67 protein-coding genes, 2 tRNA genes and 1 pseudogene (2 of these 70 running past the window's edge) are annotated in these 57,671 nt (G+C 33.0%); 31 read left to right on the top strand and 39 right to left on the bottom strand.

All coding sequences use genetic code 11. The annotated features are described in order from the left end of the window. The 3 genes from V6M85_RS12425 to speD all read right to left on the bottom strand — a co-directional run. Nucleotides 1-806, bottom strand: the 5' portion of a protein-coding gene (locus V6M85_RS12425) for a thiolase family protein (protein ID WP_338600678.1). The gene continues 271 nt to the left of window position 1, outside the view; only the first 806 of its 1,077 coding nucleotides appear in the window; it begins with the start codon at nt 804-806; the stop codon falls past the left edge of the window. Then, entirely contained in the window at nt 806-1,858 is a 1,053-nt protein-coding gene (locus tag V6M85_RS12430) for a hydroxymethylglutaryl-CoA synthase (RefSeq protein ID WP_338600680.1), read from the bottom strand. The genes V6M85_RS12425 and V6M85_RS12430 overlap by 1 nt, the downstream gene beginning before the upstream one ends. A gap of 109 nt (nt 1,859-1,967) precedes the next feature. Continuing rightward, complete coding sequence (gene speD / locus V6M85_RS12435; RefSeq protein WP_338600685.1) at nt 1,968-2,372, bottom strand: adenosylmethionine decarboxylase; 405 nt, start codon at nt 2,370-2,372, stop codon at nt 1,968-1,970. Nucleotides 2,373-2,482: 110 nt separating this feature from the next. Here speD and V6M85_RS12440 point away from each other — a divergent pair, with 110 nt between their 5' ends. The 9 genes from V6M85_RS12440 (at nt 2,483) to V6M85_RS12480 (ending at nt 7,354) form a co-directional block, all read left to right on the top strand. Then, nucleotides 2,483-3,304, top strand: coding sequence for a hypothetical protein (locus V6M85_RS12440; RefSeq protein ID WP_338600687.1), 822 nt, complete (start codon nt 2,483-2,485; stop codon nt 3,302-3,304). A 45-nt stretch (nt 3,305-3,349) separates the two neighbouring features. Beyond that, nucleotides 3,350-3,440 (top strand) — tRNA-Met (locus V6M85_RS12445). Nucleotides 3,441-3,803: 363 nt separating this feature from the next. Further along, on the top strand, nt 3,804-4,793 hold the full coding sequence (locus V6M85_RS12450) for a tetratricopeptide repeat protein (protein WP_338600690.1): 990 nt from the start codon (nt 3,804-3,806) through the stop codon (nt 4,791-4,793). A gap of 46 nt (nt 4,794-4,839) precedes the next feature. Beyond that, a complete protein-coding gene (locus tag V6M85_RS12455; protein ID WP_338600692.1) occupies nt 4,840-5,163 on the top strand; it encodes a hypothetical protein in 324 nt (107 codons plus the stop codon). Between the two features lie 241 nt (nt 5,164-5,404). Further along, nucleotides 5,405-5,863 (top strand): hypothetical protein, encoded by a 459-nt coding sequence (locus V6M85_RS12460; protein WP_338600695.1) that lies wholly within the window; start codon nt 5,405-5,407, stop codon nt 5,861-5,863. A gap of 12 nt (nt 5,864-5,875) precedes the next feature. After that, nucleotides 5,876-6,256, top strand: coding sequence for a hypothetical protein (locus V6M85_RS12465; RefSeq protein WP_338600698.1), 381 nt, complete (start codon nt 5,876-5,878; stop codon nt 6,254-6,256). A 78-nt stretch (nt 6,257-6,334) separates the two neighbouring features. Next, complete coding sequence (locus V6M85_RS12470; RefSeq protein WP_338600700.1) at nt 6,335-6,577, top strand: hypothetical protein; 243 nt, start codon at nt 6,335-6,337, stop codon at nt 6,575-6,577. Continuing rightward, entirely contained in the window at nt 6,561-6,980 is a 420-nt protein-coding gene (locus tag V6M85_RS12475) for a hypothetical protein (protein WP_338600702.1), read from the top strand. Before V6M85_RS12470 ends, V6M85_RS12475 begins: the two co-directional genes overlap by 17 nt. Then, complete coding sequence (locus V6M85_RS12480) at nt 6,953-7,354, top strand: hypothetical protein (protein ID WP_338600705.1); 402 nt, start codon at nt 6,953-6,955, stop codon at nt 7,352-7,354. The genes V6M85_RS12475 and V6M85_RS12480 overlap by 28 nt, the downstream gene beginning before the upstream one ends. Nucleotides 7,355-7,693: 339 nt before the next feature. Here V6M85_RS12480 and V6M85_RS12485 read toward each other — a convergent pair. Further along, nucleotides 7,694-7,786, bottom strand: a tRNA-Glu gene (locus tag V6M85_RS12485). 407 nt (nt 7,787-8,193) lie between these two features. On the opposite strand from V6M85_RS12485, the gene V6M85_RS12490 reads away from it, so the two are divergent. Continuing rightward, complete coding sequence (locus V6M85_RS12490; RefSeq protein WP_338600708.1) at nt 8,194-8,349, top strand: AbrB/MazE/SpoVT family DNA-binding domain-containing protein; 156 nt, start codon at nt 8,194-8,196, stop codon at nt 8,347-8,349. Here V6M85_RS12490 and V6M85_RS12495 read toward each other — a convergent pair. The 5 genes from V6M85_RS12495 to priX form a co-directional block, all read right to left on the bottom strand. Further along, a complete protein-coding gene (locus V6M85_RS12495; protein WP_338600711.1) occupies nt 8,346-9,281 on the bottom strand; it encodes a nucleoside hydrolase in 936 nt (311 codons plus the stop codon). The two genes, V6M85_RS12490 and V6M85_RS12495, sit on opposite strands and share 4 nt — an antisense overlap. Nucleotide 9,282: 1 nt before the next feature. Beyond that, nucleotides 9,283-12,087, bottom strand: coding sequence for a leucine--tRNA ligase (gene leuS / locus V6M85_RS12500; protein ID WP_338600713.1), 2,805 nt, complete (start codon nt 12,085-12,087; stop codon nt 9,283-9,285). Between the two features lie 32 nt (nt 12,088-12,119). After that, entirely contained in the window at nt 12,120-13,028 is a 909-nt protein-coding gene (locus V6M85_RS12505) for a hypothetical protein (RefSeq protein ID WP_338604803.1), read from the bottom strand. 121 nt (nt 13,029-13,149) lie between these two features. Further along, nucleotides 13,150-13,353, bottom strand: a complete 204-nt coding sequence (locus tag V6M85_RS12510) for a hypothetical protein (protein ID WP_338600716.1) — start codon at nt 13,351-13,353, stop codon at nt 13,150-13,152. A 101-nt stretch (nt 13,354-13,454) separates the two neighbouring features. Then, nucleotides 13,455-13,919: a DNA primase noncatalytic subunit PriX gene (gene priX / locus V6M85_RS12515; protein ID WP_338600719.1), complete on the bottom strand. Its 465-nt coding sequence runs from the start codon at nt 13,917-13,919 to the stop codon at nt 13,455-13,457. 61 nt (nt 13,920-13,980) lie between these two features. Between priX and V6M85_RS12520 the strand changes: the two genes are divergently transcribed. Further along, entirely contained in the window at nt 13,981-14,670 is a 690-nt protein-coding gene (locus tag V6M85_RS12520; protein ID WP_338600721.1) for a hypothetical protein, read from the top strand. On the opposite strand, the gene V6M85_RS12525 is transcribed toward V6M85_RS12520, so the two are convergent. Continuing rightward, nucleotides 14,665-15,327 (bottom strand): hypothetical protein, encoded by a 663-nt coding sequence (locus V6M85_RS12525; protein WP_338600724.1) that lies wholly within the window; start codon nt 15,325-15,327, stop codon nt 14,665-14,667. The two genes, V6M85_RS12520 and V6M85_RS12525, sit on opposite strands and share 6 nt — an antisense overlap. Further along, on the bottom strand, nt 15,312-15,557 hold the full coding sequence (locus tag V6M85_RS12530; RefSeq protein ID WP_338600727.1) for a hypothetical protein: 246 nt from the start codon (nt 15,555-15,557) through the stop codon (nt 15,312-15,314). Before V6M85_RS12530 ends, V6M85_RS12525 begins: the two co-directional genes overlap by 16 nt. Before the next feature lie 57 nt (nt 15,558-15,614). On the opposite strand from V6M85_RS12530, the gene V6M85_RS12535 reads away from it, so the two are divergent. After that, a complete protein-coding gene (locus tag V6M85_RS12535) occupies nt 15,615-16,895 on the top strand; it encodes a hypothetical protein (protein ID WP_338600729.1) in 1,281 nt (426 codons plus the stop codon). Here the strand turns inward: V6M85_RS12535 and V6M85_RS12540 are convergent. The 13 genes from V6M85_RS12540 to V6M85_RS12600 all read right to left on the bottom strand — a co-directional run bounded on the left by V6M85_RS12540 (nt 16,876) and on the right by V6M85_RS12600 (nt 30,212). Next, nucleotides 16,876-18,504 carry a hypothetical protein gene (locus V6M85_RS12540; RefSeq protein WP_338600731.1) on the bottom strand — a complete coding sequence of 543 codons (1,629 nt, stop codon included), beginning with the start codon at nt 18,502-18,504 and terminating at the stop codon, nt 16,876-16,878. The two genes, V6M85_RS12535 and V6M85_RS12540, sit on opposite strands and share 20 nt — an antisense overlap. Further along, complete coding sequence (locus V6M85_RS12545; protein ID WP_338600734.1) at nt 18,501-20,669, bottom strand: hypothetical protein; 2,169 nt, start codon at nt 20,667-20,669, stop codon at nt 18,501-18,503. The genes V6M85_RS12540 and V6M85_RS12545 overlap by 4 nt, the downstream gene beginning before the upstream one ends. A gap of 54 nt (nt 20,670-20,723) precedes the next feature. Continuing rightward, nucleotides 20,724-21,548, bottom strand: coding sequence for a pyrroline-5-carboxylate reductase (proC, locus tag V6M85_RS12550; protein ID WP_338600736.1), 825 nt, complete (start codon nt 21,546-21,548; stop codon nt 20,724-20,726). Between the two features lie 85 nt (nt 21,549-21,633). Further along, nucleotides 21,634-22,296 carry a DUF72 domain-containing protein gene (locus V6M85_RS12555; RefSeq protein ID WP_338600738.1) on the bottom strand — a complete coding sequence of 221 codons (663 nt, stop codon included), beginning with the start codon at nt 22,294-22,296 and terminating at the stop codon, nt 21,634-21,636. After that, nucleotides 22,293-23,294 (bottom strand): pyridoxal-phosphate dependent enzyme, encoded by a 1,002-nt coding sequence (locus tag V6M85_RS12560; RefSeq protein WP_338600740.1) that lies wholly within the window; start codon nt 23,292-23,294, stop codon nt 22,293-22,295. Before V6M85_RS12560 ends, V6M85_RS12555 begins: the two co-directional genes overlap by 4 nt. A gap of 309 nt (nt 23,295-23,603) precedes the next feature. Next, on the bottom strand, nt 23,604-24,587 hold the full coding sequence (locus tag V6M85_RS12565) for a glycosyltransferase family 2 protein (RefSeq protein ID WP_338600741.1): 984 nt from the start codon (nt 24,585-24,587) through the stop codon (nt 23,604-23,606). Between the two features lie 482 nt (nt 24,588-25,069). Further along, nucleotides 25,070-25,732 (bottom strand): ABC transporter ATP-binding protein, encoded by a 663-nt coding sequence (locus V6M85_RS12570; RefSeq protein ID WP_338600743.1) that lies wholly within the window; start codon nt 25,730-25,732, stop codon nt 25,070-25,072. Next, entirely contained in the window at nt 25,710-26,702 is a 993-nt protein-coding gene (locus tag V6M85_RS12575) for an iron ABC transporter permease (protein ID WP_338600745.1), read from the bottom strand. The genes V6M85_RS12570 and V6M85_RS12575 overlap by 23 nt, the downstream gene beginning before the upstream one ends. Before the next feature lies 1 nt (nt 26,703). Continuing rightward, nucleotides 26,704-27,663, bottom strand: coding sequence for an ABC transporter substrate-binding protein (locus tag V6M85_RS12580; RefSeq protein ID WP_338600747.1), 960 nt, complete (start codon nt 27,661-27,663; stop codon nt 26,704-26,706). Nucleotides 27,664-28,019: 356 nt separating this feature from the next. After that, entirely contained in the window at nt 28,020-28,883 is an 864-nt protein-coding gene (gene tatC, locus V6M85_RS12585; protein ID WP_338600750.1) for a twin-arginine translocase subunit TatC, read from the bottom strand. Next, the gene (locus V6M85_RS12590; RefSeq protein WP_338600753.1) at nt 28,867-29,169 is read right to left on the bottom strand and encodes a hypothetical protein; all 303 of its coding nucleotides are present in this window, start codon (nt 29,167-29,169) and stop codon (nt 28,867-28,869) included. The genes tatC and V6M85_RS12590 overlap by 17 nt, the downstream gene beginning before the upstream one ends. 58 nt (nt 29,170-29,227) lie before the next feature. Beyond that, nucleotides 29,228-29,512: a twin-arginine translocase TatA/TatE family subunit gene (locus V6M85_RS12595; RefSeq protein ID WP_338600756.1), complete on the bottom strand. Its 285-nt coding sequence runs from the start codon at nt 29,510-29,512 to the stop codon at nt 29,228-29,230. 82 nt (nt 29,513-29,594) lie between these two features. Next, on the bottom strand, nt 29,595-30,212 hold the full coding sequence (locus V6M85_RS12600; RefSeq protein ID WP_338600759.1) for an HAD family phosphatase: 618 nt from the start codon (nt 30,210-30,212) through the stop codon (nt 29,595-29,597). A 91-nt stretch (nt 30,213-30,303) separates the two neighbouring features. On the opposite strand from V6M85_RS12600, the gene V6M85_RS12605 reads away from it, so the two are divergent. After that, a complete protein-coding gene (locus tag V6M85_RS12605) occupies nt 30,304-31,725 on the top strand; it encodes an elongator complex protein 3 (RefSeq protein ID WP_338600761.1) in 1,422 nt (473 codons plus the stop codon). Here the strand turns inward: V6M85_RS12605 and V6M85_RS12610 are convergent. Together V6M85_RS12610 and V6M85_RS12615 are read right to left on the bottom strand one after the other, a co-directional pair. Next, nucleotides 31,709-32,275 carry a class I SAM-dependent methyltransferase gene (locus V6M85_RS12610; RefSeq protein ID WP_338600763.1) on the bottom strand — a complete coding sequence of 189 codons (567 nt, stop codon included), beginning with the start codon at nt 32,273-32,275 and terminating at the stop codon, nt 31,709-31,711. The two genes, V6M85_RS12605 and V6M85_RS12610, sit on opposite strands and share 17 nt — an antisense overlap. A gap of 11 nt (nt 32,276-32,286) precedes the next feature. Next, nucleotides 32,287-33,381: a metallopeptidase TldD-related protein gene (locus tag V6M85_RS12615; RefSeq protein WP_338600765.1), complete on the bottom strand. Its 1,095-nt coding sequence runs from the start codon at nt 33,379-33,381 to the stop codon at nt 32,287-32,289. Between the two features lie 177 nt (nt 33,382-33,558). On the opposite strand from V6M85_RS12615, the gene V6M85_RS12620 reads away from it, so the two are divergent. After that, nucleotides 33,559-35,184 carry a radical SAM protein gene (locus tag V6M85_RS12620; RefSeq protein WP_338600767.1) on the top strand — a complete coding sequence of 542 codons (1,626 nt, stop codon included), beginning with the start codon at nt 33,559-33,561 and terminating at the stop codon, nt 35,182-35,184. On the opposite strand, the gene V6M85_RS12625 is transcribed toward V6M85_RS12620, so the two are convergent. The 3 genes from V6M85_RS12625 to V6M85_RS12635 form a co-directional block, all read right to left on the bottom strand. Next, nucleotides 35,164-36,624, bottom strand: a complete 1,461-nt coding sequence (locus V6M85_RS12625; protein ID WP_338600770.1) for a DUF790 family protein — start codon at nt 36,622-36,624, stop codon at nt 35,164-35,166. The two genes, V6M85_RS12620 and V6M85_RS12625, sit on opposite strands and share 21 nt — an antisense overlap. Further along, nucleotides 36,611-37,945 (bottom strand): DEAD/DEAH box helicase, encoded by a 1,335-nt coding sequence (locus tag V6M85_RS12630; protein ID WP_338600773.1) that lies wholly within the window; start codon nt 37,943-37,945, stop codon nt 36,611-36,613. Before V6M85_RS12630 ends, V6M85_RS12625 begins: the two co-directional genes overlap by 14 nt. Nucleotides 37,946-38,213: 268 nt before the next feature. Continuing rightward, nucleotides 38,214-38,501, bottom strand: a complete 288-nt coding sequence (locus tag V6M85_RS12635; RefSeq protein WP_338600776.1) for a TIGR00304 family membrane protein — start codon at nt 38,499-38,501, stop codon at nt 38,214-38,216. Between the two features lie 50 nt (nt 38,502-38,551). Here V6M85_RS12635 and V6M85_RS12640 point away from each other — a divergent pair, with 50 nt between their 5' ends. Next, nucleotides 38,552-39,457, top strand: coding sequence for a translation elongation factor (locus V6M85_RS12640; protein WP_338600778.1), 906 nt, complete (start codon nt 38,552-38,554; stop codon nt 39,455-39,457). Between the two features lie 24 nt (nt 39,458-39,481). Then, entirely contained in the window at nt 39,482-39,751 is a 270-nt protein-coding gene (locus V6M85_RS12645; RefSeq protein ID WP_338600780.1) for a hypothetical protein, read from the top strand. On the opposite strand, the gene V6M85_RS12650 is transcribed toward V6M85_RS12645, so the two are convergent. After that, nucleotides 39,746-41,494 (bottom strand): ATP-binding protein, encoded by a 1,749-nt coding sequence (locus V6M85_RS12650; RefSeq protein ID WP_338604806.1) that lies wholly within the window; start codon nt 41,492-41,494, stop codon nt 39,746-39,748. The two genes, V6M85_RS12645 and V6M85_RS12650, sit on opposite strands and share 6 nt — an antisense overlap. Then, on the bottom strand, nt 41,475-42,233 hold the full coding sequence (locus V6M85_RS12655) for a DNA double-strand break repair nuclease NurA (RefSeq protein ID WP_338600783.1): 759 nt from the start codon (nt 42,231-42,233) through the stop codon (nt 41,475-41,477). Before V6M85_RS12655 ends, V6M85_RS12650 begins: the two co-directional genes overlap by 20 nt. Between V6M85_RS12655 and V6M85_RS12660 the strand changes: the two genes are divergently transcribed. After that, nucleotides 42,193-43,113 carry a thiamine-phosphate synthase family protein gene (locus V6M85_RS12660; RefSeq protein ID WP_338600786.1) on the top strand — a complete coding sequence of 307 codons (921 nt, stop codon included), beginning with the start codon at nt 42,193-42,195 and terminating at the stop codon, nt 43,111-43,113. The genes V6M85_RS12655 and V6M85_RS12660 overlap by 41 nt on opposite strands. Here the strand turns inward: V6M85_RS12660 and V6M85_RS12665 are convergent. Next, on the bottom strand, nt 43,085-45,508 hold the full coding sequence (locus V6M85_RS12665; RefSeq protein WP_422398144.1) for an MMPL family transporter: 2,424 nt from the start codon (nt 45,506-45,508) through the stop codon (nt 43,085-43,087). The two genes, V6M85_RS12660 and V6M85_RS12665, sit on opposite strands and share 29 nt — an antisense overlap. A gap of 124 nt (nt 45,509-45,632) precedes the next feature. Here V6M85_RS12665 and V6M85_RS12670 point away from each other — a divergent pair, with 124 nt between their 5' ends. From V6M85_RS12670 to V6M85_RS12700, 7 genes are read left to right on the top strand one after another with little or no spacing between them, the layout of a single operon-like run. Continuing rightward, a complete protein-coding gene (locus tag V6M85_RS12670; protein WP_338600792.1) occupies nt 45,633-45,791 on the top strand; it encodes a hypothetical protein in 159 nt (52 codons plus the stop codon). Between the two features lie 19 nt (nt 45,792-45,810). Then, a complete protein-coding gene (locus V6M85_RS12675; protein WP_338600795.1) occupies nt 45,811-46,434 on the top strand; it encodes a hypothetical protein in 624 nt (207 codons plus the stop codon). 3 nt (nt 46,435-46,437) lie between these two features. Beyond that, complete coding sequence (locus tag V6M85_RS12680) at nt 46,438-47,052, top strand: site-2 protease family protein (protein WP_338600798.1); 615 nt, start codon at nt 46,438-46,440, stop codon at nt 47,050-47,052. Further along, complete coding sequence (locus V6M85_RS12685; RefSeq protein WP_338600801.1) at nt 47,052-47,639, top strand: rhomboid family intramembrane serine protease; 588 nt, start codon at nt 47,052-47,054, stop codon at nt 47,637-47,639. Before V6M85_RS12680 ends, V6M85_RS12685 begins: the two co-directional genes overlap by 1 nt. Before the next feature lie 2 nt (nt 47,640-47,641). Next, the gene (locus V6M85_RS12690; RefSeq protein WP_338600804.1) at nt 47,642-47,803 is read left to right on the top strand and encodes a hypothetical protein; all 162 of its coding nucleotides are present in this window, start codon (nt 47,642-47,644) and stop codon (nt 47,801-47,803) included. Further along, complete coding sequence (locus tag V6M85_RS12695; RefSeq protein WP_338600807.1) at nt 47,803-48,366, top strand: adenylate kinase family protein; 564 nt, start codon at nt 47,803-47,805, stop codon at nt 48,364-48,366. The genes V6M85_RS12690 and V6M85_RS12695 overlap by 1 nt, the downstream gene beginning before the upstream one ends. Next, complete coding sequence (locus tag V6M85_RS12700) at nt 48,367-49,257, top strand: Mrp/NBP35 family ATP-binding protein (RefSeq protein ID WP_338600810.1); 891 nt, start codon at nt 48,367-48,369, stop codon at nt 49,255-49,257. It abuts the gene before it with no gap. On the opposite strand, the gene V6M85_RS12705 is transcribed toward V6M85_RS12700, so the two are convergent. Further along, complete coding sequence (locus V6M85_RS12705) at nt 49,251-49,469, bottom strand: hypothetical protein (protein ID WP_338600813.1); 219 nt, start codon at nt 49,467-49,469, stop codon at nt 49,251-49,253. The genes V6M85_RS12700 and V6M85_RS12705 overlap by 7 nt on opposite strands. 98 nt (nt 49,470-49,567) lie before the next feature. Between V6M85_RS12705 and V6M85_RS12710 the strand changes: the two genes are divergently transcribed. Further along, nucleotides 49,568-49,918, top strand: coding sequence for a helix-turn-helix domain-containing protein (locus V6M85_RS12710; protein ID WP_338600816.1), 351 nt, complete (start codon nt 49,568-49,570; stop codon nt 49,916-49,918). Here V6M85_RS12710 and V6M85_RS12715 read toward each other — a convergent pair. Genes V6M85_RS12715 through V6M85_RS12725 form a run of 3 tightly spaced genes read right to left on the bottom strand, consistent with a single transcriptional unit; the run spans nt 49,889 to nt 51,899 of the window. Beyond that, on the bottom strand, nt 49,889-50,614 hold the full coding sequence (locus tag V6M85_RS12715) for a 5-formyltetrahydrofolate cyclo-ligase (protein ID WP_338600819.1): 726 nt from the start codon (nt 50,612-50,614) through the stop codon (nt 49,889-49,891). The two genes, V6M85_RS12710 and V6M85_RS12715, sit on opposite strands and share 30 nt — an antisense overlap. Further along, nucleotides 50,604-51,167, bottom strand: coding sequence for a LysE family translocator (locus V6M85_RS12720; RefSeq protein ID WP_338600822.1), 564 nt, complete (start codon nt 51,165-51,167; stop codon nt 50,604-50,606). Before V6M85_RS12720 ends, V6M85_RS12715 begins: the two co-directional genes overlap by 11 nt. 9 nt (nt 51,168-51,176) lie before the next feature. Then, nucleotides 51,177-51,899: a DUF72 domain-containing protein gene (locus V6M85_RS12725; protein ID WP_338600825.1), complete on the bottom strand. Its 723-nt coding sequence runs from the start codon at nt 51,897-51,899 to the stop codon at nt 51,177-51,179. 55 nt (nt 51,900-51,954) lie between these two features. Here V6M85_RS12725 and cbp1 point away from each other — a divergent pair, with 55 nt between their 5' ends. After that, the gene (gene cbp1, locus V6M85_RS12730) at nt 51,955-52,407 is read left to right on the top strand and encodes a CRISPR DNA repeat-binding protein Cbp1 (RefSeq protein ID WP_338600828.1); all 453 of its coding nucleotides are present in this window, start codon (nt 51,955-51,957) and stop codon (nt 52,405-52,407) included. Here cbp1 and V6M85_RS12735 read toward each other — a convergent pair. Together V6M85_RS12735 and cdvB1/B2 are read right to left on the bottom strand one after the other, a co-directional pair. After that, complete coding sequence (locus tag V6M85_RS12735) at nt 52,376-53,518, bottom strand: tryptophan--tRNA ligase (protein ID WP_338600831.1); 1,143 nt, start codon at nt 53,516-53,518, stop codon at nt 52,376-52,378. The genes cbp1 and V6M85_RS12735 overlap by 32 nt on opposite strands. A 69-nt stretch (nt 53,519-53,587) precedes the next feature. After that, nucleotides 53,588-54,319 (bottom strand): cell division protein CdvB1/B2, encoded by a 732-nt coding sequence (gene cdvB1/B2, locus V6M85_RS12740; protein ID WP_422398067.1) that lies wholly within the window; start codon nt 54,317-54,319, stop codon nt 53,588-53,590. On the opposite strand from cdvB1/B2, the gene V6M85_RS12745 reads away from it, so the two are divergent. The 5 genes and pseudogenes from V6M85_RS12745 to V6M85_RS14210 form a co-directional block, all read left to right on the top strand. Further along, nucleotides 54,303-54,575, top strand: coding sequence for a hypothetical protein (locus tag V6M85_RS12745; RefSeq protein WP_338600834.1), 273 nt, complete (start codon nt 54,303-54,305; stop codon nt 54,573-54,575). The two genes, cdvB1/B2 and V6M85_RS12745, sit on opposite strands and share 17 nt — an antisense overlap. After that, nucleotides 54,576-55,280 carry an alanyl-tRNA editing protein AlaXM gene (gene alaXM, locus V6M85_RS12750; protein ID WP_338600837.1) on the top strand — a complete coding sequence of 235 codons (705 nt, stop codon included), beginning with the start codon at nt 54,576-54,578 and terminating at the stop codon, nt 55,278-55,280. Nucleotides 55,281-55,326: 46 nt separating this feature from the next. After that, on the top strand, nt 55,327-55,764 hold the full coding sequence (locus tag V6M85_RS12755) for a GtrA family protein (protein ID WP_338600839.1): 438 nt from the start codon (nt 55,327-55,329) through the stop codon (nt 55,762-55,764). A gap of 493 nt (nt 55,765-56,257) precedes the next feature. Further along, nucleotides 56,258-56,755: a hypothetical protein gene (locus tag V6M85_RS12760; protein ID WP_338600842.1), complete on the top strand. Its 498-nt coding sequence runs from the start codon at nt 56,258-56,260 to the stop codon at nt 56,753-56,755. Nucleotides 56,756-57,034: 279 nt separating this feature from the next. Beyond that, nucleotides 57,035-57,157, top strand: a pseudogene (locus V6M85_RS14210) (hypothetical protein); the annotation flags it as partial. On the opposite strand, the gene V6M85_RS12765 reads toward V6M85_RS14210, so the two are convergent. Further along, nucleotides 57,154-57,671 carry the 3' portion of an aminotransferase class I/II-fold pyridoxal phosphate-dependent enzyme gene (locus V6M85_RS12765; protein WP_338600844.1) on the bottom strand. 469 nt of this gene lie beyond the right edge of the window, so 518 of the gene's 987 nt are visible here — the last part of the coding sequence; the start codon falls outside the window, past its right edge — the gene reads right to left on this strand; it ends in the stop codon at nt 57,154-57,156. The pseudogene V6M85_RS14210 and the gene V6M85_RS12765 sit on opposite strands and share 4 nt — an antisense overlap.

Raw genomic sequence — 57,671 nt, forward strand, 5'->3', positions numbered from 1 at the left:
TAAGAGTCGTGAATTTCGATCCCAGTTTTGTCATTAACCTTTATTCCCAATCTCTCCTTAAGCATTCTGATTGAAGGTAAGGATGGATTAAAGTCGTATTTAGCTTGAGTAGAAAATATTTTATCTATCTTTACAGATGTGTCAACTTTCTTATTTGACAGTAATAGTATAGCAGCACCGTCAGCTCGTGCTCCAATATCAAATAATCTTATAGGATCAGACACCACTTGTGAATTAATTACTGTATTTAAATCCACAGTGAATCTTAGATACGCGAATGGATTTTCTACTGCATTCTTGTGCATTTTAACTGCCCAATTTGCGAAATACTCCCTTCCAACGCTGTATTTTTTCATGTATTGTTTCATTAACAATGCAGCTATAGAATGCGTTGTAATACCATTGTAATACATATAGTCTTCAAGATTAGAAGCGACTACGTCGTAAAGATATTTAGAGGGGAAATCAGATTGTTTTTCAACTCCTATTACTAATACTGAATTAGCTAACCCACTTTTAATCATAGAGTAAGCTGTAAAAAGTGCTGCACCACCACTGGCATCAGCATTATCCACCTTAATAGAGGGTATATTGGGTTTGCCTATTTTTTCTACAACCTTTGGCGCAATTAGAGAGGTATTATTCAATCTTTGAGAGTAAGCATTTGCGACAAGAACCAGATCAATATCGTTTACATCGTACTCTCCTTCTAGATTTTTATATGCCTCTATCACTAGGTCGTAAATGTCATATTCATAATACCTATCAATAGGGATCATTGAAGAGGAATTAACATACACGTCCATTACTCATACACCTTAATCTTGTTAGTATATTTAGCATATTCGGCATAAGATACGTATTTCTTGTTATTTATATAATATTCTACTGTATTAGCTAATTTCTGTTTTTCTAATATCCCCTCAGTAACTAAAATGCTAAATGCATCGCTACCAGCTCCGCTACCAAACGGAGCTACCAATATCCTTTGCCCAGGCTTCGCGATATCCAAAACCTTAGCCAAACCTAGCAGTGCAGAAGCATTATATGGATTGCCTATATATGGAGAAACTAATCCTTGTTTAACCTTCTCTAATGGAACACCTAATTTTTTAGCAACTTGAATCGGAAACTTTCCATTAGGCTGATGAAATATGAAATAGTCAAAATCAGAAATTTTAAGACCGCTATTCTGAAGTAGATCGTTCACTGCAGAGATTATGTGGTGAAAATATGCAGGCTCTCCGGTAAAACCTTCTCCATGAACCGGATATGGTGTACCATCTCTACGCCAAAAATCTGGAGTATCTGAAGTGTATGATGACGAATACTCTATTACACCTGCAGAATGTTTCTCATCTACTTTACCAACTACAAAAGCTACACCTGCAGCTGCTGAACTTAATTCTAGTACGTCACCAGGGTTTGATTGAGCTGTGTCAGCACCAATTACTAATGAATAGCTATCACTGTTATTTAATACGAAACTAGATGCTAACCTTAAGCCTACAGACGCAGCTCTGCATGCGAATTCCATATCTGCTGTTGCAGAATAATTATTAATACCTAATGCGTCTATTAAAATGGTTGATGTAGGCTTAACCGCGTAAACTTTAGATTCTGAACCAAAAAGAACTAGTCTTATTTTAGACGGATCTATTTGAGCTCTTCTAATTGCATTTACAGACGATTCCCAAGCTATAGTAGTTGAATCTTCGTCATAGCCAGGGACTGATTTCTCGGTTAGACCAAGACTTTTTACAACAGAGTCATCATAACCCCACATTTTTGCTATATCAATGACTTTTATTCTATATTTTGGGATGTACGCACCCCATCCTACAATACTAGGAAGCATTATATTCTTACTGCTTTGATTAAATTTAAGGTTTTCGATTTTTGACTATAATAGTAATCGACATCTGTCTATTGAGTTTAAAAATGAATTGAAATAAAAAAAGGGAAAGTTATTGTGAACTTCTATCCGCATAAAACATCTGGTAACGCTTGGGATTGAGGGCATTGACAATATGAGCAAACGCGGACTGTGGATCACTATCTTCACCACATGTATAAACGTCAAGCGTCGCATAATTGTACTCATTCCATGTGTGAAGCGCAATATGACTTTCTTCAACTAAGGCTATAACCGAAACCCCACCTTTTTTACCACCAAATGACCATGCCTTAATTTCTACGAGCTTCATATGCGCTATATTTACTGCCTCTAGCACTAATTTTTCTAAGAATTCTTTGTTAGTTAACTTTTGCGGGTCTATATCATATAGGTTTCCAAATACATGCTTCCCTATTATCCTATCGTTGCCATCTTCGGGGGATTTATTTTTTTGTAAGACCTCCTGTTCTGACATCTCTCTTTCTTATGCCCCCACTGCATTATCATTAGATGAGAATAATAAGTGTATCTATTGCCATAAACCTTGGGATTAACGTTATAATCAGCTAATAAGTAGTACACGTGATGGCAAAAAGTATTGGCATTGGAACCATTTTGATAATAATAAGTATAATTCTAATCGGCGGTTTGGCAACGATATTCTATCTAGAAAATATCGATGTAAATATTTCAGTAAATCCATTATTTTGGAGAGTGTATCCTAATGGAAATAATATAAATAATATAATAGCATTATCAGTTGAAGCTACAAATAACGCGCCTTTTACACAGGCTTTAAACATAACAGCAGTAATGTATTATTACCCCGTTGGTAAACCACCATATACAATAATAGCAAATGGCACAACTTTAAGTGTAAATTCTCACTCAACGAGCAGAACAATAATTTATCTTTATTTCACTTCAACCTCGCTTATCCCTGAGATAATAAAATTTGTTATTGTCATACATGGTTTATATGGATATTCGAAACAGCTAGGTAATGTGGAAATGATTTACTCTCCAAATGTCTCGAAAAGTTTTGCAATACTAAGTGGAATAGGCAATAACCAATTTCCTGCAATAAATGCCGTTGGAAGCTTCACTCCAACTGCGAATTTCAACTATTCGTTCAGTTTAATATATTTTCAGTATAATTATACTAATGGTGAAACCGCCCTTCTAACGAGGTTTGAAATATTACCCTTTGGTAATAATTATCTTACACCAGGTAAATACAACATTACCCTTAAGTTCTTAAACTACACTCACTCATTCCCAGTTTTGATTAATAGTAAAAACCCAGTTACGTTTTATCTAGTAACGCCACTAACGAATTACAACTTATCTATCTCCATTGAAGGTCCTTCAAAGTATTATGGTGTCTTCACTATAACTCTGTCATAAGTTAAGAAAAGCTTTTTAGGCAAATGATAAGAATCTTATAACAGTGCCGCCGTAGCTCAGCCTGGTTAGAGCGCCGGACTCATACGCAAAAATCTGGGAAATCCGGTTGTCCGGGGTTCAAATCCCCGCGGCGGCATTTTCTTTCAATTTCCTTAATCTTACGTTTTTAGAAAGAGGATGGGATTGAACGTTCAGACCTAAACAATTTAGCTAGTTAGATAGTACAAATCTAAGGTGATTATTACTAACGTTTCTAACAAACTAACTAGTTCGTATCATGAACTCATAGGAATAAGAATATAAGATTTAATCTAGGTATTAATTAATTATTTCTATTTCTATATGATTTAATATTAACATTTATGATTTCAGAAAATTTATTTTCATTAGTAGCATAACTTATATATAGTTAACTAAGGAGTTGTTCTACTAATTCACGGTATGAATAAACCGTGTTATCTAACAAGAATTTTATCTCTCCTTTGCTTACTTTATAAAAATGGAAAGAATAGTAAAATTAGAGGAACAAGTTAGGAAGGAGAAAAACAAACAAAAAAGGCTAATTTTGTACAACATACTCATCCAAGAGTATTATAATCTATATAAGAGATACAAGAATCCGGAATTTTTAGATAAGGCTCTAGGTTTAATAGATGAGATTGGTGAAAAGAACTCCTCAACACTTAATATTTTAGGATTGATCTACATCGAGAAGAAGGAGTATAATAAGGCTATTTCAATCTTTAATGAATTACTTGATAGCCATAAACTTTCAACTGACGATAAGGACATCATTTTGTATAATCTTGCATTAGCGTATTTCGGAAAAGGCGAGTTAAAAAATGCATATAACATTCTAAAAAGTCTCACCTTAACTTCTAAAGGAGAGATAAATACATTGAGTAGGAAGCTATTGGCTAAAGTCTGTCTAAAATTAGGAGAATCTAACATTACCTATGTAAATGAAGCTAAGGAAATATTAGAAAGTCTTGACATGCCATCAGAAGATTTAGCAGTAGCTTACGCTGTATTAGCTAAACACAATAATGATAAATATTTTTTAGAAAAAGCAAAAAAGATTGCAACAATGTTAGGAAATGAAAGACTATTGGCGGATATTTTATCTATTTCAGATAATGAGGAGGATTTGAAAGAAGCCATCAGACTCTATGCAAAAATAGGTGATTATAAAAATCAATTGAAACCACTATATAAATTATCACGTAGTGATCAATCTATTTTCACTGAGATCCTAGATAGATTAAAGAATATAGAAGATAGTAAAGATAAACTAGAGATTCTTTACGATATTTACAGAAGAACTAACCTAATATATTTCCTTAAAGAGGCTATAAAAACTGCAGAAAAAATAGAGGATTATTTATTTTTAGCGAGAGCTTATGTAGAATTAGCAAATTATGAGGATGAGGCTTCAAATTTGAAGAAAGCCGTCTTATTTTACGAAAAATACATACAGAGTAAACAGTGATGGAAAAGAAAAATGATATAATTCCTTTTTGTTTTTAACTATTATCATGATTAAGCATGCTGAATACACTAGGCATGGGATTACCGAGCCACTAATGCTAATAATGGTATATAAGAAGGTAGAGGACGGAAAGGTTGTTTCTGCATTCAGATTTTCAGTGTACAAAAACATGGTGATAACAGTTTATGAGGATGACAAACTTCAAGGTGGAGAGGTTCTGGATTTTGATATTTATAACATTACAAATCTGATAAATAAGATAAAAAAGTATTACGATGAAAACATAGATGATCTTGTAATATTTGGAGAAAAGCCATATGTAGACGAATTTCTTAATAAGTTTTTAGATGATGAGGAAAGCGAATCTTGATTCATGAAGAGCCATTCATGCTCTGAAGTTTCGGAAAATTTTACTGGGAAAAGAGAGGATTCGCAAATATTCAGATCACCTTTTTATTGTCTTATAAGTTTCACATAGAATAGAGCATACATCTTCACGTTTTAATGGTTTCAGACGTAGCCACGAGCAACAAAAACACTAATATCAGCTTGCCTATGACGAGACTCAATAGAAAACAAATCAAAAAAACTACAACATATCCCCACAAACCATGAGAAATTACATAGAGGAACAAGGAATACAAATAACAGACAAACTACTACACAAAATACAAGAAATAGCAAAAGAACTACTAAAAGGAGTAGAAGTAGTAGACATAAGCATAGACTGGACGGGAATGGGGAGAGAAAGTAGAGGGAATAGGAAGTGGGGAAAAGGGATATCAATGGAACTACGCAACAGCAACAACGACAAAATAGTCATCCTAGCGTTCACACCATACACAAATGGAATGAGAAAAGATGAGATTGTGAAAACGCTAGTTAAACAAGTCACATCACTAGGATTCAAAATTGGTATAATAGCACTTGACGCAGGCTTTTACAGCGTTGAAGTAATAAGGTTCCTCTCGCAGTTCAAGTACATTATTTCTGTTCCAGTTGGTGATGTTAAGATTTATGATGAGTATGATGGTACTTATACTACTAGAAGTGGTAGGGTGAGTGGTTAAGTTAGTTTTAGGTTGATTGTTCATGGTCGTGAGGTTACGAGGAAGGGTAAGTGTCGTGTTGAGTATGTTGCTAGGGGTACTAATCTTGATTTGCCTAAACATGAGGTTTTGAGGTTGTATGATGGGATTAGGAATCCCATTGAGACTTCTTATAGAGAGATTAAGGGTTTTCTTGTTTTTACTTGTTCTAGGAGTTGGGTTTTTCACTTGTTTGTCTTTGTTTTGGCTATGTTTTTGTACTCTTTGTTCTTTAAGGATGAGGTTAATAAAAGGGATTTCAAGCTTCTTCTCGTTTTGCTTTTCATAGGCGAGATACAAGATGACTTTGTATCAGAACTAATTAAAATTATGGAAAGGCTTTTTATTTATCTTAATTTATTATCAAGGGGGTGATTTTTGGGAATACCGTTTAGGGTGGAGAGAAGTCAGTGCAGAAACAAAGCTTTTTAGATTAAACGAGAATAACAATATATGATGAATGAATTAATTGGAATTTACACGTCGGATAATTCTAATTCCCCTTATCAATCATTTAATTATCTTGTAAAAATAGTGGAGGATAATGAGTATGGAATAATTATAAAGCTATCAAATAATCCTCCATATAAAGTTGATTCCCACGAAGCTTTTGTGATGATCTTTCGTGATAGAAAAGGAAACATTGTAAGTATAGACATTGAATATAAGGGTACGGACGATGCTTCAGATAATTAGAGCAAAATACGAAGTTAAAAAGATAAACCCTACTAAAATTTCAATAAAAACCAAAGAAGAGAACTTGATTATTCAAATATTTTTTATTCCTATTGCTGTTTTTGTAACATCTGATTACAAGAGTATTTCTCCCATAATTAATCCAGTTATTGCAATAGATACTGATAAACCTAAATACGGTGAATTATGTTCCCCTATTAAGATTTCCTCTCATACTCCTGAAAAAATAGAAGAACAGAAAATTTTGGATGAAGGAGGAACTGAGATATATCTCAATGAGAATGAGAGGGAGTACCTAATTAAAGGTAAAATCACAAACCTTAACATATATACAGATTTAAGGGACCAATTAGGTAATCCGTGTGTGAACATTTCATGGACAGTCTTGACGATTGCGAAATAGATTGCGGATTTGTGATCAGTGAAAAGAAGAGAAGACTTTTGGAGAAGAGACTTTATGAAGAGATAAAACCCCTTTTAGAAAATAGAAACGTTCCCTTTATGAAATTTTGCGATATTTTAAATTACGTTTGTCATAATCCTAACGAATATTCGTGTTTGCAATGTTATGATGCTAACTTAATGGACTATGTTACTAACGTTTGTGCGACAAGCTGTGAAAATAAAAGTAGAGAGAGCTTCTGCTTCGAAATTCAAGATATATATTTTAACGTAATAGCGGAAAGCGGTGATGAAATCATAATAGTCACTTTTTATATAATTTCTGATCCTAAAGATTTTAAAAATAAATGTAATGATAGATTTATAGAAAAATAACTATTCTAGAGTCTATATGCCTCAAATAATTAAATCTTTTATCTTTAATAACTTATTTATTATCATAATAATGTAATCAATTCTAAATAACTATGAGTGTGTTTCTAGTGTCGTAAATGGGTATAAACTATTTCTAGATCATTTTAATATATTGATTTCCATTTTATCTTAATAAAGAGAATTGATATATGTGAAAATCTCAACTACACTACAATACTATGAGCATACTAGACCACTCTACTTTTAATAAAGTGACACTGTTCCAAAAATAAGACTTACTGTTCCATTTACGCCTTTATAGAGAGAATGTAAGTCTCTTTCAATTTAATATAAAATAAGTGCCGCGGCCGGGATTTGAACCCGGGTCACGGGCTCGAAAGGCCCGCATACTTTCGGCGTAACCTGCACTTGACCGGGCTATACTACCGCGGCACTAGTATGATATCTGTTATGAAAGGTAATTTAAAGTTTTTGAGTTAGAGTTTAGTGGATCCTCACATGGTAAGAAAAATGACTTTTATTGCGATATTTTTAAGGTTAGGAAGTGAATAGATGTAGTACACTATTGATCTCTGGCAATCTGGCTGACTTCAATAAAATACATATTTCCGCGCTATATTTGTTTATGAAATGAATAAACAGTATAAAAGAAGTTTGCGAGTTAGATTGTATTTTAATTCAAATTATATTGTATAGTATAAAGGGCAAATAACGTAGATAGTTTTTGGCTTAACTGTATAATTAATCAATTTTATTTTAATACTTCATGGTAGTTACAAGGATTGTCTTTTCTTAGTCTTTGATAAAATATTTAAACCCTTTTTTACTAATACATTTTTATGCCAGTTGAAGAAGTTGTAAAGGTTTCTCGTAACTATCAAGTAACAATACCTGCAAAGGTTAGGCAAAAGTTCCAAATCAAAGAAGGAGATTTAGTAAAAGTAATTTATGACGAAAATGAAGGAGTTGTGAAGATTCAAGTTCTAAAAAGTTAAAACCAATTTAACAAGTCAATTATTTTTTCCATAAATTTCTTTTTATCTATTTCATATACTACTTCAGCATTTGGCTTATCCGACCACCTAGTATCTGCATCAAACCTATCAACTAATGTCATGCCTCTTGTAATTCCATCAGTATTATCAATCGCTACAAATCTCTTCTCCTTCCTTGTTGCAATTCTCTCATCAATTGCTATTGCAGTAGTTATGGCGTCTGGATGTGGATGGCCATTGATCTTCTGTATATTTGATGAGTATTGTCGATAATGTGAATACATCATGATGTAAAGCTCGCTCATTTTGGTCCTCATATTCTTAATCAAGTTCCATTCTTCATCGGTTACTGGGTAATTAATTATAACATCCCAGGGTACTAAGGTAATATTGAAACCAGCATCAAATACTATCTTAGCCGCATCTGGGTCAACCCATATATTAAACTCAGCTACTGGTGTAATATTTCCTATGCTGAAAATTGAGCCACCCATTATCCAAACTCTTTTTATTTTCCTTACTATTGAGTTATCCAACAAATAGGCGAGTGCTAAATTAGTTAAAGGTGATATTGCAAGAAATTCTAACTCTCCTTTATATTTCTCTGCTAAATCTATTATGGCTAATGAAGCGTGCTTTCCTTGGGCATTGAACCTCTTGGGTTCTACTAATATATCACCTATCCCGCCTTTTCCATGAACTTTTTCCACTGTCATAAAGTTCTTAATTAGCGGTCTCTTAGATCCCGGATATACCGGAATATCACGATTAATTTGCTCCAATGCCCATAATGCGTTCTTTACTTCTTGTTCAAAAGGTATATTTCCTTCTACAATAGTTACTCCAACTACGTCAATATTATTTTTTAAAAGAAGATACAAACTTAATATGTCATCTTCTGCAGTATCACAGTCTATTATAAAATGTCTCATGTTATAGTATTGCAATCGCAGGACTTAAAGGTATTGCTTGTGACTTTTTGCCTTTTATATCTGGTGCCATAGGATCATCTGCATCATATATTACTATCTCAGAAACACCTAACTTCTTCAAAAGGTAATTCATGTTCCTTATTACTATTTGCTCCTCATCTACTTCATTATTTAATAAATAATCTCTTATATTCTTGTTTAATTTTGAAACTACAACGTAAATTTTTTCACTAATCTTATCCTTATTTTCAATAACAAAGTCCCTCATTGAAACTCCATCATTTAGTGCTACGATTGCTTTTTTGACTAATTGTTTCGCATTATCATTATCACTGATATATAATATTACTTTTTCTGCTTTCTTTTGTATGTAATCTTCTAATTCCTTTACACTCCCTATAATTGTGTTAAGATAGTCTACCTCAAATATAGCTTCTGGATAATACTCTAGTTCATTAGCTTCTGGATACCTCTCAAGTGACACGAAAGTGTTTGACACCTTATGCCAAAGTTCTTCTGAAATATGGGGAGCGAATGGCGCTAATCCCCTTATCCACGTTTCCATCACTTTTCTTATAACATTCTGATTGGGAACTTCAACTAAATCAAAATAATCTCTTAGTGTATAATACATTTGGTACAAAAGCAGATTAACTCCATTCCTGAAATCAAAGATTGTGATACTATCATTAACTTGTGCAATAAGTTCTCTGACTTTTGACAATAGCCATTTGTCAGCTGTTCTTAACTCTTTTACCTCACTATTGAGACTTAATAAGTTCTCGATTAAATCAAAAATTCTCTTTAGCTGTTCAGCATAAGTTTTAACTATATTTTCACTAAAATCTAGGTCTTGTAGGATATCTACACTTGAAGTTAAAGCTATTCTTATTGGATCTACACCAAATTCCTTAATTGCTTTAGATAGTGGGTATATATTTCTAAGGCTCTTGCTCATCTTTCTACCCCCTACTCTTACAAAACCATTAATCACAATTCTTTTAGGCAGATATTTTTCACCTAGGATTGCTAGATGAGTGTAAATATAAAACGGTAAATGGTTCTGGACCAGATCTCTTCCACTATGACGTTGGTCAACTGGATACCAATATAGAAATTCATCTCTTAATTGCCTTATAATTGAACCATATTTTTTCTCTAATTCTATTTGATGCCCCTTACCTAAGAATATGAAGTCAAATACATCTTTCTCTGGAGTGAAATTCATTTTGTGAATTATTGTATATAATACTGTATATAGCGTAGAATCACTTAAACTTTCCACAACTTGTGATTCATCCCAAGGTAATCTGACTCCAAGACCTCTAGTTCTTCCTATCGCCTCCTTCCTAATGTTAAATATTACTTTCTCTAATTCACTTTTAATTTGCTTAGGAATTAAATCAATATTACTCATAGATTTCAACGTTGACGTTTTCCATCTAGGGTTGTCATAAGTTATAAACCATTGATTTTGAATTTTTTTAACCACAATTTCTGCTCCACACCTGCAATAAATTGGTCCATTTGTTATCTCGTAAATGATGTCATAAGCGTCTAAAGACTTCAATAACTCAATAACGTTCTTCCTAGCCTCCTGAACTGGCTTACCAACAATATTTTCTCTTACAAATTGTTTTAAGAAATCTGGAACTATAGAAATTATATTTTCTCTCATATATCCCTTATAGTATTCAGTTTTGTATATACTTTCCATAAAATCTTTCAACGCTGCAGGATTTTTGCTTTGTAAAACTGCGCTTTCTCCCGGAATCTCGTCCAGCTCTTCTGTCTTAATAACTGGTATTACATCAAATTGTTTTCCTGCTTCAATCATTGCAAGGTAATGGAAGGGATCATGAGCAGGATAGCCCATTACTACTCCAGTACCTATAGATGGATCAACGTACTTGCTCTTAATGATTTCTAGTTTTCTTCCAGTTACTGGATTAACTGCGTGTAAATTTACTATTTCGGATATTGTAATATTTTTCACAAATTTCATTTCCTTCTGATATGACAATTTCTTATAGGCTCTTTCAGATATTATGAAGTTCTTCCCCTTATGTTCAACAACAACATAGTTAGCATCTGGATTAATAATTAACATTACAACTCCAAATACGAGTTCTGGTCTTGAAGTCGCTACCATAAAATTTAATGAATTTGCACCATCAAAAGATATTAGATGCATTGTACTAATTTCTGGTTCTATATCACCTCGTGTGTCATGCATTCCAACGGGGAAATTATCATTAGGACAGTATCCTACCACGTCCTCCTCAGAGGTTAAATAACCTAGTTCTTTCAGTTTCTCTAACTGCCAATGTATAAATTTTTCAAATCGACTATCAATAGTTGTAAACGATCTCCTCCAATCAATGCTCATTCCTATACTTTTAGCCGTATTAATCATTTCTTCCTTAAAGTATTCAGCAAGCTTATAGGGATCACCTAGTTCCTTTATTTTTTCCTCAGAGATTCCATATACATTTTTAAAGAAATCAATCATGTCCTTATCTTCTTTTTTTATAGAATCCGCTATGGCTAAAACTGGAGTCCCAGTGAATTGAAAAGCAAATGGGAATAATACGTTATAGCCTTTCATTCTAAGATATCTGGCATAAATGTCTGCAGTTATGTATGTCCTACCATGACCTACATGCATCGGGCTATTAGTGTAAGGAAATGGAACCGTTATGAAGAATTTAGGCTTAGAATAGTCTATATTAGCTTCAAATAACTTATTCTTTTCCCATTCTTTCTGCCATTTGGTAGCTATGGAATTGAAGAAATCACTACTCATAAGTCATAAAATACTTTCTAGTTTAAAAAACGTTATAACTTCCCAAGGTTCTTATAATTTGACTTAGATAATCTATTTGCCTCTTTAATTCCTAAGATAAGACTACTGATGCCTATAATTCCAACTACTGTTATAACGAGTAAGAACCCGATATCTATAGCATCAAGATTTGGTATTGGATTTCCAGTAGATATAGCGAAGTTATCAATAGCTGGAAATGCAATTATTAACAGACCTGCGATCACAAAAACTAGGCCTCCATAGTACAATACTCTTCCGGCAGTTTTTCTAGCAATGTATGAAACTTGCTCTTCAGTTAACCTCCTCGTGCGTATAATGGAACCAAATATGGCACCAAATATTATTTGCATTATCATTGTCCCTATTCCAAACATTGCGCCTGGCAATGGAGCGAATACTATTGAGGGGAGTTTTGGAGCTAATACAAACGTAATTATGGTTGCATATGCTCCAAATCCAAAGCCAGCAATTAGACCATGAACTATAGTCATCTTTAAAGGAATATCACGTAGTTCTACTCCATTAGTTTTCTCGCTGTGATGCTTGCTCTTTAGTAGAACGTCTATAGGTAAGTGCAAATATCTACCCTTTAATATGTAAGATCCTGCAATTGCCATGACTATACCAACTATTGCATATACTGGACCATCTAAATTATACCTTTCATAAAACGATGCAAGGCCTATGAATCCTATCGTAGTTAGAAATGCTCTTTGTATTGTAAAACCCAGTGAGAATAAAAACCCTGCTTTCATACCTCCTTTCGTACTGTATTTGCCTATTGCATAACTAAACGTTATTGGCCAGGTATGCTCATCTGGTGTCGCTCCGTGTAACATACCTAAAATTAAAGAAATAACTAATATTTCCGATACTGACAATTCTTCTGGAGGATTTAGCACGGTGTTTAGGTCTATCATTTTTATCACTATGTTAGGGTTACCCTAATAAAATTTAAATCTTTCTGCAGATATTTAGCATAGATGATTTGTTCGCCAGCGACTGAAAGGTGACGAGAGTCTTAAGTAATGATTAAAAAAATTATAGGGCAAACTTTCCAAATTTACTTCTTATAAAGACGCCTATCGCAAGAAATGCTATAGCAAATCCTACAACAGCTGGGATAGCTTGTCTCCATTGTGGAGCTAAAAATAATAAATTAACTACCCATATTGTGATTACTAAAAATACTGATAGTGGAAGGAGTATTAATAACCACGTAGTTATAGAATAGCTATCTGCCATATGTATGTGTATGGCATATGTGGTTTTATATATTTTTTCCAAAAATAACTTAACCGAGCGTTTCCTCTTTTCTACTTTACAAAGTTCTTGTCATTATCCTTTCAATTACCTTTTAATACTTTCATAATTTCATTATACATTTCCTTATCTCTTTCTTCAATTCTCTTTAACGACCATGGTAATAGTCCCTTATTCTTAACTCCCCTTATTACAGATTTCAGCCAAGACTCATATACTTTTCCAGACTGAGATTTATAATAAAATTCTTTCAACAAGTTAATCGCTTCTTCCTCACTAACACCTTTTACATTAACTAAATACCTAGAAGCCACATAAAGTATAAATCTCTTTCTCGAATCTTGTAACCCCTTCTCTAATACTTTGTCTATCCACGAATAGTCAGAGGATTTATGGGGAGGTGGTGGAAATTTTCCCCTAACCCTAAATAGAAGCTCTCCTTCATTATTATAGATAACAGAAATCCCATTAGCGTATTCTATATAACCAGCCGGCGTATCATCTGGATAATGTACTAAGATTCTCTTACTTTTCTTTTCTTCGCTCACAATAGATTATGATATAGAAGAGGGAAAAAAATATAGCTCAAAATTTGCATTAACACATCAAATGGAAATATTAGCAGAATTACATCCAAAGAAAAAAATCGATAAACTACTCAACGAAATAAAAATATTATCTTTTCTTGATGGTTTCGATATTCCAGACTCTCCATTAGGAATTCCATCACCAGTACCTTTATTTATAGCTACATTGATAAGATATTCTCTATTACTAGATAAAAAAACAATAATAATTAATCAGAGACTGCTAGACGTAAACGAGTTATTTATTCGTTCATTATCAATTACTGCTAAGATTCTCAATACTAAAATAGCATTTACAAAAGGAGATAAGCCTAAATATGGTAGGGAAGTGGGCTATTTATCATCTGAGGATGCTGTCAATATAGCTAAAGAGTATGGGGTAGAAAGTGGAATGATGATAAGTTTGAGAAGAAGTGAAAACGAAATCAGAGCCAGACTGGAGTCAAAAGCAGACTTCTTCTTAGTTCTTAGAATGAAGAGTATAGACGATCTTAAATATTTTGGTCCTGGACTTGTTGAAAGAGCTATTCCATACCTAATTGTTATGACTGACAAGAATAAAGAATTAGTAAAGAGTTTGGACCAACCTTACTTTATGGAGAAAGAGATCGCTTCGGTCATAGATTTCCTAGGTGAAATAGGTGTAAGATCGGTTTTAGTTTCGTCGCTAGGCGATATAAACTTTTTTGAGAGGTTTTACAGAAAGTTATAACGTCTTTCTCATTAACCTTAGTATAGCTAAAATTTCTTGAGCATAATCTGGCATTTTATCAATTAATTCATTGATTTCAAGATACCAGTAGTTTTGTTTCCTCGGATCTGCTAATTGCAAATAAACCTTCTTTCCCGATACTATAGCCTTCCTAATACATATCAAATTAGCTTTACAGCCCACACTAACATTTTTTCTATAGAATAAAGTCAAGATCTGTTCTAGGTTTCGCTTTATCTCCTCAGAAATATCTACCTTATAACCTTCAACTAATATTTCTTTAATTACCTTACTTTGTCTATAACATATTTCTTGAATATTGCAACTATCACTTATTTTTAACATGGAACTATATAATTTATTTTCTATCGACGGAATCATATAAATAAATGAACTTACATCTACTTCATTTTCCCCGTAAATTAGCTTGTTATGTTTTAAAGTAATTTGAAATGAATCCCTAATCTTTCCACACTTAATTATTACATTCACATTTTTATTACTCTTGCTAATAATAACTCTTAAATTACCCGTAATAGCTATTGTCCTTGATGGAGAATACGACCTCATATCATATGTTGCACAAAAGTTCTCGTAGGCGACCTTTCTTACGATATTAAATACTATAGTATCGATGTAAGCTAGTATCGCATGCATTCACTTACCCTTAACGTAAGTTCTTCAAAATCGTCTATTGTAATACTTGGTACGAAAATTCTCCAACTCTCATCATTAAGTGAGGGCATACTCATTATTACCTCAAAAAGTTCCCTACATTCCTCAATGGAATTTTCCCATCTCTCTTGATTTTCTATAACATAATGTTTTAAGAACATCAAGGCACTTAACACTTTCCCTTTCCTAGCTAACTTTAAGGCAGTTTCCATATAAAGGAATTATAGCAAATGCGTATAAATATGATTAATCATAAGTAAAAAGGCAAAATGAAAGAGGAATCTTATCAACTACTTGAATATATAGCAGAGCGTGGAGTAGAAGGCACAACTACGGCATTAGAAACAGATAAAGGTGTACCTATTCTTTTAGTTAAGGAAAATTCTCACACCTTAACAGCTATTATATGTATTAACGGTATAGCTAAAAGAATTACAAAAAAATATACTAGGACCACGGTTCATAAGGCAATATATGATTTAATAAACGAAATTGGAGACATACTCTCACAGAATATAGAAGAATTGAAAATATCACAAAAGATCTCCTTCGAAAATTGTATCGAAGAAAAGACAGAAGTAGATAAGAAAAAAGAGAATAAAAGAAAAATAATAAAAAAAGAAAAATCTAAACTTCCCTCAATAGAAGAATATAAGAAAATTGAATTACCACAAAAACACATTTTACCTTTACTTCATTTAGGTGATAAGAAGTACTTATCGTTGTTAATGGAATTGGGGATAATTGATGTATTCGAATTAGCTCTTTCATCTCCATTAGTGATGCGTGACAACCAAACTATCCCATACAAAATCAAGGATATGAGACCAATATACACGATTCTCTCGATGTTTAAGCTTGATACACATTATCTATCTAACCCATTTTCAACTATTAATATCAATGGAGAAAATATATCGTTCTTCACCGCGTTATATAATGATCTAGAAGTACTTAGCCAATTCACTACGGAACTACTGCAAAAGAACTTGAAACTAATCAAACATAAAGTTAGGCTATTTACAGTGAATATGAAAGGAGGATTTCGCCCAGTAGAGATAGAAATACTAAACTCTAAAAATACAATAGATAAAAATAATGTAAGAGTAGGGCTATTCATAAAAAACGATAAGGGAGATATTATTCAAATAGGAGACCTAAATTTAGGCGAGCTACATGAGAAAAACTTGTTCACAATCAATGAGTACATTTACTCTTCATTATACATAATGAAGATAGATGATTATACATTCTTTGACAATATAGTGATGAAGCTACTCAATTCCTATATAGCTAAGAGTAACTACTCTAAATTAACTAAGGATATAATAGAAAGGGAGACTAATATTAATTATTCAATACCATTTATGATAAGTAACACTGGAAATAAGGTGATATTTGCACACCCTATCTTATTCTGGTACTCCAGGGAAGTATTAAATACCGAGGAAATCTGTGAAGATTGCCCAGCAATAGAGTATGCCAACAAATTTGATCAAATTTTGAACGCATATCTAAAATTAGGTTATTTCAGAAACGTCTTTCTCTAAAAACATACGCTGCTAGCAAAACAGCGAGAACGATGAATAAGAACAGGATATAGTAATCCATGTAATTAATACTGATGTCAATAGGGTTCTCTTCACCTATTGTAATAGTACTTAGAGGTATAGAAAGTTGTCCAGGTACTCTTATTAGTGGTATTATTAAAGTGACATTAGTTGAGGCATTAATCCATGCTATTCTAACGTATTCGTATTCTCCATTCATAGAATATATAATCGGTAAAGGTATAGAATATAACCCATTAGCGTCAGTATAACCTTTGTAGTAAAACTGTAAATTTGAAATGTTGCTGCCTAGGTATATGTAGAATTCTTGTTTTGGTATGGCTGTTCCATTATTTCCTATGAACTCAAATACTAAATTAGCCTGCACACCTACAACAAAGTTCTGAGGCAGAAAATAAATATTAGAGGTACCATTATCAACTCTCCAGCCTATATAAGTTATATTTGACCAAGGTACTTTAGTTGTAATATTAAGATAGTATATTGCGTTATTGGTTATGATTTCATATAGGCTCACATTATTACTCACATTTAAAAATACTAGAGTTAGTAATCCACTTTTAATCACTGGTAGACTTGTGTTAATAATCTGCCAGTTACTCATTGGGGATCTGATATATAAATATCCATTATTTACTGCATAAAGAAGGCCGTAAATTTTCTGAGTAGTATCAAGAAGATGGAGATTTAGATTACTACCTAACAATTCTACACCTGCATTACTCCCATTATAGTATGTAAAATTAACCGAAAGTATTAGGTAATTTAAATGAGAAATATTATAGAACTGAACTACGTAACTACCTTCTTGCGAACCCTTAACTACTTCATAATTGTCAGTTAAACTTGTAATTTTAGCTACGCCTAGATTCCAATTTGGAGAACTAACAACATTTGACTCCATATAAGTTTGCCCAGCTATCATTGGAATAGTCTGTACAACTGAATACAGTGAGGATAAATAATACAAGGTTGAAAAGCCATAATTTTGTAACCAACCAACATATTTTATTTTAGACCAAGGTATTGGTGTTATATAGATTAATCTCGTAACATTACCATTCAACTCAATTGTCTCAACCGTTAAATTGCCCTCAACGTTAGAGAATTGAATAGAAACGAGACCATTAACACTTATTGGTAGATTATTCATAATAACCCTCAAACTACTATTTGGAGTTTTAATTAGTAATTGCCCAGTAACTACAGAATATATCAGAACGTACTGCTGTTCATTAGCTGGTTTATTTAATTTAACGTTTCCACCTAATATTATAGGACCCGCTAGGGACCCTGAAAAATAAGAGTACCTAGCTGAATATGAAAAGTTAGTGAAGTTTTCAAAATTCACATACTGTACGGCATAACTATATGTTGACCCAATTATTGACTCATAGGTTATATTGCGCTCTACTATCGCAGTTCCATTAATCCAATTAGGGTTACTACAAATACTGTTATTAGTCACTTGTTGATATGATATGATCTTATCTATCTTTGGTGATAGTATAACTATCGAATATGAAGAGACGACTAAGGAGGATAAAATTGAGAAGAAAAATAGTGCCAAAACTACTTTGCTTGTCATATTCTAAACCTCCTAATTAAGAATATTAAAGAAATTATTGTTAAAAATATGGAAGCATAACCAGAATATTCAATTTTCTTATCGGAAATTACTACAGTGTACTTTCCAGGAGGAAGAATTATAGAGTGATTGAAACTTTTTCCATTGATTAATACGCTCTGATTTATCGGTAAGTAAATTGGATAATTAGATTGTATAATCTCAGTTATCTCGCCTATACCAATAATCGTAGTTATTGATGGCTTGTAATAGGAGGAAAAAATTGATTCATTATTTACAAGTATTTTGCCTCCAAGTAATGTTAAAGATTTGTTTGTAACAATCTCTATACTATTATTGTTAATTAACGCATTAATTCCACTTACGTTTACAACCTTAGTGTTAAATACTATTACAATTCTTGAGACAGAAGGAGAATATACCTCAATACCTAATGGCTTATTAAAGGGAGAGTATATGATATTAAGAGAACTAGAATTAGAGTAAACGTATGAGACACTTAACTGTGGCGTATAATTAGGTATTGCTGGAATCGGAAAGCCAAAATAAAATGGGTTTTCAACTACGGTAAAACCATTGATGACAAAATATTTAACGTTGTAGCTTACTTCTGGTGTTGGTATTCCACTTACAGAAAGGCTAAAATTGCTCACATTACTTATAATCCCAAACCCATAAAAACCCGCTGAGGGAAAATTCATTTGTGGATCGAAATTGTAATATTCAGTTGTTGTATAACTTAAAATTGTCTCATATGAAAATCCAATTATTATTAAAATTATTAGGCTAGACAATAATGTCATATAAAGTATACTCGTATCCCTTATGCTTCCGAAAAGCATTACTGTACCTAAGAGAATTAGTGGTGCGGTATTGATTCCCATCACTAGTAGTATAAAAGCTATTAAAAGAAGATAAATTGCTTCATTATTTTTAAATTTCAAATGATATATTATTGCAGATAGAGAAATCAAGAGGATTGAAAAAATAACCTCTACATTAGAGATACCGTTCATGTCTAGATTAAAATCTAAGAGTAAAAATGGAATAATCCAGAAAGCGTTAATACCCAAGGCATATAATAAATACTCATATTTTCTGTAAATTATAGGCAATATTAAACTAGATATAAAAATCGGTAATGAGGAAGCTGTAGCTAATGTCAAGATTGTGTAAACTAGCTTATTTCGATTGTGAATAAAAAGTAATGTTAATGGTAGAAAGGCATAAGCAAATATTGAAATTGAATGATAAATTACGGGATCAAATATGTTAAGCTGATATATTATCGAGAAGAGGAGTGGGTATTTCAAATTAAGTCTTTTAAACACAATATATGAGAAAACGCCAGAAAGAAATGTGAAAATCCAAAGGAATACTGTCGCAGTCATTAACGGATTTCTTATTACTAACGATAAAAGATACGCGAAGACCCAACTTGCAATTAAGTGTTGGTTTGAGTTATAACCGATTCCGTAGATCCAAGGTAGATATAAATACGTAAAATATAGTGAGTGATTGGACCAGTAAATAAATGGTGAGTTTATAGGATACCCGAACATTATGGAAAGAAATGATGCGGGTACAAAAGCAAGATATTTAAGTATAGTCTTCGCACTATTTCTCATTTTTATATGCATCCATTTGTTTTCAACTATAACTCCAATAACACCAAAAATTAGATAAAAATATGAAATTTGTGAAATTTGATCTGCTAGTTGCGAGCTATGTGTAAATATTATACTAGAATAGAGAAGATACACGATACCAGATACTATTAAAGCTCGCACTTCACCATTTATCTTTATTAAAACGGGAATCAGTAGAACTAGGACTACAATTAGAAGATAAAAATTGGTGATAATAAACCCAGGTGATAATGCGAGTAAAATCGAATAAATCCATTTGCTATTCTTTCCAAGTATTGAAATCATCATTAGAATGGATATAATCATCAACTTCTGTAATTGAATATTAGTAACATGAATAGCAAACAGTAACGTGAAGACAACTGTGGGAGCTATTAAAGATAACTGAGCATCATAAAGTATAGATAACGAAGAGGAAAAGAGAGAAAATGCTAAAAAAGGTCCGTATAATGGTAATTCATATATACCAACAAGGTTAGTTATACCTAAAATGAGAATTGCAAGTCTTCTATCCATATTAGTACACGAAATATAATCATGGCACCTTTAAAATGTTACTTTTTCCCACTATTACTTACTATTATTTCTAATACTTCTATCTATTTCATTACCTATTTCTACTGCCCTTCTGTAGGAAGCTTCAATTGTTTCAATCAAAGCAGATTTCACACCTTTAGCCTCCATAATCATAAGTCCTCTAATTGTAGTTCCTGCAGGTGTGGTTACTTGGTCACGCAATAACATTGGATGATCTATCTTACCCTCTTTAAGCATACTTATTGTACCACTAATCATATCCAACACCGCACTATATGCGATTTCCCTTGACATTCCACTTGCAACTGCACCTAAACTTAGTGCATCTATTATCTCAGCTATAAATGCGGGCCCACTTCCTACTAATGCAGTCCAAATATCGAGATATTCTTCTGGTAACCAATATACGTTACCTAACGCCTTAAAAATCTCTTCTACTAAATCCTTTTTTTCTCCATTATTTTCAGCTATTGCAGTAGTGGATCTACCTACTATTGCATTAATGTTCGGCATTGCTCTGAAAACCTCTGCTCCATTAAGTAAATTGGATAAGGTAGCTAGTTTGATTCCAGCCATTATTGAGATGACTACCTTATTTCTCCAAGCTTCGATACTAACTTGCCTTAACACAGTGGGGAAATGATATGGTTTAACGCTTAGAATTATAACGTCTGATCTAGCCACAGCGTAGTTGTTATCTTTAGTACTTTCTATATTTAACTCCCTTAAACTCTTTAGTGTTTCATCTTTTCTTGCAGTAGCTATAATATTAACATTTCTATATTTTGTCTTTATAGCCCTCACTATGGCCGAACCTATTTTACCAGCTCCTATTACTGCAATAGTTAAACCTTCCACAATCACTAGAACAAATTAGAAACTTAAATATTCAGTCGGGTAAGTTATCTTCATCGATCGACGTGGTCCCTTCTCATCACACAATCTAAACAAACTCAGACAATATTTTAAGCATATGCCTTGCATTTTCAAGCATCCAGTGATTATTATTAAAGAAGACATAGATGTACTTTGGGTTTAATGAAATCACCTTATTGGCTAGTTCTAACAATTCGCTGTCAGAGTATTCATAGCTGTACCATACTTCCCTTCCATGCAATCTCAAATACACATACTCATTACTTTTTGCTATGTAAGTGCCCATTGGTGAATCTATTGAAACTATCACGCAGTTCAAATTTAATGGCTCCATATACCATTTCGGGTCTCTAAATTCAACAGCCATTTTCTCCTTTATAGCTTCACAAAAATTCAGTACTCTCCTCTCGTTTTCCTCATTTCTCTTAAATGAGGGAGGTAACTGGAATAGATAAAAATCCGGATTTAAAGGCTCTGTTATCTGTTGAAATTCACACCATATCTGTTGGTCCTTTAACCTTTTTATATGGCTGATCCTTCTGTTTACTTTTACTACCCATCTAACCTCTCTATATTTGCTCCATCTTCTAACCTGCTCCTTTGTTGGGAACCTATAAAAAGTCATATTAAGTTCTATCGCATTAAGTCCGCTTTTCTTAACATACCACTCTATAGATCCCTCTGGATTCCAATCGTATGACCAGCCCGAGGTTCCAACAAAAATCTTCATAAAGTCTTTAACCCATTGCCAGTTAACACTAATACTGCATTGTCAACCTTATATTTTTTATATGCTGCAAAGACAGTAGCTGAGCTGTATTCTACTAAAATCCCTATTCTTGCTAAATCTTTCCAGGCTTCAATTATCTCATTATCGTTAACCACTATGCATTCATTTATTGTAGACAACATCTTATCCAGTAGCACTGGTTTAGTTGAAACTAGAGCGTCTGCAATTGAAGTCACCTTTTCTGGCGGGTTATAGGGAATATTCTTAAATCTTGCACAAAGTGGCATTACTTGTTCAGTCTGAACTGCGATAATTTTAGGCATAGTGGGTATGATTCCAGACTCTAAGAGATGATTGAAGCCTTTATGTACACCTAGAAGTAGCGTACCTGCAGAAACAGGTAAAAATACATATTCTGGCACTTTCCACTCCAAATCCATAACAATTTCATATGCCAAGGATCTGATCCCATCCCTAAATTGAGGCTGTAAAACATGAGATGCGTAATAATAACCAGAATTCTCTGCAGCTTTTGCGACATCTTCCCTAGTTCCTTTAACCCTAATCACATGCGCACCATAAGCTTCAATTTGTTTTAGTTTCCCACCTTTGGCGTTATCTGGAACATATATATGTGCTTCAATACCCGCTGCTGAAGCATAAGCAGCTATAGCAGCTCCAGCATTACCAGAAGAGTCTTCGCTGATTTTGCTTATACCTCTTTCAGCTAAATATGATATTAATGCTACGGCACCCCTATCCTTATATGAACCGGTTGGATTTAGAAAATCTAGCTTGAACCAAATTTTATCTCTTTTTATCATAGGTGTTTTTCCTTCCCCCAATGATATTAATTTCTTGATGTAAGGAAAGTTATTTCTTGTTTTACTATATTCAAATTCCAGTTTAATTTCAAAAGGCCCACCACATTTATTACATCTAATTTCATAGATACTTTCCCTTTCTTTACCACAAACCATACAAACCTCTTTAATCATAATAGTCCGTTTGTAGCAAAGGTATATATTAATTCTTAGATAAGATAGTATTATCACAATATATAAATATATAAAATATATTAGATAGTTTGCGCAACTAGATAAGATTAGAGAGAAGTCATCATCCACCTAGTAAACCATCAAACTTTTTATATGATACTACGGGATATTAATACAAGCCTAATTCATAGAAGTCATTCTTAGAAGCTCTGACTATAGCGTAGCTATACTTTTTCATATCTTCTAATTCGTCTTCATAGTAAGTTTGTAGGCTAATACTCAACTCACTCGTAGTAGTCTAAATTAACTCTAATTAAGCTCATGACATTCAATTTTAGATAAATTGGAAAGTTCTAACGCCTTCTTTAGGCCTTCAGAATTCTTAACGTATCTAATTAGTGAATCACTGCATAAAAACTTTTTGTAATCACCAATTTTTTCTTTTAGCTTTATATCGGCAAGTCTCTCTAAATCGGAGTATAGTAGGAGGTCTCTTCTACTTATTCCAAATAAAAAATAATCGTCTGGTATGTTAAGTTCTTTAGGTAATGTTAATTTATTAAGTCTCTCAAGAAATGAATTAGTTATATTGTCATGCAATGAAGAATATCTATATATTCTTTTTAATTTTGCAATAAAATAGATACCTAATATTATAGGAAGATATGAATAATGAATTCTACGGTATTTAAAATATAAATTATAAACTTCTCTCCAGTTGAATCCACATCCTCTTATAGTATCGATAAAATTATTAATGTTTCTGAGCAGAAGCTTTGTACCATGAGCATATCTAGATTCCCTCTCCTTGGTTGCTTTACCCTTATATATGCTCTTGCCTACTATTACTGGGATATAGTAATCAAATCCAATTCTATTTATAAGTTCTACGTCTTCCGCTCCATTTAAATCTCTCCATCCACCTTTATTTACAATATATTCTTTCTTCCCAATAAATAACCAATGTGCATATGTTATTTTATCTAATGAAGACCATTCAGTTATTCGATGAAAATTCTCGTTATATTCTACATCTAGATCGAAAAAGCTAGTTTTTGAATTATCGGGACAGTGTCTAAGAGAATAATCCCTTCCTTTTCCTCTACTGCTTCTTAGTCTATATAATATTAGATTATATTCTTTTTTTATCTCTTGTAATTTCTCCCATGTCCCGTCAGTTGAGTAATTATCAGTGATAACAATCACATAATCTGGTCTCCAAATACTTTTAATTGAGTACTCGATAGTATTGTAATTATTATACACAGTACCATAAATACAAATATTACTCATCAATTATCATAGAACATTAGTAAAATATTCTTTAAAAATTATTCTCTTAGGCTCACATATATGATAACCATCATAATAAATAATATAAGATTTATTTTAACTTTGTTCTCAGATACAAGATTAACGAATTCTCCATTTGCCAACGTAAGCAGATTTTTAAATACGTACATGATAGTAATATATTTTACTTTAAACTAGAAAAAGATCTTAATGCGATTTATTCTTGAAAAACTAATCAAAAATAATTGAGATAGGTAAATGATATAAAAATACACGCTATGTATGATAAGATTCAAACAGAGAAATCAGCACGATAATTCACAATAACTCTTATTTACTGTAATATATTATTAGTTGCGCCATAAATTGGATCATATTATTGAACCTCAGTTTGGAAAAAAAGTTATTAATAGTAGTTCTCTATCAGCATTGCAAATGACCTAATTTTTACATATAATGATCAAATCAAATATTTTTTAGCATTATAATGATACCTCCGGCTTAAAGAAAACTTCATCATCTATCTTTATCTTTTTGAATTTTATACCATAGGCATCATAAAGTACATCCTCTGAAAGGTCAGAGATACTTCCATCATATTTTAATTGTCCCTTGTTAATGATAATCACTTTATCAGCATATCTTAATACTTCTAGTTCATGAGAAGTAATGAGAAATGTTTTATCAAATTTCCTAAGAATTCTCATTATATTAAATCTATTTTTTATGTCTAGGTTTGAAAGAGGTTCGTCCATGATTACATTCTCACCCTCAGCCAGAGCTTTTGATATGAGGACTAGTTTTTTCTCCCCAGAACTTAGAGTAGAGAAGTCTCTATCCAAAAATTCAATTAGATTCAGTTCCTTTATAAAATAATAGTAATTAGCTCTCTTACGGCCAGACATTATAACATCTATCACTTTCATCTTAGGTGAGAAAAATTCTGCGGGAACAAAAGAGACGCTTCCGTTAATTATTATCTCCCCCTTATATTTCATCATTCCTATAATAGCTTTCAATAACGTAGTCTTTCCGCTCCCATTAGGTCCTAAAATTACGTTAATACCTTTACTAGCACTAAAAGAAATATTTGACAAGATATTTTTGTTACCGATATTAACGCTAATACTCTTCACTATTAGCATCTCTCCTCACCAGCGCAAACATCATTATAGGAGAACCTACTATCGAGAGAATAGCGGTTAAGGGAATATAGTATCCAAAAACTCCATGAGATACAATGTTACTTAAGATTAAGATTGCTGAACCTACTATCGACGAATATACTACAAGAATCTTAGTATTTCCCCCAATTAATCTTCTGACAATATGTGGAACTATTATACCTAGAAATCCGATTATACCAGCTATTGATACGCAGAAGGAAACTACAAGACTTATAAACAGCAACCAAAATATTCTTTGCCTACTTGGATTTATACCTTGCGAAAAGCAAATTTCATCACTAATCGCTAATAAATCTATTAATCGAGAATTCGATAGGCTAAAGTATAGTAAGAGAATAGCTAGTATTAATAATATTATTACGTTAAACCAACCGACTATACTAATATCTCCCAGAAGCCAGAAGGTTAGTGGAGGTATTTGAGGATATTTAGAACTCATAATAGATAATATGATCTCTATTAAGGATGAAAATATGAAAGAGACTAGAACTCCACCTATGATAAGACCAAGATACCCAGTCCTCTTACCTATTAGAATTGTGATTAAGGTTGCTAAAGTTGAAGTAAAAAATGCTACCAGAGGTTGAAAGAACACCAACCAAGAAAAGGGTAAATTAAATAATAATAAAAAATACGTAAGTACTGCGCCGAAGGCTCCGCCTGAAGCGGTTCCGCTTATATAGGGATCTATTAAAGGATTCCTTAATAACATTTGTAAGATAGCCCCAGCCGTAGATAAGATTATACCTATAAGCAACGTAGCAATCAGCGTAGGTAATCTTATATTAAATAAAATATAGGCGTAAATTCCAGTAGGGTGAAATATCTCTCTTATTGGAATTGTAACATCTCCATATATTAGTCCAACAAAAATTGAGATAGGAAATAATGTTAGTAATAAATAAAAAAATGGATTTTGATTTTTCATCTTAAAACACCGGTAGTGTGACATTAAGCTCTTTTATCACCCAACTATCTGAAATATAATGTGGAGCTTCACCTTCAAGAATAAGTTTAATCATTTGAATAGAATAGACTGAAAGTGGGCCAGGTTCATTAAATAGATTAGTAGCTAAGTTCCCCATAATGTAAACCTTACTGGAATTCATCCCCTTATACTGAGATATGAGATATTGAGTATATGACAAATTATATTCCTCTTGTGCAATTATAACTGATGGTTTAGCTAATAATAATGATGATGGTGTTAATAGTGGATATCCAGAGTAATTAGCGAACACATTTGTTCCACCTGATTGCACTATTATACTATTTATAAATACGTTTCCTCCAGCGGTATAGAAGCTCAGATCGGGACATATCCATAAGAGATAAGCTACACTTACGTTTCCAGTAATGGAGAAATTACTTATTTTCTCGTTCATCCAATCTATAAGTTGTTGTGCCCCATTAGTATCATTGAAGAATTCTCCAATTTTTAATATACAATTTTCTATCTGAGAATATGAATTGGCAAAGTCATTATTTGTAACTAAAACATTAAGACCAGATTCCTTTAGCTGTTGTAAGTAACTCCCTATTAATCCCTCCTCTACTACAACTACAGTAGGGTGCAATAATAGTAGTCCGGAGATATTTGGAGGAGATATTTGACTAAATATTGTAACGTTAGATGGAATGTCCTTAGTAAGATTAAGAGATTCTAGAAGTTGATAGGAATAATAGTCAACTCCTACAATATATTTACCTAAACCTAAGCTTATCAGAATTTGTGTGTCGCTTGGTGCAAGCGATATAATTCGAAGATTTCTGCTTATAGTCGTAATCTGAGGAGAAGTTGATAAAGTTTTATAATAGTAATAGATAGAAACCAAACTAAGAACTAGAATTACAACAATCATTGTTCCAACTATCTTTAAGTCTGTCATAATATATGGATAAACTGTCCATATTATAAATCTTTTGCCGTTACATAAACAAAGCTTCTATAAAAAAACTATATTATCAGTAGTTCAAATAATAGCGTTAAATTATCGTCGTTTATGAATAAATAGCAAATATACGTATAACAATAACAGCTCTTTATCTTTCGTAGAAATATAAAATCCATATAACTTATATATAACTAATAAAAATTAAAATAAATATCATTAAACAAGTGTCATATATTTTGAAATATGTGATTCTAATATTTTTAAATATTTTACTGAGATGATATATTGACATAAATTACTCTCCGCCTAATATCTATGACATTCCTTTTTAATTGTTATTATTTATATTACTATCTATTTTTGCTTCTTCCTCTTTCTACAGTCTTACTTACTAGTGCACCTATAAAAAATAGGGTAGATAACGTTATCCCTATCACAGTTTCTATTATACCACCAGTAGTACCTGGAGAAATTATCCATGCTATTATAAAAGAAACTAAAACACCCCATCTCCAATTTTGAAGCCATGTCTTAGATTTTACGACGCCAATAGCTGTTAATCCCGTCATTATAAGTGGAAGTTCAAATGCTAGGCCAGTTGCTATTAGTAGTGTCATAACAGTGCTCACAAAGGATCTCAGACCTAAAGTTGGTTCTACTGCAGAGCCTAAAGCACTAGCGTATAAGAGTATTATTCGCAGCATAAAGGGAATTAAAAGAAAATAAGCAAATGCTGAACCGAGACCAAAAAGTACGAATGCAGGAATTATAGTGCGCTTTAAAAACCTCTTTTCATGTTCGTAAAGACCGGGAGCAACAAAAGCCCAGATTTCTCTCACGATAATGGGGATTGATGTAAATATAGCTAGATATAGAGAAATATAAAAAGACGCGAACAGCGGATCAAAAAGGTTAATTATTATTAACTTTACGCCCTTAGGCAATTCATTATAGATAAAAAGTTGTGTTAGTTGGACTGAAATACTATTAAATAAGGATGGATAAGGAATAGGGATGGTTGATATTACATATTTAAGTCCAAAAAACGGAAAGGGTAGGTAAATAGTGACCAATTCTATACCTATCATGAAATAAATGAGGAAGGTGACTAAAAGCGAAACTAGTATTCTCCTTAATCTATATGCGAGTTCTCTTAAATGCTCTATTAGAGGCCTTTCTTCAAATTTCTCAACCTCTCTAATTCTTTCCGTCACTTGTCTTCAACCTCTCTAGCTCCTCTTGTAGCTGCCTTATTTTAGCTTCTAACTCCTTTACTCTATCTTCACTAACACTTTTTACATATTTAAAAGTCGTTGTTGGATTTTCATCAACACTGTTTAACTCTCTCATTAATTCACTCCTAAATTCCTCCTGCCTTTTCTTCATTTCTCCAAGGAATTTTCCTATTGACCTCGCAGTCTTTCCCGCATTTTTATCCCCTGCCATCAGAAGTATGAAAACTACTACCACCACTAGGAAGTCACTTAGATTATTAATCATCCATTGGTCACCTCAACAAAAAAAGTTATTTTTGTTTACCCCAATAGTAAATATTGATTTATTGACTCTGCTTAGATTTCTTCAATTCTTCTAATTGTTTTTGTAATTCAGCTATTTGCTTCTCCAAATCCTCAACTCTGCTTTCCTTTTGTTGAACTAATGGCTGTTGTAGAGCTTGTTGTTGTAATTGCTGTAGCTCCATTTCAGACTCCATCCTACCCTTCTTAAACTCACCTACGGCCCTACCCATCGATCTAAACAGTTCAGGTATTTTAGAAGCTCCGAAGAACAATACTGCAATTACTACCAATATTATTATCCAATCGTAAGGATTTGTAAGCATTTACTGCACCTTAAAAAGTAAATCGTATTATAAGGTTAAAAACTTTATCTTCAATATAGTGTATAACATTTATTATCTCGGTTTATTCCATTAATTCACATAATGAGTTTAATATCTTAGCATTATATCTCTTTACCTCTGCCTCGTTAAGTGGAACGCTACTCCTCACTACAAAAATTTCTTTTATACCAGCTGAATAATAAGCCATAACATCATATATAGTATCGCCTATTCCCATACTCTGCTTGGGATCTGCGTTCAATCTTCTGATAGCTTCCAATACTGGCGTGGGATCGGGTTTCCCTATCTTTACATCATCACCAGCAATTAATAAATCCGGTTGAATTTCTATTATTTTCAGGACCTCACTTGCTGATTTGTGCATGGATGAAGTTACTACTGCAATAGGGATCTTTTCATTTTTTAGATAAGCTAGTAGTTCATAGACGCAAGGTTTAGGCTTAGCTAGAGTTTTTATTAATTCAGAATAAATTTGAGTTTTTACTAATGCCAACTTTTCTGCATTTTGATCTCCTACCAAAATTCTAGCTATATCAATAGTTTTTCTACCTAATAGGTACCTTATATCGATCTTAACGTCATATCCTAACTTCTGCAAAGCCATTTCCCACGCTTGCTTATGAATTTCATCAGTATTTGCTAACGTTCCATCTAGATCAAATATTACTGCTTTTTTCACATATTATATCCTTGATAAAGTATATTAAAAATTGACAGACATAGAGCTTAGAAGGTATATAAATAAAAGAGCTTGTGAGAAGTATACCCTAATGCAAGTAATAAGAAAACCAACTAGGATGTTATCCGGTGTTACGATAGTCTCGATCATGACACATCCCCACTCTTGCCCACATGGCAAATGCATATTTTGTCCTGGAGGCATAGATGTTGGTACACCACAGAGTTATTATGGCAGGGAACCTACTCTGATGAGAGCTATAGAAAATAGTTACGATCCTTTTCATCAAGTTCAATCAAGGCTAAGACAATATATAGCAAATGGCCACACTCCTAGTAAGGTAGAATTAATAATAATGGGTGGCACATTTCTCTCGCTTCCAATAGATTATCAAGATTGGTTTGTGACATATGCATTAGAGGCTATGAACAGATTCCCAGATTCCAATAAGCCATCATTCATTTATTTAGAGGATGCTCAGTTAAGGAATGAGACAGCTAACATACGATGTGTAGGAATGACTATTGAAACAAAGCCCGATTGGGCAAAAGAATGGCATGCTGATCAAATGTTAAGGTTAGGTGCAACTAAAGTGGAATTAGGTGTACAGACAGTATACGATGATATCTTAAAGTTTACCAACAGAGGTCACACCGTGAAGGATTCCATAGAGGCTACTAGAATTCTAAAAGATGCTGGGTTTAAAGTAGTATATCACGTTATGTTAGGTCTACCTAAATCAGATCCAGATAAAGATTTAGAAGCATTTAGGACATTATTTTCTGATCCCAGTTTCATGCCAGACATGCTAAAAATTTATCCAACATTAGTAGTGGAAACAGCACCTTTAGTAAATCTATGGAAAAGAGGTTTATATAAACCATATGATACAGAAACGCTTATTGAGTTAATATCTGAAATGTATAGGTATATTCCAAAATGGGTTCGTGTAATGAGGATACAAAGGGATATTCCAGCAAATATAATTTTGGATGGAAATAAAAAGGGGAATTTGAGAGAACTTGTTGAGAAAAGAGTGATAGAAAAGGGAATTAAAGTAAACGAGATTAGATTCAGAGAGGCAGGGATGATGTGGCAACATAGGGGTCTATTACCAGACGAAAATAAAGTCAGACTCTATAAGGAAGTTTATGAGGCAAGTGAAGGAACTGAAGTATTTCTATCTTTTGAAGACGATAAGGAGATACTAATAGGATATTTAAGGTTAAGAATACCTTCTCATAAAGCCCACAGGAAAGAGATTAATGGGAGAACTGCAATCGTAAGGGAGTTGCACGTTTATGGAATAGAAGTACCTGTGGGAGCATGGGACGATTTAGCTTTCCAACATAAAGGATATGGAGGGAAATTACTTAGTGAAGCCGAAAAAATAGCTAGAGAAGACTTCGATATAAATAAGATTGTAGTTTTGTCCGGAATAGGAGCACGAGAATACTATGCTAAAAAGGGTTATAAAAAAGAAGGTCCATATATGGTCAAACAACTGTCTTGATTCCATAATATAGAGCGTTATTTGGCAATAAACTTCCCATTCTATAGATCTTGTATACTTTCGTACTAAATCCCATAGATTCCATTACTCTCTTAAGCTCATAAGGATAATAGAGCCTATAAAATCGTCTGACCTCTTTTCCATTGATAATACTTTTCTTAACCAGATATCTTCTAAAAAACGTTCTAAAGTGAACTAGCCATACAGTAACCAATATTTCACCCTTATCTTTTAACACTCTGTAACCTTCATCTAATGCCAGTGAAGGATCCCTTAGATGATGAAGAGAAGCAATATATAATAGAGATGAGAGTGAAGAGTTTCTAAATGGAAGATATTCCATATCTGCGTGGATTAAATTTTCACAACCTCTTTTTTTAGCTTGCATAAGCTGATTTAATGAAAGATCCAAGCAAATTGTTAATTTTCCCTTAAATTGGTAACAATTTTGACCAGAACCGCATCCAATATCCGCTATAACATTCCCAGTAATTAGTCTTATATATGGGTTCGGTTTTCTTCTGTATACTATGTTATCATAGGCTTCCATAAGATCTCGTTTTAGTATAATATCGCTCTCACTTTCATTCTGATATATGGAGTGACACCCCCATGGTCCTCGTCTATAAATACACCTCTGTTTTCTTTAGTTACAGCATCTATAGTGAGTAGCTCTTGGATAGGAATTGCAATTTCTCTAAAGAATACCGAACCTTGGCCTATTTTAATCACACTTCTCGGTGTTATCCTTATACTATTCTGAATCATTTCAGATTTTTTGACGCCTATTGCTATGTAAGCTCCTTTACTCTCTTCAATTAACTCATTAAGAGTCCAATCTCCATTTTTGACTTCTATTGAAAAATAATCGGGCTTAGGCAATACACCTCTAGCATTTCCCGGCTCACCATATTTAGTCGTAAGTGTCCCTAAGTAATTTACAACTATTCCGTCTCCTATTATCTCCTTTCGTTTAGTTTTGACTCCTTCATCATCAAAAGCTGAAAATGTGGAAGAGAACTTATTTAGAGGATTATCGTATACTGTAATTTCACCAAATACCTTTTCATTTAATTTTAATTTCGGAATATTACCATTTAGAAAATTAATTAGAATATAATGAAAAATGGTTGCGACTATTTCAGAATCTAAGATAAAGGTTAGCCTACCACTTTCGGTTAGCATTTGTCTTGAGGCAGGTAGTTTCATCTCGCTAGTCTTCAGATATTCTACAATGGATGGTATATCTTTAGGGTCTCCGGTATATGAGAAACTTAAATCATTATACTTAACGTAATTAACTACCTTTTCTTCATGGCATTCCTTAGCGTCATAGATTGAAATAGTTTTAGAAATTTTCTTACTTATAAGTTTTAATTGATCAGTCTGATCTATGAGGATCTTATTAAGAATTCCAACGTATTGTCCCTTATCTACCCATGTCTTTACTGATTCATGAGAAGAACTTTCACAAATCTCAAACTCTTTTATTTTTTGAGTACTTTCTAATTTATCTCCATTATACACCCTCCATTTACCGTTAATCAAAGCGCGAGTTAACGTATAGGATTTCTGATAATTAATAACACTATAACCTTCTGTAGAGTATTCTGCCTCTATTACATCTTCATGGTATTTAACATTTTCAAGTACCATTTTGCCTTTAAGTATACTATTGCATTTTCCCCTTTTTTAACTCTAGCTCAATTGTAAAATTGCATATATTTAGCTGGTTAAAAGTCATTCGGCGTAAAAATTACGGTATTTTGTATAAATCATTGCGCAATAAAAAAGTTTACACAAATCAAATATTACTCTTTTTCATGACCTATAATGTATACTTTTTATACTATAGTAAGAAAATATAATGTGATGACATGGGACATTGTATTAACAGCAGATAAAGGCTCATTTACAGATTATGGTGGCTCAAGTGTATTAGGTTATGTAGCATGTATGCCAGCTAGAATGGTACCTAGATTTTTCATGGATAGGTTCTTTACTCCAGACGTTCCAGTAGATGCTGAAGGAAGAGCTATAGTAGCCCCTTACGCATTAAGGAAAGTAGAGAGCATACTTGTAAATGCTGGCTTCGATCGTGTAGCTGTAATTCCTCCAAGTAAACTTGAGAAAGCAATAGGATATAATACCAAAGTAGTTGGGTTAACCGTTCACGATCCCTTTGGTATAAATCCAGTTAGCTTCAAATTAAGTATGATATTTGGAGGAGGACCTACTTGGACTGCAAAATATTTTGAAGAGATTGGTGAAAAAATCTCGAAGCTAAAGAGCAAATATCACTTTAAGGTAATAGTTGGTGGTCCAGGAAGTTGGGAATTATCGAAGGAGAAACCAGAGTGGGTAGATACAATATTTATAGGGGAAGCTGAAGTGGATTTACCTGCGGTAGTGAAATCATTGATAGATGGCCAAGAGGTACCTAATGTTGTTTATGGAAAAAATCCTAAGGTGCACGAGATACCGCCGATAATAAATCCTGCTAGGTTAGGAGAAGTTCAAATAACCAGGGGATGTCCTAGGGGTTGCCAGTTCTGCCCAATAACTCCAGAAACATTCAGATCAATTCCATTAGATGTTGTTAAAAAAGAAGTCGAAGTTAATATGAGAGCAGGGATAAAAAGAGTAGAATTTGTAACTGATGATGTATTACTATATGGCTCACAAAAACTAAAGGTAAATCATGAAGCTATAACGAAACTCTTTACAGAAACTATGGATATGGGAGTTGATGGGATATGGTTTCCTCATATTTCAGCACCAGCTGTAAAGAGCAGTCCCCAAACAGTAAGGGCTATGTCAGAAATTGCCAGATATGATAAAGATAGGGCAGCAGCTCCAGTGGTTGGATTAGAAAGCGGTAGTGAAAAGATTCTCACTAAATACATGAGAGCGAAACCCTTCCCATGGACTCCAAGAGAATGGAAAGATGTTATATTAGACGCTACTGCGATAATGAATGATAATTACATCTATCCTTGTTATACCATGACAATTGGCTATCCTGAAGAGACAAATGAAGATGTTGATCAATCAATTGATTTGGTACAATCAATAATTGATCATAAACTCAAGGCATGGATATTCCCATTACCTGTAATACCAATGGGCGTTTCATACATAAGAAACAATCCATTTCCGGCATTAGAGAAAATGCCTACTAGGTATTGGGATCTATTGTACATATCATGGAAATATGATTTACAAATAACTAGAGAAATGATACCAATTCTTACCGGTGGTATCGGTAATAAATTCGCTCAGAAAGTTGTTCAATATATGATAGATAGGATATTTGATAGCATCGAATGGGTATTTAAACAATTAAAGGAAACACAAGGTAAATACGCGTATACTTTCGCAAATGTTAACCTAAATAATACCATTGGAGTAATAAAGGCTATATACTGGCTATTCAGACTAGCCTTTAAACCTCTTTGATTTCTCTACTATTGCATCAGAAATATTTTTCCAAATTATATTATATCCTAAGTAATCTAAGATGTCCACTATGTAATTACCATATTTGCTAACTAATTCAGAAAGAGATTTATTGGAAAAATCTTCTTTGCTTAATTTTTGAAGAAGTGTTTTCTTTACAGCATAACTCTTTAGTACAATATATTCGTCTTTTGAGAGAAATTTAGATCTTATGACTTTTTCCTCTACCCCGTACTTAGTAGATAATTCCTTTATGGATACAACATCATCGTTAATATCGCCTAAATCTACGTCTTGAGCGACACTAGTTTGAAAAGACCTTAAAGCCAAGTATACTTTGCCTATATCAATTTTTCTCTTAAATTTGATTATATTTAAATTATCTGGTATATAGTTATCATATGAGAGTTCTTCATTCAATAAAATTATAATTGGATACTTAAATTTCTTTAATTTTTCTATCTTCGAGTTGACATATTCCTTAGTCCAGAACCCCATTATCTCCACATATACTTTTATGTTTCCCTTTTTCAAGAGAAAGTCAGGAAAATACAATCTTTTTTCTATTACAAATGGTTCAGGTTCTCGTATAATGTTCCAATCTTTTATGACCTTTTTAAAGTCATTGTAAAATCTCTCCTCAATTGAGCTGTCAAATTTTTTCTCTAATTCCTCATCTTTTATGTATTTGAATAAACTAGAATATTTACTTGATAGTTCTAGCCTATAGGTCCTTTTCTTCTTTCCTAATACGATATCAGCTATAATCTTCCATTCACTCTTAGATACTATAAAAGGTACCAATGCAGCTAAATTTCTTCCATATTTCTCCGTCATTTTAACTAAAGACAAAGGACCAAAAATTTCTATTCTGAGAGGACTTTCATAGGCTAAATACATCAAACCTAACATCTTTATTCTCCTAACTATCTCCTTCCATCCGTCATTAATGGATATAGTCATTTTATACGCATTGAAAATAATAGTTTGTAAAAGGGAAAGATTATAAATCTTTAACAATTCTTCTGGGGAAAAGTTGGGTAGCTCTACTATCTTCCTCTCTATATCTAGATCCTCATACATAATTTTTATTGGATCTACATGGAAAACTTGCTTAATCTCTTCTATTACCTTCTCTCTATCTTGTTCATCTAATACCGGGCCTCTACTAAATAATTGCCTACGTAATTCTCTATAATCAATTTTAGTTTCGCTCTCAACCTTACAATGCCTTAAATAAACCTTTGCTAATCCTTTTACCAGTTTATAATCATAAATACGCGACAAATATTTTATATCCTCTAAGATTTCTCCTACTTTTCTACCGATTTTAAATGTGTCAATGACCTCTTTTGCTATATCAATGTCAGATTGAGATGCGAATAATGGAGTTACCCTATCGCTTTCTATCTTAAATCTAGCTAATTCAGAGGGTAGCATTTTGTGTTCTCCTTCTACTTAAATTATAATCGCTTGTGCCTTTACTTATTATTTCTATTAGTCTAGCACTCTTATTCTCTTTCTTTCTTAGTATTCTTCCTAATCTTTGTATAAATTGCCTAGGAGTGCCGTACCCACCCAAAACTATTGCTATAGAGGCATCGGGAACATCAATACCTTCATCAAGGACACTGGAGGTAACAATGACACTATATTTCCCTGACCTAAATTTCTCTAAGATTTCTATTCTTTCCTGCTTAGGAGTTTTATATGTAATTGCTGGAATTAAAAATAGCTTAGATATCTCATATGCCATTGATGTATTTCTAGTAAATATTATGATCTTTTCACCTTTTAGCTCTTTTAACAGTTCCTTTAGCTTCTCTATCTTAGCTTTTGAATTAACAGCTATTTTTAGTGCCTCATGCCAAGCTAGTAAAGCTTCCCTAGCTTCTTTATCTCTAATCGCAAGCCTAACTAGCCTATTAAAATCCTCTAACGACTTTAATTCAAGATTGTGATTAACTAGAAAATTTCTCAGAATACCTCTATAATGCTTATAGAGCTTTTCCTCATCTTCGGTTAATCTTACATATATACGTTTAATAGTAAAGTCTGATAAATACTTTCCAGCTAGGTCCGATATTGCAACTCTGTATACTATAGGTCCTACTAGAGAGGGATATAACTGGTCTCTCCCATCACTTCTTTCTGGTGTCGCAGTTAAGCCTAACCTATACGGAGCAGCTGATCCTTGAGCAATCATAGAATAGCCCTCTGACGGTAAATGATGAACCTCATCGAATATCACAAATGCAAATTTGTTCCCTATTTTCTCTATTTGAGTATATGCTGAATCATAGGTAATTACGGTTATTCCTTTAAGCTCATCATATCCCCCACCTATTCTCCCAGCCTCAACTCCTAGTAAATCTTTTACCTTCTCATACCATTGTTGTAGTAAGTCTATCGTAGGGACTACTATCAACGTAGACTGCTTAATTAATGCAATCGCCTTTAGTGCTATTACAGTCTTTCCACCGCCAGTTGGTATCACTATTATTCCTCTTTTTGTTCTTAACCAAGCTCCTAGGGCTTCTTCTTGATATCTTCTTAATCTTATTTTTTCTGTGATAATAGGGAAAGGTAACAGCTCGAGAACCTCATCATTCACTTCAACGTTTGACCTCTTAAAGTAATAGAGAACATCTCGATATTTCATAGCAGGGCCAATGTAGCACTTAAGCTCATCATTCCAAGTTAAGCCAGGGGCAGAAAAGTCAGATAATATCAAGCCTTTAAAATATCGTATTCTAACCACATTATTATAAATACTCTCTACAGTTATAAACGAAGATGCCTAGAAATATCTAAATATGCTTGTGTACTATATTGATGTAGATAGACATTCCCGCGTAGCGTAAATGAGTTGCTACCTCAAGAGTATTATTTCAGAAGTAAATGTGAAACTTAGAAGATTAAAAGATAGTAAATAGTATTTTATGTAATATTTTAGCTCATGCTATTAATTAAATAGATATACTACTCTGAATAGATATGGCAGCCACAAGTAAGTTATCATCTCTCTATTAAAATGGGGATTTAGTGGCCCTCCTTCCTATTATGAACATTATCAGATATATTATAAGAAAGATTATAGTAAATATTACACCTACTATAATTAAGTTACTTAGTATTGATGGGGGAACATTACCAAAGGCTATTGGGATTGGTCCTATCAACACCAATCCTGCAAATTGAGGAGAAGAGGTTGTAGTTGCATTCTGAGAAACTTGAACTGCTTGCAATATCGAGCCTAAGAAAAGTAGCATGAAACCAAGGAATACTAATACAAAACCAGCCACAATTAACTTCATATGTTAATGTTTTGTTATAAGCTTTATAAACTTTATATTAGGGATCGATCATGTACTATGGAGGCATAATTTCGATATTATCATCCGATAAGAACAAAACCATTGAAATAGCAGACAAACTAGGTAAACTTCATGAGACAACAAAAACTAAAATATATTATAAGAAGAAAGGTGAATACATCAGATCTATTCTATTGAGTTCTGAATATCCTGAGAAAATATTGGATGTAGCCGAAATACTTTCCCTTTCATCAACAGTTATCCTTTACTTGCCAGAGACACTTTCATGGATGGATGGAGAATTAGCTCTTCTAGTTGACGCTTTTAATATTAGAAATAAAATAGTGATATCTAATTTAAGTGAAAATAAAATTAAAGATCTTCTAAATCCTTTAAAATCATTTGATAAATTTGAATTACGCAACGAAATTAATGATGTTGACGAAATTAAGGAAGAGGATAATGGGTTAGTTTATATTGACAGAGTATTTACAGTTAAGGGCGTGGGAACTGTAGTTACTGGATTTTCATTAACAAATGTCGAAGTTCATGAAAAGCTTATAGCGTTACCCTATAATCGGGAAGTAGAAATAAAAAGTATACAGGTTTTAGATGAAGATCAAAAGGCGGTTTCCAGTGGAGTTAGAATAGGATTTGCGCTAAAGAACGTTAAAGAAGAGGAAATAAACGACCTAACGTACTTGGTTAAACCAAATGTCAAAATACAAAAGGAAATTGAGGGAACAATTACTAAATATAAATGGGGGTCAGTAAATGAAGGCCAAAATCATGTAATCATCAGAGGACATTCGATTCCGGTTAACGTTAAAATTGAAAATGAAAAAGCTAAGATTACCTCACTTCTTCCTATACCGGTTGTGGATAACCGAATACCAATATTGAATGTTAATGTAAAACAAGGAAAACCAAGAGTTGCAGGATATATTAATTTATAAGTGCAAACAGAATGATTTTATTTCATGGATAATTCAATTATACTCGCATATAGGAAGGCTATGGAATTAAATGGCAATAATAATGTTCATCTATTCAAGGATTCAAACGATTCTTATTATCTAATTATAGTTAGATCTGCGAGCTGTAAAGATAAATCGAAAATAATAGATTTAATTTATGACGAAGTATATAAGAATATTGAACATACGGATCTTATGATCTTAATAATGTCTGAGGAGACATATAGCAGATTCGCAAATGAAAATGGGGATTTAGAAGAAGTAATATTATAATTTTGATAGAACGTCCTTTACAATATTTAAATTATTTTCAGCGCTGAAGAATACCGGAACGTCATGTGGAAGAGCAGCTTTAAAACTTACCAGCAGCCATTGACCTGGTTCTAATTCGAGAGTTCTATCTAATAACATATCACTAATTCCAAAAGTTTCAGCCAACAATTGCCTATCATAAGGTCTGGGAAGAGTACTTATGAAATAGGAGTGTAGTTGCTGTAATGCGTTAGTATTTAAATATGCTAGCCTCTGTGTGCTTATTAACGCGTGTAGGTGATATTTTCTACCGTGCCTAAGTAATTTCTCTATCGAAACACTGGATGCCTCACTTTTGTCCTTTTGTTTTGTATCATATGGTATAAATTCTTGAGCCTCATCAATTATAAATAATATTTTAGGATTATCGGAATACATTCTTTTCCTTCTATTATAAATTTGATTAATTATAGTCGCAACTACTTGTCTTCCCTCTTCTAAGTTAGGTAACTCTAAGATTACTAACCTAGGAGATTCTTTAGAGGAATCCAATATTTCTATTGCCAGTTTTTCTATATCATATTCTTCGTTCTCACGAATTCCCATGGATATGTAAGACCTCACGCCTGCTATAAACGTAAATAGCGAGGAATTCTCCTTTAAGTGAGCTTCTTTACCTAGAGTTTCCATTTCATCTAATAGTTGGTTAATTGTATCATCAACAATATCGTCTGGAGTTAGCTTTCTTTCCCTCATGAAGTTATCTAGTTTGCTTAAAAATGTATAAAGCAAGGGTTTCTGTGATATTGCTGTATATTTATCTTCTATTTGTTTTTTAACTAAATCTATTAAATCAGCATAACTTAAATACGTTAAGCCTTCTGGTGGTATATATAGTTGTTTCATCTTTCCATTTTGATATAAGATCTCCGCCCCCTTCCTCAACTTATCTTTTATATCCGCTATATCATCCGGGATTACGTGACTACGAATGAACCTTCTACCTGCATCTACTGCACTCATTGGGATCCTATCTAAGCTTACAATCTCAGATTGAACCTCCAATAACTTATCTATGAGAAGTACAGCGTACTCCATTGATACGTCAAATATAACAACTTTGGTATCAGATAAGTTGTCTAGTACCCTTCTAACTATTAATGAAGATAAGTTTGATTTGCCAGAACCGGTAAACGCAAAAACACCTAGATGATATTTTATTGCTTTTTCTAAATCTATATTTAAAGGAATATTTTCGTGTAATATCTTACCTAGGCTTACGTTAGTTCTTGCGCATACAAAGCTCTTATATGCATCTTTATTAAGTATTTTTACAGAGGAACCCAATAAGGGGGGAAGATATCCTTTTTTGAATATTATGTTATTAGGACTAGCTTCAAGTATGTAACCTAGTGGATAAGCTATAGCATCTATCCAGGTTTCCTTCTCATCTTCTGAGTTCCAGCTTTCGTCTACCCTCTTCATTATTTCATTTCTGATCTCTTTTGGTATCGTAATATCTAGGTTTATCATACCATAATGCATTGGAATTATATCCGCAACTTCTAACACTAGATAGTTATTTTCCATAATTGTATTTGCTGCAAGCAATTTTCCTATTCCCAATTTATTTTTTAATGAAAAAGGAAATTCCACTATATAATTCCTAAAAGATACAGTACCTCTACCATCAGATGTTTGTCTAGTTATTACCTTAGCCTCCCTAAGCCTTCCCTCCTCCGCTTCAAATATACTTTCCATTATTTCTTAGTTTTTCAATCCAACTTCTAAATTCTCTGTACCTAACGTTACTTTGCAAACTGGTCGTGCTTACGAGCTTATTCAACTTATTTCTATAATATTTTACTAGTTTATCAGCCAAAAATAATGGATAATTATATCCTAGGGCCTCTGGTATGGGTTCTTTGCCTAAATTATAGATTAAGAATAATAATTCCTCAAGATTCTCCGTAAAAACTTGAGATTCTATATAAAATACCCATGATGAAGGAAAAAGCTTGAAGTATCCATATATGATTCCGTTGTCTCTTTTGCTGATAATTAGCCAAGGTGGATTTGGAATTGAGTTTAATCTTTCTCTAATTGATAGATCGAAGTCTTTTACTATCCCAATTGAATTTTGAGGTACTGAAATGCCTAAAGATTTATCCAGAGATAGTTTCCTATCAAAAAATATAAGATCCACATTATTCGTGTCTAATGCCATATATTCTAACTCTCTCATTCTCCTCTCTCCATCACACATACATATTTCATCTTTAACTACTATATTTTCTATATTAAATTTAAAATTACTATATATTTTACCTTTTATAATACCTATAACTACATAAGATCCCTTACTATCCTCAAAAAATATGTCTGAGAAGGATCCATCAATCGCCGCGAACGTTAACTCTTGATTCAGAAAGTAATTTTTTTCTGATCTCAATCTTATTATTGTGCTAAAATCGCCACTATCTATGTTCGATGATGTATTCATAACATCAATTAGAGTTTTAGAGGCTAAAAGGCTTAGAGAACTTCATATGAGCCAGACAAGAATAGCAAACTTACTAGGAGTAAGTCAGCCTGCAGTTAAGCAATACCTTGATGAAGATGAGGGTATTTACACTAGAAGACTTCAAAATTTAGGATTATCTACTGATGAAATAGAAGATTTTTTAGATAAGCTTACTCAATTACTAATAAATGGAGATTCTAAACAAGTAATGCAATACATCAGTATCTTCTTTCTATTAAATCTAAGTAGGTTAAAATTCTGCAGATATCATAAGACAATTGACAGCGAAATCCCACTAGATTGTGATATTTGCAAAAACTTGTATAGAGAAAATGAAGAGGAAATAATGGAACTAGCATTATCAATGCTTCAGAATGAATCAGTCTCACTTTTAATTCCTGAAGTATTAAGTAACTTAGCATTCGCTAAGGCTAACGCAAAAAGAATAGAAGACGTAATCGCAATACCGGGAAGGATAACTAAGGTTAGAGATATACCTACACCAGCATCTAAACCGATGTGGGGAGGAAGTAAGCATCTAGCTAAGGTCCTTTTATCAGTAATGGCTAGTAATCCAACCATAAGATCTGTAATGAACATAAAATATGATGATAAAGTTGAACAAGCGCTAAAGGAGTTAAAATATAGATATAAGAAAGTAGGTCCTCAAAACGACATAGATGACGATAAGATAGCCTTACTAATATCTTCTGCATTTGAAGAGAATATAGACGCGATAATACACTTAGGAGGTACTGGAATTGAAGCCAACACTTACGTTTTTGGAAGAGATCCCCTAGATGTAGTAAAAAAGGTAATAAACATAGGGATTAAATATAAAGAAATTTCCTTATCTTAAATGGCCAAAAGTTATATTTTTTGAGAATTGAAATTATGGCAGGAACTAGAACCGGTCTAACAATAAAAGTATCGAATAAAATTGAAACACCAATACCTAAGCCTATTTCTTGTAGAAACCTTAAATCTGCAACCATTAGGGAAAAGAAGGCCCCGGCTAAAATTAAGCCACATGTAGTTACTACTAGTCCAGTATTCTCTACGGACTTTACTATGGCAATACTAATATCTTCATGATTCTTCACTTCATCTAATAGTCTTATAATTATGAACATATCGTAATCTATACCCAGACTAAAAAGAAGCGCGAAAATCACAAGAGGAGACAGCCAATAAGGAGAAGAGAAAACGAAAGAAACGACAGATGATCCCAATAGCGAGCTTAAACCGATAGTCAACGACAGCCTTAAGGGTAGAAACACTGATCCTAAAAGTATGAAAAGATACGCTATAATTAGAACTATTGTCAAGGGTAATGTATACTTAAAATACGTATTTACAGTATTTGTAACAATATCTATCCTTTGAGCGTTATCACCACCCACAAGAAAGCCTTTATTTATAAGTGAGCTAGTAAGATTTATCGCACCTTGACTGAAAACTGGATATCTTAGATATACTATTAGTAAAGTATAATTACCCTCATGGAAGTGTCTATACAAATTCGTATTATTAAGTATTAATTGATTGCCCACAGATAATGGACCGTAAACTAAATTGCCTTGAGCTATAAGCTCCTTTGTCAGATCGTAGAGAAGTGTGTAATTAGATGAGGAACTACCATGCAATATCACATAATCTATACTATAGTTATAGAGTTGACTGAGGATTTTCGTACCTATAACTGAGTTAGCATATGGTGGTAATATCTCGTCTATGTTCACATTCGTATGCGTAGTGATGAAGAGAAAAGATAGAGCAACTATTGAAATTAGCATTAAACTTACTATTAATTTATTATGCCTTACAGCGAAATTTGAAAAATTGTATAAATATTTCTGCCTAATATCAGTTATACTTGGTATCTTCCTCCTAGGAAAGCTGAGATATTTTGGAGAGATTAAAAGTAACATTATATACACTAAAAATACTGAAGGAAAGAGTGCTGAAAGAGAAGAAGTTACTAGAGCTATTCCTATGTTTTGCAATAGGGTTGATGGTGAAATAATAAAGCTGGAAAACCCTATGATAATACTAACCCCGCTGAGAAGAATACCTTTAATGGAGTTTCTAAATGCAAGCTGAAGTGGAGTAGGATTATTATTTGCCAACTCTTCGAAATACCTATAAATAAATAAAATACCATAATCTATGCTAAGCCCGAATATTATAGGTGGAGCGACTAGCCCCGAAATGTAGTATATTTTATATCCTAAAAGAGTCTCAATGTACATTATTCCATAGGTTAGTATAAGGCCAACTGATGCACTGCCTATGAGAACTAAAATAGGAATTATTGACCTTACTAAAAGTACCAATAGGATCAAAACTAGGATAATTGTGGTTATATCTATGATTTCAATATCCTTTTGCGTATAATATGCAGATTGAGCATAGTAAGCTAAATGTCCTACAATGTAAGAATCTTTAAGACCTTCAGTAAACCGATTTATAGAGACTAAACTTTCATTAGAAGGAACTTTCACAATAAATAACCATAAATTACCCTTGTGAAAGGATGAATTAGATATTATTGATAAATTGTATTTTTCATTATCGTGAATTGGAGTTGTATTAGTTACGTTTAATAACTTATAAACAATTGCAGAATAATTGCTAAAATGAAGTAGAAAGTTAAACGCTAACGTATAATTTGTGTAGTTATTAAATCCGAAGTAAAAGAGAAATGGGTCTTTAAAAGTAAGATAACCAGCATACCTAGCTTTTTCTAGAATACTTCCATTAAATTTTTCAAAATTAACCTTATAAACTGGACAAGAATTGGAAGAAAAATTATGCAAGGGGAGACCGAAGGTTATATTTAGTTGATATTCAAAATATTGGAAATGAGAGATTAAATATAATTTTAATTTAGATATGTTAAGATATAAAATATCCAGGAATCTAGAAAAATTACTTACATTATTGGCTAGCCCAAGATAGTTGAGATACTGGGCTTTAAGTAAACTAAGGTATTCGTCGGGAGTTATTACTGTGGCATTATTAAGAAGATATATATTAGAGTAGATCTCTTGAAGAGCTTTATCATAAGAAGAGGAATTAATAATTACATATAGATAATCCGTATTACTAATATTAAAATAGTGATTTAAAATATTATTGGCTCTTACGCTTTGTATGTTATTAGATAAAAATGGGGTATCAGAATAGGTAAATAATTTAGGAGTTCTAATTGCAAAAGGTAAGAGTATTGCTATAAGTAGTAACCATATCATCAATAATAGGAGAGCAGTAGTATTTTTCACAATACGTTCAGTATGTCATAAGGGTAAAAAGTATTGTGGAAATACCGTTTTTACACAAGTAACCATTTTTTAGAAGTTATGAAGATTGAAAAGTATGGAGACAATTCAAGAAGTGCTAAGGTTATTGGAACAAATAGAGGCCATTATAAAGAATTACAACCCTTCTACGAATGATAAAGTGTTGTTAGAAAAAGTGCTGGCCAAAAATATGGAATTAAACGCAGAGATATACGCAAAGTATTTAAAAGTTTAGACTATACTACTTTATTTTTGTGAGATTTGAAGCAACAGTAGATTACTTACGTGGAATAGGTAAAAGATACCTTACTACAGAAGGTCATATTATTGAATTGGGAGAGTCTCTTGAAAAGGAACTATACTTAATAGGTATTTCGCCTAAACTCTTTGCTGAAGTTTTAGCAGATCTCATGGCACAAAAGGATGGGATGTATTCCTTTTTTGTTCCTGCTAAAAATATTAGTGAGGACTGTGCAAATGTTTTAAGGATATTTGAAATTTTAATCTCTACATATAATATCTCCAGGAAAATGTTAGTGGTAATCATAAGCGTTGAGGGGAATGCTCAAATAACCTTACTGAGGCCAGAACTTTATAATAACTTCTCTAAAGAACTAATGGCAGTTCTAACTAAGAAATATATCTGTCTAAAAATAACAATGCCATTCATTTACAGGTCTGTTGTTTTTGATACATTTAACTCTTTTAAAAAACTGTTTAATATTATATTCGAAGGAATAATAAAACTGAGTGGGAATACTTACATGGCAACAATAAGTAATGACAAAAAGGCACTGATCTGGAAGATAGATAGCACTAACATAGAGTATCTAAGTAATAATTTAATACCTTCAGAGCTACTAAGTTTAATAAGATAAAATATGTCGTGGGATATTAGGTACTTAGAGTGGAAATACGCTAATCTGAATGAAATACTAGCTTTTTTGCTTGCAGCATTGTCATTAGCAGTAGCCTATATACCATTTGCCTCGCCTATATTAATACTCATAAATCCATTAAGATTCGTAATAATTCCTTATGCAGTAGCGTTATTAGCTATAATACCACACGAAATAGGACACAGACAAGCTGCAAGAAGATATGGATGTTTTTCGAGATTTACCTTAAGTTTTGTGGGATTTTGGACTACATTAATACTTAACTTAATTGGTAGTTTTATTGGTATCCTAGTGTTCTTCGCTGGGTATACATCAATATCTTGCGGGTTCAGATTTAATAGGGATATAGAAGGGAGAACAGCACTTGCAGGGCCTCTTACCAATATAGTATTGGGCTTTATTGGGCTTATTGGAGAATCGATAATACATTATGGGTTAGCGTTAGCATTTTTCAGTGACTTAGCTAGATTTAACTTCTGGGTAGCATTCTTCAACCTACTACCATTTTGGGTTCTAGATGGTTTAAAGATTTTTAGATGGAACATGATAATATGGTCTATATTGATAGTTTTAGCGTTTGCTCTGGTGTTTCTATAATGGTTAGTAAATATAATTTAATAAAAAATATAATAGATATACCAACTTTTTTGTTAATGTTTTTTATAACGTTGGGATTTATAGTTGGTATTGTAGCAACTTTTGTGAATAGTACTTCTATATATTATCTCGAGCAATTGAATTATCTAGTAATTAGAGGATATTATTATGAACTCGTCTCATCCATTTTTATAACAAATAGTATTATAGATTATATTTTCAATTTTATCGCATTATATGTAGTATACTTAATTTTCGGTGCAAAAGCTGGAAAACACGAATTTGGAATTTTTATTCTCTCAGGTATTTTAGGTAATGTACTTACGGTATTATTTTATGGTCCCTTTACTTTAAGTTCAGGGGCTTCTGGAGGGATATTTGGACTACTAAGTTACTATACATTTTATGATCTGCTGAACAGAGGTAATTTAGGGATTTATGGGTTATTATTTCTAGTGTCAGTCTTTGGAGTTAGTGACCTTTTATTTCCCAATGTGAACGTCATCGCACATATAGGCGGTATTTTAGGCGGTATTATATATGCTGGTACCTATTATCTTATAAGAGGAGGGAAAAGAATAAACTAATTATGATACTAATAGAAGAAATCTTGTTAATATTAGGTTTCTTGATGCTCCCATACGGTATATATGAAATTATAAAGAGCGAGGCAGATAAGACTGTTAAAATAACTCTTATTGGAATCTCAATAGTTTTATTTGCAGTAGAAACAGTACTAGCAATGATATAATGATAATAATAGTAACTGGAACTCCAGGCGTTGGAAAAACACTAGTTTCTAAGGAGATAGCAGCCAAATTCAATTTAACATATTTTCAGCTATCGCAATTTATAATTGAAAATAAACTCTACACAGAATATGATGAATTAAGGCAAAGTTATATAATAGATGAGGATAGGGTTAAGGAGGAATTAGGGAAAATTATTCAAAAAGGCAATTTTGTAATAGAAACCATCTATCCTTCTTTGGTATCTACGGCAGATATGGTTTTTGTCCTCAGAAAACATCCTTTATTGCTATACGATGAACTCAAAAAGCGGGGTTGGTCTGATCTAAAAGTAGCTGAGAACGTTGAAGCCGAAATTTTGGGTGTAATCTCTCAAGAGGCTAAAGAGGTTTTTAACGGTAAGGTATGCGAAATAGATGTTACAAAATTAAGTACAGAACAAATTTTATATAAAATATCAAATAAACAGTGCAATGAGACAGTGGATTGGTTAACTGACTTAGAAGTGCAGAAGCTCTTAGAAAAATTAGATAATATTATTAGCTCCTACGAGAATGATATCTAGATGAGCAATAATCCTTTTAGGATTCAAAATCCACAACCACAGCCTCAAAGACAGCCTCGTGACTTGAGAAAAGTTAACCAACAAATTCAGATGGCAGATTTAAAAATACAGATGAAATTAAAAAATATAAAGTATAAAATTGGAGTTGTCAGCGGTAAAGGAGGCGTTGGAAAGTCATTTGTCTCATCTAATTTAGCTATGGCTATAGCTGCGAGTGGAAGAAAAGTAGGTATAGTTGATGTAGATTTTCATGGGCCGTCAGTACCTAAAATGTTAGGGGTTAGAGGACAAATGTTAACCGCTGACGATAAAGGAATAAACCCGGTTGTAGGACCTTTTGGCATAAAGGTTGTTTCAATAGATTTCTTGTTACCAAGAGATGACACACCGGTAGTATGGAGAGGAGCGATAAAACACACTGCCATAAAGCAGTTTTTAGGAGATGTAAATTGGGGAGAATTAGATTATTTAATAATAGACATGCCTCCCGGTACTGGAGATGAAGCATTATCAGTTGCCCAGTTAGTTCCAGGACTTACTGGTTTTGTAATAGTGACAATACCCTCAGAAGTATCTACGCTAGCGGTTAAAAAATCCATAAATTTCGCCAGAACAGTGAATACAAAAATATTAGGTGTGATAGAGAATATGAGTTATTTTGTATGTCCTAGCGATGGGAAAGTATATTACATTTTTGGTGAAGGAAAAGGTAAAAAGATGGCAGAAGAAATGGGTGTAGATTTACTAGGTCAAGTTCCTCTTGATCCATCAATAGCCGAAGCAAATGATTCTGGAGAACCATTCTTCTTAAAACATCCAGACAGTCCAACCTCTAGAGAATTTCTAAGTATAGCCGATAAGGTAATTAAAATAGTAGAGTCGAATCAATGACTTTTACCTTTTACTCTAAAGTAAAATTTCTTCTCTTCATAAACTGGATACTTCTCAAGAACACCTTCTCTTACAAGATCCGCTAAGGCTTTTCTAAATTCGATTAAATTTATTTCCTCGCCCAGTTGAATTAGCTCTTCTCTTATCTGAATAGATGTTTTATCACCTTTTGAGAGAATTTCTATTATTTTGCGTTTTAGCTCTTCACTCATGATATTATTTATTATATAAATGCAAATAAAAAATTGAGGGTTAATGAAGGAAAAACTTAAAAATAAAAAAATATTAAATAAAGATTGGTGAAAGTTTATTGAGTATTGAAATTAGCGAAAAAAGTTTTTTATTAAAGAGATTTCTAATAGTAGCCTACGGTTTATCAGAGGCAGATGTAGATGCGTTTGTAAAGATATTAGGTAGTAATACTGGCAAAGACGTAGATACGATAGCCGGCGAACTGGGAATAAGCAAAAGTAGAGCAAGTTTGATATTGAAAAAATTAGCTGACGCAGGATTAGTAGAAAAGGAAAAAACTAGCGTAAGTAGAGGTGGAAGGCCTAAGTTTTTATATAGCGTAAAGAAGGATGAGCTTAAACAAAAGCTTCTTAGAAGAGCAGAAGAAACTTGTAAAGATTTACAAAGTATTATATCTTCTCTTCTTTAGATATTCCTTTAAAAAGGGAGTATCTTCTATTTTTTGCCTAGATAAATATTCTAAATAAATTCCCTTTGGCTTCTCTCTTTTTCTATTAATCCTTATAATTCTTGTAGGTGTCGCAATTATGTCAATTGGAACATCATAAGGCTCTACTGGAATCTCATCAACTATCTGAATGTCATGAACTGTTGTCGCAATCGGCGTGATTTCGTTTACCTTTCCTAATTCCCTCAATATCGCAAATTCTAACTCACTATACCCTTCGCCTTTACCGACTCTGTTTCCATTCAAATCCACAGCAACAGAACCGGCTACTATCAGGTCCACTTTGTCTATATCTTCCAGCTGAATTCTTATTCCGTATTTTGAAAATCCAGATATTCTAGCGGCTTTTGTAATATCAGAAACACTAATCTTATTTGGATCTAACAAAAAGAAGTCCCCTCTCAGCCTAGGTGTAGGGACTAAAACCTTTTTCCCCTCTCTTAGAGCAATCTCCCTAATCTTATATTGAGGAGAATCAGGGTTCACCTTAATAACTTCAGATTTCTGAAATTCTACGCATTTTGCTAAATTAAAGGCTGCCTTATCTGCACCTTTAAAGTTAGGTATTCGACCGTAAACTGGTCTAGGAAATAAGGCTATATTCTCATACTCTAATTTCTTCCATATCATCTGTCTAATTTCTTGCTTAGACAACATTAGAAATACCCTCGTATAATAGGTAAATACCAAATATCAACAGTATGATAGTTGAAATTATCTTTATATATTTCACATATTTGTTACCAAGTATATTTATAGCCTTAGGGAAAACAATAACCCAAATTACAATACCCATAAAGAACCCTGGTATTATAGAAATTGAAAGGGATTTAATCATTGAAATCCCAACGCTAATCCACCAACTTATTTGATAAGGGTTCATTAAACCCATGGAAAGTCCTATGAAATAATTGCCACTGACGGATCTAGAAGGCATTTTAGACTTAAATGTTAAGTAGGCTAAGTATAACATAAATGCTCCTCCTATTATGTAGAGTATCTTTACTATATAATTTGGAATATACTCTTGAATGAAATAGGTAATTACAAAGAAGATCAAATCGGCCGTCATTGCTCCTGCTCCCACACTACTTCCATGTAACCAGGATTTTGTAGACTCATTGGCAATCATAGCATTTATTGGACCAGGAGGAGCAGCCATAGATAGACCTAAAATAATTCCCAAACCTAAATAGAGGAGAAAATTCATCAAATTAGTTTAGACACTAAGTATGCTTTTAAATTTTAATGCGTCTTCGAATGAATAAATATTATTAAAGAGAACATATATTATATCTTTATTTTCAGATAAAACATACTCCTTAAGTCTTTTTAGATCATCGTCAGTATATTTATATCTATAATTGACCTCCTCTTCTCCTAAACCATGAAGCCTATAATATTTTATTTGTAGCTTATCTAAAGGTTTGTTTTTAAAGGGATCTACAACGTGAATTGCCCTTATCTCATCAAATATTTTACTTAGAGTCTCAAGATCAGAATACCATTCTCCCCTAGGCTCCCAGCCGTAAATAAATGATTTATCTAAGGTTCTGAAAAAATCTTTAAGATTCTTTATATTTTCTTCAGTTGGTCTGAAAGATGCTGGACTTTGAAATATTATGATTCGAGAACCTAAAAATCTAGCTTCATTCAGCGTAATTTCTAAAGCTTCCATAACCTCTTTCGTGGGTTTAAAGTAGCCGTAGTTTTCCACATTCCCAAATTTGTTTTTGGCTCTTCTATACGTAAATTTATTATAACTATGAGTAATTATCTGATTGGCTTTAATCGTTAATTCCACGTTATTCTTAGTTGAAAGATCTTTTAGTTTCGCCATTTTCTCCTCGCTTAAGAAATCATAAAATGTCTCCTGAACTTCCAGAACGTTAAAATAATTAAAATGTTTATAAGTAAAGCCACACGTACCTATTTTTATCATCTTACATAGATTTTGGGAAAAGATTAATATAATTGATTTAGAATAAGGTTTTACCGTGGACGAAGAAGAGATTCTTGAAAAAGTTAAGAAGATGTATGAGAGTGGATTAAGTATTAGACAAATTGCCACACAATTAGGATTAAGTTACTCTAAGGTTCGTAGGTTATTGCTAAAAGCACAAGTTAATTTCAGAGGAAAAATCCCATCTGAAAAAGTACAAAAGATCTTAGAACTAGCTAGTCAGGGCTACAGTGCTAATAGAATAAGTAAAGAACTAAATATCAATTTTAACACAGTACTAAGAATACTTAAGAAGAATAACCTTGTTAAAAAGAGAAGAAAATTGAATCAGAAGGAAATAGAGAAGATAAAAGAAGAATATGAGAAGGGAAATAGCATATATAGAATAGCTAAGCAATTAAATATTTCCACTAATCTAGTGGTGTATCACTTAAAGAAAATGGGATTATATAAGTCTATTCATGAATCTTCTTCCACATCTCACTAGCCAATTTTCCATCGTATTTATATACATGTACAAGCTCTTTAGCCTCTTCTCTTTTCCTTCTATGTTCTTCTAAGAAATTATTTAACTTCTCTATTAATATCTGTTTCAGCTCACCCGTTAGCATTTTACCAGACCTATATTCTTCCTCAATCTCTGCAATTCTTTTGTCATCTTCCTCAAAGAAATAATACAGCCATTGAAAAGCTACGTCTATCTCGGGGTTACCTCCATACTTTCTATGTAACTCTATTGTGGGCTGACCTCCTGAAAATGCATATTTCATGATCTTTCTCTCCACGGTTTTAGGATCATCTACAAGATATATTGCAGTTTCTGGATTTGATGAACTCATTTTTCCTTCAGGGCCGGTGAGTGGTGGGAGGAACTTACTGTGTATTTGCGCAGCTTTATAATATCCTAAACTCTCCGCTATGTCTCTCTGCAATCTCCAATAAGGATCTTGGTCTATTCCTGCAGGTATAAGACATCTTCTTTTTTCGAACATAGTAGGGGCTATTTGCAAAGCTGGATAAAATATAATCCCTATGTTTGAAGAAACGTCTAAACCGAATGTTGCCCTAACCTCAGAAAATGTTAGCTTCTTTGCAATTTTAATTGCGATAGGATACATGTTTCGTATATACTCTGTATCTTGAAAGATAAAGGTTTTATCTGGGTTAAAGCCAACTGCGATTATGTCTAAAATATTATCATAAGCCCAACTTCTAGTTTGATCTAAGGTATACTCTGGATTTCTCATGAATTTTTCATCATCAGTTATTTCAATATACACGTTCACGTTAAACTTTTCTTGCAACCATTTTGTAAATATAAAAGGAATTAGGTGACCAATATGCATACCTAATGATGGGGCTCTTCCAGTGTATAAAAAGAAACCATTACCTTTCTCATAGTCATCCAAAATTAGATCTAGATCTCGATGAGAGAAAAATATATTCCTTCTGAGCATTACGTGTAAATCCCCAACTATATTTTTCATCCTTTGTTTCAAACTCTCAGTAACCTTTTGAGTTCCGAATTGGATAATTAACTTATCATAATCTACCTTACCCTTAACTTCCCAAGGTGTAACAGTAAATTCATCTGGCATTGTACTATAAAAATACATGAAAATATAAAAGGTTAAAATTGAGGTGAAAAGAGAAATAAGAAGTTACGTTTATGTATTAGATTTGCTAGTCAGACCAGAACTAACTGGTAGATCTGGGAACTTCTCCTTCATTCTTTGCTCAGCCACAATTGAGGCTTCTTCTAATATCTTCCTTGCCTCTGGTGACGAGGCTGCTGCATAAGATCCCATACCGGTGAACTCTCCAGACTCAGTAACTATTTCTTGCAGCCCTTCTCCTAATTCAGTAAGCTCAAGCGACACTTCTGGCATTATACCCTTTAAAGCTGACTTTAATTCATTTACTACACCCAATACAGGGATCAAGTTTACAAACACATCGCCCAATTCTGTTACAGTCTCTAACCTTAATTGTACTTGCTCTAACGCAATTTGCGTTGTTAACAACTGTCTGGAAATTTTTCTAATTTCAGCTACTTCATTCGCGTACATAGCTGCCCTCTGTACATCTTTAGCCATTTGTGCTTCTACAACTCTCTCAAATAATATTTTATCTCTTTCCTGCATTTTAGCAATGTAAGCGTCAAGTCTACTAATCATTGAACTAATTTTATAATGAGCGTTAACCAGTCTATATTTTAAAGGCTCATTAGAGCCTTTTACTTTAAATTTGTCTTGCCCGTTACCCCACATCTTTTGGAAATCTTTCCCGAGCATGGCTAATATATATCTTGCTCTGCTAACCTTTATAAGACCAAACACGTAGTGTGAAGAGTTTAAATTGTTAGAATCTAATATTAGTAATATGGCAAATGCGTTCATCAGAGAAGATGAAGATCCAGATTATGATATAATTATATCGTCAAACAGCGTGGTAATATATTTGGATCTTAGGGGGAAAGAAATAGTATATGATAAAGTTAATATAAAGACTGATGGGAATAAAATTTATGTAACTGACTCGTCAGCTAATCGTTTAATTAAAATTATACCGTTACCTGCTAAAGTAGATCCATTAACCCTAACCTATAAATACAAGAATGGAATATTTATACTTCAAGGTAATAAGATAAATTAAATGACAGAGGAGCTTTACTTAAATGATTCATACATAAAAGAATTTGAAGGAAAAGTTATCAAGATAGAAAATAATTTTGTAATATTAGATAAGACTGCGTTTTATCCAGGAGGAGGTGGACTAGAGAACGATATAGGCTTTTTGATAAATGAAAATGGAGAAAAGATAAACGTAACTGAGGTAAAGAGAGAAAATGGAGAAATTCTGCATAAGATAGACTCAAGCTCACTTAAAGTAGGAGATAAGGTAAAGGGCATTATAAATTGGGATAGAAGATATAGAATGATGAGATTGCATACTGCATCCCATATAATTGCTGCGCTAGCATATACTAAATTCGGTGCGTTAATAACAGGTGGCCATATAAGCCCAGATCAAGCTAAAGACGACTTTAACGTAGAGAATAAAGACGTCTTGAACGAATTGATAAATGAGGCTAATGAAATAGTTAAAAAGGGAATAGATGTAAAAGTGTATTTTCTACCTAGAGAAGAGGCTTTAATGATACCGGCAATAGTAAAATTAGCTGGGAGAAATCCACCTCAGATCCCAATTTGGCGAATAGTTGAGATACCGGGAATAGATATACAAGCTGATGGAGGTCCTCACGTTAAAAATACCAAGGAAATAGGAGAGATTGTTTTACTTAAAGTAGAAAACAAAGGAAAAGGAAGAAAAAGAGTTTATTACACTGTAAGACCTTAAAAATTCCAATGAATGTGTTTATTAATTTACTCACGATAGTTATTTTGTGTCATATATAATTAGACTCCTGAAGTTCGCTGTTGTTGGCGGAATAGGTACAGTGATTAATGAGGGAATATACGTTTTAACCTCTAAAGTGATTCCTGTTGGAATAGCGTTAGCAATTGCTATTGAAATTTCATTACTCTTCAATTTTATCTTAAATGATATATGGACCTTTAGGGATAAAAGAAGCGGTACATATTTAAGTCGCTTGGCGAAGTTCCACGGTTCATCTTATCTTGGGAATATAGTACAATATATTGTAGCGATAGTTCTACTAATATACCTATTACATGTGGCATCAATATCACAAGCAATATTTATATTGTTTTTCAGCACATTTGGCACTTCAACTATCGTGCTATTGCTAACAAATCTCATTGGCATCCTAGCTGGATTTCTAGTAAGATTTATAACCAGTTTAAAGTACGTATGGGCCTAAAATGTAGCAGACAATAATAACTTGCAAATATTATATCTTGAGTTTTGAAATATAAGCTAAGTTAATCAAATGTTAAATAAAACTCCATTCCGTTTTTCTGAAAAATAGTTCACCTTCCTTGTACAGATGAACTTATAATAATCCCGTGCTTTAAGCAAGTAGCCAAAAATTTCTGCTAATATAATTTCTTGTCTTGGTATATATCAAAGAGTGTCTCTGTTTAAAATGACTTACCTTCTTGTAAAAATAACTTATACCTTTATTAGGGTTTTACTGAAATTGACGTTGAAATTCTCTCCCACTAAAAACTTTTTAGACTAGTAATTTGAATAATGAGCGTCAGAAGCCAACTGAGGAAGCTGAGGGGAGAGTTAATACTCAGAGGAAACAGTAGTATGTCAAGTTTAGGGCTGACGTGTTAAGGAAACTCCTTCTAGACCGAGCATAATTACAACTGTTAAACAAGTTTGGGGACAAATAAGTCCTCTTTCTGGTGCCCCTACCAGAAGAAACAGAGTATCTTGGTCTAATAGTTGCAAATGCAGAGCCAACAATAATTGCCGTATATTCACTATCGTTATATCTACAATACTATTTATGGTATACCATTAACTCAATCGCTAAATCCATTAAACGCATATCTTATCCCATAAAAGATAAAATCTTTTTTAATCCATTTTTTATTATGCTAGAAAGAAAGATAGTAAGGGTACCCTTGTATATATTAATTTCATTTTTCTCTTTTATAATAGGAAGCATTTTAGGATTTTTAGGAATCTTGTTATTGCCACAATTTTCTCTAATATTTTTGCAATTTTCTTTATTTATACCTATATTAGTAACTGCTAGCATAGAGGCAATTTTAATGATACCGTTTTTCCTAAAAGGTTATCACAAAGGCCCGGCAATTGCTACTACGATTACATCTTTTCTTTCAATCTTCGGGGTATTATTTATTTTCTTAGTATTTGCGGTTGCGGGCAACTCTTAAGCCTTTTTTTAAATCCTTGTTCTTTTTTCCTATATCAATGAAATAGATTACATTATTATTAATTTTAACTATCTTTCTTCCTAATTATATTAGTAAGGCTAGATTACGAGACCTTACCCAAAAGACTAAACCAGCTAAGTGAATCAATGAGAATAGGAAAGGAAAGAGTTGGAAACCACCTAGTCCAGATTACCATTTGACGACACGTAAGACAAGAAAACTTACACCATTGCCATCCTATTATCAATGAACTGACAAGCATCTTTTACGAGAAGATTTCTACCAGCTAATCAACTCCTCGTGACCACAGTAAGGGACTTAAGCACCAATGAGGTCTACGTTGGGCATGTAGAAGGTTATGTCAATATGGAGTTGACTGAGATCACTAAGGCGCTAAACTAAGACTCAGCATTTTTCTCTTCAATTATATCGTTTATTACATGGATTAAGTCAACTATATCTTCTCTCAGTGCTATTCTAGCGTGGGTCTGCCTTAAACCTAAAAAGTTACTGGCATCTCTTATGTAGCACTTACATCTTTTCATGAGTTCTTCATTTACTATTTTTGTAGGTATTTTAAATTCGACTAGGAAAAACGGTGCATAAGACTTGTACAGCTTAAATGAACGTTTAATGCTATTTACCTTCTCATAAATCTCCTTAACTTTACTCCTACTCATGGAAAAGAAAGACCTCACTTCCTTTGGGCTTAAATTAGATATCACATAGTACGTAATGGAATTAATACGCCAGATAGGCACTAATTTCTCCAATTCCTTACTTTTTTGCCCTATTGAAAAACCAAATCTTAAACCCGGTATTGCAAGGCTTTTTGTAAATGAATTTATAATAGTAATGTTGCTAAATTCGTTTACTAATTTAACTGCACTGTCGACTAAGCTTATATCTACAAATG

Origin of the sequence: Sulfolobus tengchongensis, assembly GCF_036967215.1 — an archaeon.
Taxonomy (GTDB): Archaea; Thermoproteota; Thermoprotei_A; order Sulfolobales; family Sulfolobaceae; genus Saccharolobus; species Saccharolobus tengchongensis_A.

Coding starts and splice junctions, on each gene's coding strand:
- V6M85_RS12430 (WP_338600680.1), bottom strand. CDS start 1,858: ATGCTTCCTAGTATTGTAGGATGGGGTGCGTACATCCCAAAATATAGA.
- speD (WP_338600685.1), bottom strand. CDS start 2,372: ATGTCAGAACAGGAGGTCTTACAAAAAAATAAATCCCCCGAAGATGGC.
- V6M85_RS12440 (WP_338600687.1), top strand. CDS start 2,483: ATGGCAAAAAGTATTGGCATTGGAACCATTTTGATAATAATAAGTATA.
- V6M85_RS12450 (WP_338600690.1), top strand. CDS start 3,804: ATGGAAAGAATAGTAAAATTAGAGGAACAAGTTAGGAAGGAGAAAAAC.
- V6M85_RS12455 (WP_338600692.1), top strand. CDS start 4,840: ATGATTAAGCATGCTGAATACACTAGGCATGGGATTACCGAGCCACTA.
- V6M85_RS12460 (WP_338600695.1), top strand. CDS start 5,405: ATGAGAAATTACATAGAGGAACAAGGAATACAAATAACAGACAAACTA.
- V6M85_RS12470 (WP_338600700.1), top strand. CDS start 6,335: ATGATGAATGAATTAATTGGAATTTACACGTCGGATAATTCTAATTCC.
- V6M85_RS12475 (WP_338600702.1), top strand. CDS start 6,561: ATGCTTCAGATAATTAGAGCAAAATACGAAGTTAAAAAGATAAACCCT.
- V6M85_RS12480 (WP_338600705.1), top strand. CDS start 6,953: ATGGACAGTCTTGACGATTGCGAAATAGATTGCGGATTTGTGATCAGT.
- V6M85_RS12490 (WP_338600708.1), top strand. CDS start 8,194: ATGCCAGTTGAAGAAGTTGTAAAGGTTTCTCGTAACTATCAAGTAACA.
- V6M85_RS12495 (WP_338600711.1), bottom strand. CDS start 9,281: ATGAGACATTTTATAATAGACTGTGATACTGCAGAAGATGACATATTA.
- leuS (WP_338600713.1), bottom strand. CDS start 12,087: ATGAGTAGTGATTTCTTCAATTCCATAGCTACCAAATGGCAGAAAGAA.
- V6M85_RS12505 (WP_338604803.1), bottom strand. CDS start 13,028: ATGATAGACCTAAACACCGTGCTAAATCCTCCAGAAGAATTGTCAGTA.
- V6M85_RS12510 (WP_338600716.1), bottom strand. CDS start 13,353: ATGGCAGATAGCTATTCTATAACTACGTGGTTATTAATACTCCTTCCA.
- V6M85_RS12520 (WP_338600721.1), top strand. CDS start 13,981: ATGGAAATATTAGCAGAATTACATCCAAAGAAAAAAATCGATAAACTA.
- V6M85_RS12525 (WP_338600724.1), bottom strand. CDS start 15,327: ATGCATGCGATACTAGCTTACATCGATACTATAGTATTTAATATCGTA.
- V6M85_RS12530 (WP_338600727.1), bottom strand. CDS start 15,557: ATGGAAACTGCCTTAAAGTTAGCTAGGAAAGGGAAAGTGTTAAGTGCC.
- V6M85_RS12535 (WP_338600729.1), top strand. CDS start 15,615: ATGAAAGAGGAATCTTATCAACTACTTGAATATATAGCAGAGCGTGGA.
- V6M85_RS12540 (WP_338600731.1), bottom strand. CDS start 18,504: ATGACAAGCAAAGTAGTTTTGGCACTATTTTTCTTCTCAATTTTATCC.
- V6M85_RS12545 (WP_338600734.1), bottom strand. CDS start 20,669: ATGGATAGAAGACTTGCAATTCTCATTTTAGGTATAACTAACCTTGTT.
- V6M85_RS12555 (WP_338600738.1), bottom strand. CDS start 22,296: ATGAAGATTTTTGTTGGAACCTCGGGCTGGTCATACGATTGGAATCCA.
- V6M85_RS12560 (WP_338600740.1), bottom strand. CDS start 23,294: ATGATTAAAGAGGTTTGTATGGTTTGTGGTAAAGAAAGGGAAAGTATC.
- V6M85_RS12565 (WP_338600741.1), bottom strand. CDS start 24,587: ATGAGTAATATTTGTATTTATGGTACTGTGTATAATAATTACAATACT.
- V6M85_RS12570 (WP_338600743.1), bottom strand. CDS start 25,732: ATGCTAATAGTGAAGAGTATTAGCGTTAATATCGGTAACAAAAATATC.
- V6M85_RS12575 (WP_338600745.1), bottom strand. CDS start 26,702: ATGAAAAATCAAAATCCATTTTTTTATTTATTACTAACATTATTTCCT.
- V6M85_RS12580 (WP_338600747.1), bottom strand. CDS start 27,663: ATGACAGACTTAAAGATAGTTGGAACAATGATTGTTGTAATTCTAGTT.
- V6M85_RS12590 (WP_338600753.1), bottom strand. CDS start 29,169: ATGATTAATAATCTAAGTGACTTCCTAGTGGTGGTAGTAGTTTTCATA.
- V6M85_RS12595 (WP_338600756.1), bottom strand. CDS start 29,512: ATGCTTACAAATCCTTACGATTGGATAATAATATTGGTAGTAATTGCA.
- V6M85_RS12605 (WP_338600761.1), top strand. CDS start 30,304: ATGCAAGTAATAAGAAAACCAACTAGGATGTTATCCGGTGTTACGATA.
- V6M85_RS12610 (WP_338600763.1), bottom strand. CDS start 32,275: ATGGAAGCCTATGATAACATAGTATACAGAAGAAAACCGAACCCATAT.
- V6M85_RS12615 (WP_338600765.1), bottom strand. CDS start 33,381: ATGGTACTTGAAAATGTTAAATACCATGAAGATGTAATAGAGGCAGAA.
- V6M85_RS12620 (WP_338600767.1), top strand. CDS start 33,559: ATGTATACTTTTTATACTATAGTAAGAAAATATAATGTGATGACATGG.
- V6M85_RS12625 (WP_338600770.1), bottom strand. CDS start 36,624: ATGCTACCCTCTGAATTAGCTAGATTTAAGATAGAAAGCGATAGGGTA.
- V6M85_RS12635 (WP_338600776.1), bottom strand. CDS start 38,501: ATGAAGTTAATTGTGGCTGGTTTTGTATTAGTATTCCTTGGTTTCATG.
- V6M85_RS12640 (WP_338600778.1), top strand. CDS start 38,552: ATGTACTATGGAGGCATAATTTCGATATTATCATCCGATAAGAACAAA.
- V6M85_RS12645 (WP_338600780.1), top strand. CDS start 39,482: ATGGATAATTCAATTATACTCGCATATAGGAAGGCTATGGAATTAAAT.
- V6M85_RS12655 (WP_338600783.1), bottom strand. CDS start 42,233: ATGAATACATCATCGAACATAGATAGTGGCGATTTTAGCACAATAATA.
- V6M85_RS12665 (WP_422398144.1), bottom strand. CDS start 45,508: ATGATATGGTTACTACTTATAGCAATACTCTTACCTTTTGCAATTAGA.
- V6M85_RS12670 (WP_338600792.1), top strand. CDS start 45,633: ATGGAGACAATTCAAGAAGTGCTAAGGTTATTGGAACAAATAGAGGCC.
- V6M85_RS12680 (WP_338600798.1), top strand. CDS start 46,438: ATGTCGTGGGATATTAGGTACTTAGAGTGGAAATACGCTAATCTGAAT.
- V6M85_RS12685 (WP_338600801.1), top strand. CDS start 47,052: ATGGTTAGTAAATATAATTTAATAAAAAATATAATAGATATACCAACT.
- V6M85_RS12690 (WP_338600804.1), top strand. CDS start 47,642: ATGATACTAATAGAAGAAATCTTGTTAATATTAGGTTTCTTGATGCTC.
- V6M85_RS12695 (WP_338600807.1), top strand. CDS start 47,803: ATGATAATAATAGTAACTGGAACTCCAGGCGTTGGAAAAACACTAGTT.
- V6M85_RS12700 (WP_338600810.1), top strand. CDS start 48,367: ATGAGCAATAATCCTTTTAGGATTCAAAATCCACAACCACAGCCTCAA.
- V6M85_RS12705 (WP_338600813.1), bottom strand. CDS start 49,469: ATGAGTGAAGAGCTAAAACGCAAAATAATAGAAATTCTCTCAAAAGGT.
- V6M85_RS12715 (WP_338600819.1), bottom strand. CDS start 50,614: ATGTTGTCTAAGCAAGAAATTAGACAGATGATATGGAAGAAATTAGAG.
- V6M85_RS12720 (WP_338600822.1), bottom strand. CDS start 51,167: ATGAATTTTCTCCTCTATTTAGGTTTGGGAATTATTTTAGGTCTATCT.
- V6M85_RS12725 (WP_338600825.1), bottom strand. CDS start 51,899: ATGATAAAAATAGGTACGTGTGGCTTTACTTATAAACATTTTAATTAT.
- V6M85_RS12735 (WP_338600831.1), bottom strand. CDS start 53,518: ATGCCAGATGAATTTACTGTTACACCTTGGGAAGTTAAGGGTAAGGTA.
- V6M85_RS12745 (WP_338600834.1), top strand. CDS start 54,303: ATGGCAAATGCGTTCATCAGAGAAGATGAAGATCCAGATTATGATATA.
- cdvB1/B2 (WP_422398067.1), bottom strand. CDS start 54,319: ATGAACGCATTTGCCATATTACTAATATTAGATTCTAACAATTTAAAC.
- alaXM (WP_338600837.1), top strand. CDS start 54,576: ATGACAGAGGAGCTTTACTTAAATGATTCATACATAAAAGAATTTGAA.